At 65.0% G+C, this 54,582-nt stretch carries 57 protein-coding genes, 1 tRNA gene and 2 riboswitches (1 of these 60 only partly in view); of the genes, 25 read left to right on the plus strand and 33 right to left on the minus strand.

The window, feature by feature from the left end; all coding sequences use genetic code 11:
• Positions 1–189, minus strand: a 189-nt coding sequence (locus tag Q4G20_RS11525; protein ID WP_303343603.1) for a hypothetical protein, incomplete at its 3' end; no start/stop codon positions are given.
• Between the two features lie 27 nt (positions 190–216).
• Between Q4G20_RS11525 and Q4G20_RS11530 the strand changes: the two genes are divergently transcribed.
• Positions 217–954: a hypothetical protein gene (locus Q4G20_RS11530; RefSeq protein ID WP_303343604.1), complete on the plus strand. Its 738-nt coding sequence runs from the start codon at positions 217–219 to the stop codon at positions 952–954.
• A gap of 9 nt (positions 955–963) precedes the next feature.
• Here Q4G20_RS11530 and Q4G20_RS11535 read toward each other — a convergent pair whose 3' ends face one another.
• Positions 964–2,280, minus strand: a complete 1,317-nt coding sequence (locus Q4G20_RS11535; RefSeq protein ID WP_303343605.1) for an MFS transporter — start codon at positions 2,278–2,280, stop codon at positions 964–966.
• 109 nt (positions 2,281–2,389) lie between these two features.
• Between Q4G20_RS11535 and Q4G20_RS11540 the strand changes: the two genes are divergently transcribed.
• From Q4G20_RS11540 to Q4G20_RS11560, 5 genes are all read left to right on the plus strand, one after another.
• Positions 2,390–3,175 carry an exodeoxyribonuclease III gene (locus tag Q4G20_RS11540; protein ID WP_303343606.1) on the plus strand — a complete coding sequence of 262 codons (786 nt, stop codon included), beginning with the start codon at positions 2,390–2,392 and terminating at the stop codon, positions 3,173–3,175.
• Between the two features lie 63 nt (positions 3,176–3,238).
• Positions 3,239–4,150 (plus strand): co-chaperone YbbN, encoded by a 912-nt coding sequence (locus Q4G20_RS11545; protein ID WP_303343607.1) that lies wholly within the window; start codon positions 3,239–3,241, stop codon positions 4,148–4,150.
• A 3-nt stretch (positions 4,151–4,153) separates the two neighbouring features.
• A complete protein-coding gene (locus Q4G20_RS11550) occupies positions 4,154–4,780 on the plus strand; it encodes an LON peptidase substrate-binding domain-containing protein (RefSeq protein WP_303343608.1) in 627 nt (208 codons plus the stop codon).
• Complete coding sequence (locus Q4G20_RS11555; protein ID WP_303343609.1) at positions 4,777–4,968, plus strand: Trm112 family protein; 192 nt, start codon at positions 4,777–4,779, stop codon at positions 4,966–4,968. Before Q4G20_RS11550 ends, Q4G20_RS11555 begins: the two co-directional genes overlap by 4 nt.
• A complete protein-coding gene (locus Q4G20_RS11560; protein WP_303343610.1) occupies positions 4,961–5,626 on the plus strand; it encodes a rhomboid family intramembrane serine protease in 666 nt (221 codons plus the stop codon). Before Q4G20_RS11555 ends, Q4G20_RS11560 begins: the two co-directional genes overlap by 8 nt.
• A gap of 178 nt (positions 5,627–5,804) precedes the next feature.
• On the opposite strand, the gene efp is transcribed toward Q4G20_RS11560, so the two are convergent.
• Positions 5,805–6,368, minus strand: a complete 564-nt coding sequence (efp, locus tag Q4G20_RS11565) for an elongation factor P (RefSeq protein ID WP_303343611.1) — start codon at positions 6,366–6,368, stop codon at positions 5,805–5,807.
• A gap of 354 nt (positions 6,369–6,722) precedes the next feature.
• On the opposite strand from efp, the gene Q4G20_RS11570 reads away from it, so the two are divergent.
• Entirely contained in the window at positions 6,723–7,049 is a 327-nt protein-coding gene (locus Q4G20_RS11570) for a DUF6280 family protein (protein WP_303343612.1), read from the plus strand.
• 50 nt (positions 7,050–7,099) lie between these two features.
• On the opposite strand, the gene Q4G20_RS11575 is transcribed toward Q4G20_RS11570, so the two are convergent.
• Complete coding sequence (locus tag Q4G20_RS11575; protein WP_303343613.1) at positions 7,100–8,050, minus strand: 1-phosphofructokinase family hexose kinase; 951 nt, start codon at positions 8,048–8,050, stop codon at positions 7,100–7,102.
• Positions 8,047–8,454, minus strand: coding sequence for a metallopeptidase family protein (locus Q4G20_RS11580; protein WP_303343614.1), 408 nt, complete (start codon positions 8,452–8,454; stop codon positions 8,047–8,049). The genes Q4G20_RS11575 and Q4G20_RS11580 overlap by 4 nt, the downstream gene beginning before the upstream one ends.
• Before the next feature lie 77 nt (positions 8,455–8,531).
• On the opposite strand from Q4G20_RS11580, the gene gltX reads away from it, so the two are divergent.
• Positions 8,532–9,854, plus strand: coding sequence for a glutamate--tRNA ligase (gltX, locus tag Q4G20_RS11585; RefSeq protein WP_303343615.1), 1,323 nt, complete (start codon positions 8,532–8,534; stop codon positions 9,852–9,854).
• A gap of 659 nt (positions 9,855–10,513) precedes the next feature.
• Positions 10,514–10,590, plus strand: a tRNA-Met gene (locus Q4G20_RS11590).
• Positions 10,591–10,608: 18 nt separating this feature from the next.
• Here Q4G20_RS11590 and fmt read toward each other — a convergent pair.
• From fmt to def (Q4G20_RS11610), 4 genes are read right to left on the minus strand one after another with little or no spacing between them, the layout of a single operon-like run.
• Positions 10,609–11,502 (minus strand): methionyl-tRNA formyltransferase, encoded by an 894-nt coding sequence (fmt, locus tag Q4G20_RS11595; protein ID WP_303343616.1) that lies wholly within the window; start codon positions 11,500–11,502, stop codon positions 10,609–10,611.
• 57 nt (positions 11,503–11,559) lie between these two features.
• Entirely contained in the window at positions 11,560–12,063 is a 504-nt protein-coding gene (gene def, locus Q4G20_RS11600) for a peptide deformylase (RefSeq protein WP_303343617.1), read from the minus strand.
• Positions 12,060–12,572, minus strand: coding sequence for a peptide deformylase (locus Q4G20_RS11605; RefSeq protein ID WP_303343618.1), 513 nt, complete (start codon positions 12,570–12,572; stop codon positions 12,060–12,062). The genes def (Q4G20_RS11600) and Q4G20_RS11605 overlap by 4 nt, the downstream gene beginning before the upstream one ends.
• Positions 12,565–13,086 carry a peptide deformylase gene (gene def / locus Q4G20_RS11610; protein ID WP_303343619.1) on the minus strand — a complete coding sequence of 174 codons (522 nt, stop codon included), beginning with the start codon at positions 13,084–13,086 and terminating at the stop codon, positions 12,565–12,567. The genes Q4G20_RS11605 and def (Q4G20_RS11610) overlap by 8 nt, the downstream gene beginning before the upstream one ends.
• Positions 13,087–13,164: 78 nt before the next feature.
• Here def (Q4G20_RS11610) and Q4G20_RS11615 point away from each other — a divergent pair, with 78 nt between their 5' ends.
• The 3 genes from Q4G20_RS11615 (at position 13,165) to Q4G20_RS11625 (ending at position 15,931) form a co-directional block, all read left to right on the plus strand.
• Positions 13,165–14,346, plus strand: coding sequence for a MalY/PatB family protein (locus Q4G20_RS11615; RefSeq protein ID WP_303343620.1), 1,182 nt, complete (start codon positions 13,165–13,167; stop codon positions 14,344–14,346).
• Positions 14,343–14,879: a murein L,D-transpeptidase family protein gene (locus Q4G20_RS11620; protein ID WP_303343621.1), complete on the plus strand. Its 537-nt coding sequence runs from the start codon at positions 14,343–14,345 to the stop codon at positions 14,877–14,879. Before Q4G20_RS11615 ends, Q4G20_RS11620 begins: the two co-directional genes overlap by 4 nt.
• An 89-nt stretch (positions 14,880–14,968) precedes the next feature.
• Entirely contained in the window at positions 14,969–15,931 is a 963-nt protein-coding gene (locus Q4G20_RS11625; RefSeq protein ID WP_303343622.1) for an acetyl-CoA carboxylase carboxyltransferase subunit alpha, read from the plus strand.
• A gap of 451 nt (positions 15,932–16,382) precedes the next feature.
• Here the strand turns inward: Q4G20_RS11625 and Q4G20_RS11630 are convergent, their stop codons facing one another.
• Entirely contained in the window at positions 16,383–17,897 is a 1,515-nt protein-coding gene (locus tag Q4G20_RS11630) for an alkaline phosphatase (RefSeq protein WP_303343623.1), read from the minus strand.
• Positions 17,898–18,096: 199 nt separating this feature from the next.
• Between Q4G20_RS11630 and Q4G20_RS11635 the strand changes: the two genes are divergently transcribed.
• Entirely contained in the window at positions 18,097–19,530 is a 1,434-nt protein-coding gene (locus Q4G20_RS11635) for a CAP domain-containing protein (protein WP_303343624.1), read from the plus strand.
• Here Q4G20_RS11635 and cobF read toward each other — a convergent pair.
• The 7 genes from cobF to cbiE all read right to left on the minus strand — a co-directional run bounded on the left by cobF (position 19,518) and on the right by cbiE (position 25,393).
• The gene (gene cobF, locus Q4G20_RS11640; protein WP_303343625.1) at positions 19,518–20,273 is read right to left on the minus strand and encodes a precorrin-6A synthase (deacetylating); all 756 of its coding nucleotides are present in this window, start codon (positions 20,271–20,273) and stop codon (positions 19,518–19,520) included. The genes Q4G20_RS11635 and cobF overlap by 13 nt on opposite strands.
• Positions 20,274–20,319: 46 nt before the next feature.
• Positions 20,320–20,985: an energy-coupling factor ABC transporter permease gene (locus Q4G20_RS11645; RefSeq protein ID WP_303343626.1), complete on the minus strand. Its 666-nt coding sequence runs from the start codon at positions 20,983–20,985 to the stop codon at positions 20,320–20,322.
• A gap of 32 nt (positions 20,986–21,017) precedes the next feature.
• A riboswitch (cobalamin riboswitch) is annotated at positions 21,018–21,231 on the minus strand.
• Positions 21,232–21,257: 26 nt separating this feature from the next.
• Entirely contained in the window at positions 21,258–21,626 is a 369-nt protein-coding gene (locus Q4G20_RS11650; protein ID WP_303343627.1) for a hypothetical protein, read from the minus strand.
• Positions 21,627–21,635: 9 nt separating this feature from the next.
• Positions 21,636–22,943 carry a cobyrinate a,c-diamide synthase gene (locus Q4G20_RS11655; RefSeq protein ID WP_303343628.1) on the minus strand — a complete coding sequence of 436 codons (1,308 nt, stop codon included), beginning with the start codon at positions 22,941–22,943 and terminating at the stop codon, positions 21,636–21,638.
• Positions 22,940–23,713 carry a precorrin-4 C(11)-methyltransferase gene (gene cobM / locus Q4G20_RS11660; RefSeq protein ID WP_303343629.1) on the minus strand — a complete coding sequence of 258 codons (774 nt, stop codon included), beginning with the start codon at positions 23,711–23,713 and terminating at the stop codon, positions 22,940–22,942. Before cobM ends, Q4G20_RS11655 begins: the two co-directional genes overlap by 4 nt.
• Positions 23,714–23,840: 127 nt before the next feature.
• Positions 23,841–24,221 carry a cobalamin biosynthesis protein gene (locus Q4G20_RS11665; RefSeq protein WP_368660797.1) on the minus strand — a complete coding sequence of 127 codons (381 nt, stop codon included), beginning with the start codon at positions 24,219–24,221 and terminating at the stop codon, positions 23,841–23,843.
• Positions 24,203–25,393: a precorrin-6y C5,15-methyltransferase (decarboxylating) subunit CbiE gene (gene cbiE, locus Q4G20_RS11670; RefSeq protein WP_303343630.1), complete on the minus strand. Its 1,191-nt coding sequence runs from the start codon at positions 25,391–25,393 to the stop codon at positions 24,203–24,205. The genes Q4G20_RS11665 and cbiE overlap by 19 nt, the downstream gene beginning before the upstream one ends.
• On the opposite strand from cbiE, the gene Q4G20_RS11675 reads away from it, so the two are divergent.
• Entirely contained in the window at positions 25,392–26,135 is a 744-nt protein-coding gene (locus Q4G20_RS11675; RefSeq protein ID WP_303343631.1) for a cobalt-precorrin-6A reductase, read from the plus strand. The genes cbiE and Q4G20_RS11675 overlap by 2 nt on opposite strands.
• Here the strand turns inward: Q4G20_RS11675 and cobJ are convergent.
• The 10 genes from cobJ to Q4G20_RS11725 are packed head-to-tail and all read right to left on the minus strand — an operon-like array spanning position 26,111 to position 37,080.
• Positions 26,111–26,845 carry a precorrin-3B C(17)-methyltransferase gene (gene cobJ / locus Q4G20_RS11680; RefSeq protein WP_303343632.1) on the minus strand — a complete coding sequence of 245 codons (735 nt, stop codon included), beginning with the start codon at positions 26,843–26,845 and terminating at the stop codon, positions 26,111–26,113. The genes Q4G20_RS11675 and cobJ overlap by 25 nt on opposite strands.
• Positions 26,842–27,585, minus strand: coding sequence for a precorrin-2 C(20)-methyltransferase (locus Q4G20_RS11685; RefSeq protein WP_303343633.1), 744 nt, complete (start codon positions 27,583–27,585; stop codon positions 26,842–26,844). Before Q4G20_RS11685 ends, cobJ begins: the two co-directional genes overlap by 4 nt.
• 2 nt (positions 27,586–27,587) lie before the next feature.
• Positions 27,588–28,217: a precorrin-8X methylmutase gene (locus Q4G20_RS11690; RefSeq protein ID WP_303343634.1), complete on the minus strand. Its 630-nt coding sequence runs from the start codon at positions 28,215–28,217 to the stop codon at positions 27,588–27,590.
• On the minus strand, positions 28,217–29,299 hold the full coding sequence (locus Q4G20_RS11695; protein ID WP_303343635.1) for a precorrin-3B synthase: 1,083 nt from the start codon (positions 29,297–29,299) through the stop codon (positions 28,217–28,219). The genes Q4G20_RS11690 and Q4G20_RS11695 overlap by 1 nt, the downstream gene beginning before the upstream one ends.
• The gene (locus Q4G20_RS11700) at positions 29,296–31,035 is read right to left on the minus strand and encodes a hypothetical protein (protein ID WP_303343636.1); all 1,740 of its coding nucleotides are present in this window, start codon (positions 31,033–31,035) and stop codon (positions 29,296–29,298) included. Before Q4G20_RS11700 ends, Q4G20_RS11695 begins: the two co-directional genes overlap by 4 nt.
• Positions 31,032–34,244 (minus strand): cobaltochelatase subunit CobN, encoded by a 3,213-nt coding sequence (cobN, locus tag Q4G20_RS11705; protein WP_303343637.1) that lies wholly within the window; start codon positions 34,242–34,244, stop codon positions 31,032–31,034. The genes Q4G20_RS11700 and cobN overlap by 4 nt, the downstream gene beginning before the upstream one ends.
• The gene (gene cobW / locus Q4G20_RS11710; protein ID WP_303343638.1) at positions 34,244–35,284 is read right to left on the minus strand and encodes a cobalamin biosynthesis protein CobW; all 1,041 of its coding nucleotides are present in this window, start codon (positions 35,282–35,284) and stop codon (positions 34,244–34,246) included. Before cobW ends, cobN begins: the two co-directional genes overlap by 1 nt.
• A complete protein-coding gene (locus tag Q4G20_RS11715) occupies positions 35,281–36,183 on the minus strand; it encodes a GIY-YIG nuclease family protein (RefSeq protein WP_303343639.1) in 903 nt (300 codons plus the stop codon). The genes cobW and Q4G20_RS11715 overlap by 4 nt, the downstream gene beginning before the upstream one ends.
• On the minus strand, positions 36,184–36,549 hold the full coding sequence (locus tag Q4G20_RS11720) for a DUF1636 domain-containing protein (protein WP_303343640.1): 366 nt from the start codon (positions 36,547–36,549) through the stop codon (positions 36,184–36,186).
• 42 nt (positions 36,550–36,591) lie between these two features.
• Complete coding sequence (locus Q4G20_RS11725) at positions 36,592–37,080, minus strand: cytochrome c (RefSeq protein ID WP_303343641.1); 489 nt, start codon at positions 37,078–37,080, stop codon at positions 36,592–36,594.
• A gap of 112 nt (positions 37,081–37,192) precedes the next feature.
• Positions 37,193–37,394: riboswitch (cobalamin riboswitch) on the minus strand.
• Between the two features lie 32 nt (positions 37,395–37,426).
• Here Q4G20_RS11725 and cobO point away from each other — a divergent pair.
• Positions 37,427–38,068: a cob(I)yrinic acid a,c-diamide adenosyltransferase gene (cobO, locus tag Q4G20_RS11730; protein ID WP_303343642.1), complete on the plus strand. Its 642-nt coding sequence runs from the start codon at positions 37,427–37,429 to the stop codon at positions 38,066–38,068.
• Here the strand turns inward: cobO and aroQ are convergent.
• The 4 genes from aroQ to Q4G20_RS11750 are packed head-to-tail and all read right to left on the minus strand — an operon-like array spanning position 38,065 to position 41,439.
• The gene (aroQ, locus tag Q4G20_RS11735) at positions 38,065–38,490 is read right to left on the minus strand and encodes a type II 3-dehydroquinate dehydratase (protein WP_303343643.1); all 426 of its coding nucleotides are present in this window, start codon (positions 38,488–38,490) and stop codon (positions 38,065–38,067) included. The genes cobO and aroQ overlap by 4 nt on opposite strands.
• Positions 38,484–39,941 carry an asparaginase gene (locus Q4G20_RS11740; RefSeq protein WP_303343644.1) on the minus strand — a complete coding sequence of 486 codons (1,458 nt, stop codon included), beginning with the start codon at positions 39,939–39,941 and terminating at the stop codon, positions 38,484–38,486. The genes aroQ and Q4G20_RS11740 overlap by 7 nt, the downstream gene beginning before the upstream one ends.
• A complete protein-coding gene (locus tag Q4G20_RS11745) occupies positions 39,938–41,272 on the minus strand; it encodes an amidase (RefSeq protein ID WP_303343645.1) in 1,335 nt (444 codons plus the stop codon). The genes Q4G20_RS11740 and Q4G20_RS11745 overlap by 4 nt, the downstream gene beginning before the upstream one ends.
• On the minus strand, positions 41,272–41,439 hold the full coding sequence (locus tag Q4G20_RS11750) for a DUF1674 domain-containing protein (protein WP_303343646.1): 168 nt from the start codon (positions 41,437–41,439) through the stop codon (positions 41,272–41,274). The genes Q4G20_RS11745 and Q4G20_RS11750 overlap by 1 nt, the downstream gene beginning before the upstream one ends.
• A 70-nt stretch (positions 41,440–41,509) precedes the next feature.
• Between Q4G20_RS11750 and Q4G20_RS11755 the strand changes: the two genes are divergently transcribed.
• The 5 genes from Q4G20_RS11755 to Q4G20_RS11775 are packed head-to-tail and all read left to right on the plus strand — an operon-like array spanning position 41,510 to position 46,762.
• Positions 41,510–42,763, plus strand: coding sequence for an RsmB/NOP family class I SAM-dependent RNA methyltransferase (locus Q4G20_RS11755; RefSeq protein WP_368660798.1), 1,254 nt, complete (start codon positions 41,510–41,512; stop codon positions 42,761–42,763).
• A gap of 59 nt (positions 42,764–42,822) precedes the next feature.
• Complete coding sequence (gene purH, locus Q4G20_RS11760) at positions 42,823–44,409, plus strand: bifunctional phosphoribosylaminoimidazolecarboxamide formyltransferase/IMP cyclohydrolase (protein WP_303343647.1); 1,587 nt, start codon at positions 42,823–42,825, stop codon at positions 44,407–44,409.
• A gap of 56 nt (positions 44,410–44,465) precedes the next feature.
• Positions 44,466–45,023 carry a signal peptidase II gene (lspA, locus tag Q4G20_RS11765; protein ID WP_303343674.1) on the plus strand — a complete coding sequence of 186 codons (558 nt, stop codon included), beginning with the start codon at positions 44,466–44,468 and terminating at the stop codon, positions 45,021–45,023.
• Between the two features lie 24 nt (positions 45,024–45,047).
• Positions 45,048–45,557, plus strand: a complete 510-nt coding sequence (locus Q4G20_RS11770; RefSeq protein WP_368660799.1) for a DUF3035 domain-containing protein — start codon at positions 45,048–45,050, stop codon at positions 45,555–45,557.
• Positions 45,557–46,762, plus strand: a complete 1,206-nt coding sequence (locus Q4G20_RS11775) for a cytochrome P450 (RefSeq protein WP_303343648.1) — start codon at positions 45,557–45,559, stop codon at positions 46,760–46,762. Before Q4G20_RS11770 ends, Q4G20_RS11775 begins: the two co-directional genes overlap by 1 nt.
• Positions 46,763–46,774: 12 nt before the next feature.
• On the opposite strand, the gene Q4G20_RS11780 is transcribed toward Q4G20_RS11775, so the two are convergent.
• Positions 46,775–47,428 (minus strand): YggS family pyridoxal phosphate-dependent enzyme, encoded by a 654-nt coding sequence (locus Q4G20_RS11780; RefSeq protein ID WP_303343649.1) that lies wholly within the window; start codon positions 47,426–47,428, stop codon positions 46,775–46,777.
• A gap of 286 nt (positions 47,429–47,714) precedes the next feature.
• Complete coding sequence (locus Q4G20_RS11785) at positions 47,715–48,647, minus strand: porin (protein ID WP_303343650.1); 933 nt, start codon at positions 48,645–48,647, stop codon at positions 47,715–47,717.
• Between the two features lie 241 nt (positions 48,648–48,888).
• Here Q4G20_RS11785 and Q4G20_RS11790 point away from each other — a divergent pair, with 241 nt between their 5' ends.
• From Q4G20_RS11790 to Q4G20_RS11810, 5 genes are all read left to right on the plus strand, one after another.
• Positions 48,889–49,353, plus strand: a complete 465-nt coding sequence (locus Q4G20_RS11790) for a DUF3576 domain-containing protein (protein ID WP_303343651.1) — start codon at positions 48,889–48,891, stop codon at positions 49,351–49,353.
• A gap of 89 nt (positions 49,354–49,442) precedes the next feature.
• Entirely contained in the window at positions 49,443–51,974 is a 2,532-nt protein-coding gene (leuS, locus tag Q4G20_RS11795; RefSeq protein ID WP_303343652.1) for a leucine--tRNA ligase, read from the plus strand.
• Positions 51,974–52,495, plus strand: a complete 522-nt coding sequence (gene lptE / locus Q4G20_RS11800) for an LPS assembly lipoprotein LptE (protein WP_303343653.1) — start codon at positions 51,974–51,976, stop codon at positions 52,493–52,495. The genes leuS and lptE overlap by 1 nt, the downstream gene beginning before the upstream one ends.
• 4 nt (positions 52,496–52,499) lie before the next feature.
• A complete protein-coding gene (gene holA, locus Q4G20_RS11805; RefSeq protein ID WP_303343654.1) occupies positions 52,500–53,528 on the plus strand; it encodes a DNA polymerase III subunit delta in 1,029 nt (342 codons plus the stop codon).
• Positions 53,528–54,582, plus strand: the 5' portion of a protein-coding gene (locus Q4G20_RS11810; protein ID WP_303343655.1) for a TIGR03862 family flavoprotein. It continues 145 nt past the right edge of the window; the window shows 1,055 of its 1,200 coding nt (coding positions 1–1,055); the start codon lies at positions 53,528–53,530; the stop codon falls past the right edge of the window. Before holA ends, Q4G20_RS11810 begins: the two co-directional genes overlap by 1 nt.

The following is a 54,582-nucleotide window of genomic DNA, read 5'->3' on the forward strand; positions in this document are numbered from 1 at the left end:
CTCGACGAACTCCATATCGAACCGATCGTACGACAGCCGCTCGAATTCCATCTCGCCCAGCTCGTCGAACAGCTCATCGAACTCCAGCTCGAACAGTTCGTCGAACTCGTCGGACGATAACGACGACGACGATTGATCGGGCCGGGCGTCGCGCTCTGAACATTGGGATGGCCGGGGGTATCCGGCCATCCTTTCCCCACCGCCAAGGATCGCATCATGTTTTTCCGTCGTCCCACCCCCGAACCTGAACCCACGCCGCAGATCCGGTTTCTGTGCGAACCCCGCGATGAACAGGTGATCGCGCCGCCGGTTCCGGCGAAAAAGCACATGCCCGACTGGTTTCGCAAACTGCCCGCGATTGATCCCGAACAGCGCAGCCTGCACGACACCGGGCTGACGGTGAAACGCTGTATGCCGTTTCTGGATGCGATGAATACCGGCTGGATCATCCCGCTGGCCGCATCCGTGCGGTTAGAGATTTCCCAAAACGGCACGCAGGTTGTCGGCGCGTGGGATTTTGACCGCACGATGATGTCCAATCACGGCCCGCATCAGGTGGCGGGGAATCCGTGGGGGACAGATGCTGGCCCGCGTCCGCCGCGGAAATTTCATAACTATTGGACGGTTGTGACGCCTCCGGGCTGGTCCTGCCTGTTCATCCATCCGATGAACCGCCCGAACGGGATTTTTGAAATCGCCGCCGGGATTGTGGACACCGACACTTATCGCGCGCCGATTCATTTCCCGTTCTTTGCGACCGGGCCGGATGGGCTGTATGATCTGGCCAAAGGCACGCCGATTGCGCAGGTCATCCCCTTTCGCCGTCAGGATGCCGGGATGGACGCCTTTATCGGCGCGGAATCCGCGCCCGAGGCCGCCGCGCGTGATGCCGTCACCCGCAACACGCGCGCATCTTCGGGGTGGTATCGCACCGATGCGCGCGCGCCCCGTTAACCAATCGCGCTAACCAATTGCGCGGTCTCGGGTTTCGGTTTTGACCATCCACAGCGCGCCCGCCGCCACGATCAGCAGCGCGGCGAAGGTGCCGATGGCAACGCCGAACCCCAGACCGAACACCGCGCCCAACAGGGTGGGGGCCAGAATCCCGCCGACGCGGGCCATGGCACTGGCGGTTCCCATGCCGGTGCCGCGCAGATGGGTGGGGTAAAGTTCCGGCGTGAACGCATAGAGCGCGCCCCATGTCCCCAGCAGGGCAAAGCTCATCAAAATCAGCGATGCCGCGACCATGACGGTGCCGCTGGCGATGGTGAACAGGAAACACCCCGCCGCTGACAGGAACAAAAACGCCATCAGCGTCGGGCGGCGGCCCAGACGGTCAACGCCCCATGCCGCCAAGGCGTAGCCCGGTATCTGCGCCAGAGCCAGCACCACAAGGAACCCATAGCCACGGACAAAGCCGAATCCTTCGGTCGCCAATTGCCCCGGCACCCAGACGAACACGCCGTAATAGGACAGCGACACCAGAAACCACACCGCCAGCACGCCCAGCGTGGCCTGACGCAGCGTGTCGTCGAAAATGGACCGCGCCGCCCCGGTCGGCACCTGCGCCGTGACCAGATGCGTGTCAGCGGGCAGAGGCACCGCGCCATTGACACGCAGCACGCGGTCGATGACGGCGCGGGCCTCGGCCTGTCGGCCTTGTCGTATCAGGAACATGGGCGATTCCGGCACCCAGAAGCGCAGGAAAAACCCAATAACCGCAGGCGCGGCGGCGACAAAGAAAATCCACCTCCACGGCGCCGTTGCCCCCCATGATGCTGCCGCCCATGCGGTCAGGGCGATGATGATGGTGCCGATGGCCCAGAAGCCTTCCAGCCAGACCAGCCAGCGGCCCCGGTTTTTGGGCGGCAGAAATTCGGCCATCATGGCGTAATCCACGGGCAAAGTGCCGCCCACGGCCACGCCGGTTAAGAACCGCATCACCAACAGCCATGTGAAATCCCCGGCCCAGACCGACAGCAGGCCGAACACCGCATCCATGGCGACCGTGCCAAACAGCACCCAGCGACGCCCCACGCGGTCGGCAATCCGGCCAAAGGCGAACGCGCCCACAAACATGCCCGCGAAAAACACCGTTCCGATTTGCAGCGCGGTGACGCGATCCAGCCCGAAGGTCGCGGCAATGGACGGCGCGGCAAAGCCCACGGCGATGACCTGCATCGCATCCGCCGCCCAGACCAGCCCGAAAATTGCCAAGAGCCGCCACTGGAACCGACCCGCTCCGCCGCGCGTCAACGCCTGATCCACGGTCATTTTCATGCCTGCCCCCCTTTGTGTTCGGGCGCAACCCTAACGCGCGCCCCTCGAAAGGCAAGCGGCATAGACACCCCGGCCCGCCCCGTTTAGGTTGCGGGCAAAGGAGAACCCCATGTTCACAATCGCCACCTGGAACATCAATTCCGTGCGCCTGCGCGAAGGTCTGGTCGCCCGCCTGCTGCGCGAGGAACGTCCCGACATTCTGTGTTTGCAGGAATGTAAATCGCCGGTCGATAAAATCCCGCTGACGCAGTTTCAGGAACTGGGCTATCACCACATGGTCGCGCGCGGGCAAAAGGGGTATAACGGCGTGGCCATTCTGTCGCGTCTGCCGATTGTGGATGCGGGGGATCGTGACTATGCCGCTTTGGGCCATGCCCGCCATGTCGCGGCGCGGTTGGACAATGGCGTGGTGATCCACAATATGTATATCCCCGCCGGGGGCGATATTCCCGACCCCGACGCGAACCTGAAATTCCGGCAGAAACTGGATTTCGTGGCGGAAATGCGCGACGTGTTTCATGCCGACCGCCCCGAACGGTCGATCATGGTCGGCGATTTCAACATCGCTCCGTTAGAGGACGATGTGTGGTCGCATAAACAAATGCTGAAAATCGTCAGCCATACCCCGGTCGAGGTCGCGGCCCTGTCTGATGCCCAGGACGCGGGCAAATGGGTGGATGTGACGCGGCAGGACATCCCCGACGGTAAGCTGTATTCGTGGTGGTCCTATCGCGCGCGGGATTGGGACGTGTCCGATCGCGGGCGGCGTCTGGATCACATCTGGGCCACGCCCGACATTGCGACCGCCGCCCATGGCAGCCGTATCCTGCGCCCGGTGCGCGGCTGGGACCAGCCCAGCGACCATGTACCGGTCTTTGCCAGCTTTGATCTGTAACCGCCTCTTTTGTTCCGGCGCCCGGTTCCCCATATTGGGCGCGTGATGCCAGCCAAGGATATTATGATGCTGTTTGACGCCCCCGGCGATGCGCCCAAAACCGACGATTTCATCAAAGACGTGTCCGAGGCCAACTTCATGGCCGAAGTGGTCGAGGCGTCGATGCAGGTGCCGGTGATCGTTGATTTCTGGGCGCCGTGGTGCGGCCCGTGCAAGGTTCTGGGTCCGCAACTGGAATCCGAGGTCGCCCGCCACAAAGGCCGCGTCCGCATGGCCAAGGTGAATGTGGACGAAAACCAGATGATCGCGGGGCAGTTGCGGGTGCAGTCGATCCCGACCGTCTATGCGTTCTTTCAGGGTCAGCCGGTTGATGCGTTTCAGGGGCAAATCCCGCCCAGCCAGATCAAGGAATTTGTCGATAAACTGGTCGCCATGGGCGGCGATGATGGCGGGCTGGCCGATGCGATCACCGCGGCCGAACAGATGCTGGCCGACGGCGAAACCGCCGATGCGATTGAAACCTTTGCCGCGATTATTGGCGAAATGCCCGACAGCGCCGATGCGTGGGGCGGGCTGATCCGCGCGCATCTGGCCGCAGGCGATCTGACGGCGGCGGCGGATGCCGTGGCGCAGGTGCCGGCGGGCGTTGCGGGGGCCGCGCAGGTCGAAGCCGCCCGCGCGCAACTGCAACTGGCGCAGCAGGCCGAAACGGCGGGGCCGTTGGGTGATTTGCAGGCCCGCGTGGACGCCAACCCCGACGATCAACAGGCGCGTCTGGAACTGGCGCAGGCGCTGCACGCTGCCGGTCAGGTGGGCGATGCCGTCGATATTCTGCTGGACAGTTTCCGCCGGGACCGCGACTGGAACGACGGCGCGGCCAAGGCGCAGTTGCTGACCATCTTTGACAGTCTGAAACCCACCGATCCGATTGCGCAAAAGGGGCGGCGGCGGTTGTCGTCCATGATTTTCGCGTGACCCATGCCGGTGCGTTTTGATCTGCCCGACCGTATCGCGCTGTTCCCGTTGCCGGGGGCGGTCTTGATGCCGCGCGCGCGGTTGCCGTTGCACATCTTTGAACCGCGCTATCTGCAAATGCTGGATGATACGCTGAAAACCGATCACCGCATGATCGGCATGATCCAACCCGAAGGCGACGGGCTGGCCTCGATCGGTTGCGCCGGGCGGGTGGTGTCGTTCAATGAAACCGATGACGGGCGGATGATGATTCAACTGGGTGCGGTGTCGCGGTTCCGGCTGATGCAGGTGCAGGATGGCTTTGCCCCCTATCGCAGCGCCGTGGTGGATTGGTCGTCATTTGACCGTGACCGGGGCGGGCCGGAAACGGATCCCGGCATGGACCGCCCGGCGCTGTTCGCGCTGTTGTCGCGTTATATGGAGCAGCACGAATTATCGACCGATTGGGATGCCGCATCCGAGGCCGAGGACGAATTGCTGATCAATTCCCTGTCGATGATGCTGCCCTTTTCCCCCGGCGATAAACAGGCGCTGCTGGAATCGCCCAGCCTGACCGACCGGCGCGAATTGCTGGCCGGTCTGATCGAATACGCCCTGCGCGGCGGCGAGAATGAGGAACCTCTGCAATGACCGATACCCCCGGCTTTGACCGCCATATGCTTGAGGCTCTGGTCTGCCCCGTGACGCATACCACGCTGCATTACGACGCGGCGCGGCAGGAATTGGTGTCGCGCGCGGCGGGGCTGGCCTTTCCGATCCGCGACGGCATCCCGATCATGCTGATCGACACCGCCCGTTCGATCCGCGCCGATGACTGATCCCAGCATGGTGCCGCGCGTGTCGGCACGGTCGCTGGGGCCGGTGCCTTTGCCCCTGTGGGTGCGGGTGGTGATTGTGCTGTGCTGCGTGATCGAAGCGGCGCTGATGCTGTCGGACCTGACCGGGTTTCGGCTGCGCGCATGGTCCACGATTCTGGGCGGGTTCTGGTCGCCCTTGGCCTGGGGCGGGACGGGTGCCTATTCGGGGCAGGGGCTGGTGATGTTTGTCACCTATGGGTTTTTGCACGGCGGGCTGCTGCATCTGGCGATGAACATGATTTCCTTTGCCGCCCTTGCGCGGGAATTGGGGCGCATGATCGGGGCGTGGAACATCGCCGTGATCTATGCCGTCAGTCAGGTCGTCGCCGCCGTGACATTCGCCCTGATGGCGCCGGATGCGGGGCCGATGGTCGGCGCCTCGGGTGCGGTTTTTGGGCTGGCGGGGGCGGTTGTGGGATTCGCCGCCGTCACCCTGCGCCGTCGCCGCCAATCGACCGGGCCTTTGTGGCGCGGGGTCGGGTTGGTGCTGGGGCTGAACATCGCGCTGACGCTGCTGATGCCCGCGATTGCGTGGCAGGCGCATCTGGGCGGCGGGCTGATCGGGCTGGTCATGGGCGCATGGGTCGGTGTGCCGGTCGCACGCCGCGCCAAGACGTAAGCGCCGGAGGTTTCACACCCCCAGCCCGCCCCACGGAGGCGGGCGTTCGACGGGGAAAAGGTCCACTGGACCTTTTCCTGATCCGTCTCACCCCGTGGGATATTTTTGCACAGAAGATAAAAAACGCCCCGCAGCCGGAAGCGCGGGGCGAAAAAATGCGTAAAATGCGACGTAAAAATTACGCGCGTTCGCTGTATTCAAAGATTTCGGTGTTCACGACGATGCTTTCGCCTTCGCCCACAAATGGCGGGATCATGATGCGCACGCCGTTATCCAGAATCGCGGGTTTATAGCTGTTGGCCGCGGTCTGGCCTTTGACCACCGGTTCAGTTTCCGCGACAACGCAGGTCACCTTTTGCGGGATTTGGACGGACAGGGCTTCTTCGCCGTAATATTCGATCGTGGCGGTCATGCCGTCTTGCAGGAAGGGGCGGCGGTCGCCCAACAGGTCCGCGTCCAGTTCCGTTTGTTCAAAGGTTTCGCTGTCCATAAAGACCAGCTTACCATCGGTTTCATACAGAAATTGCTGGTCTTTTTGGTCCAGACGGACGCGTTCGACCTTGTCTTCCGACCGGAAGCGTTCGTTCAGTTTGCGGCCGTCGCGCAGGTTTTTCAGTTCGACCTGCGCAAACGCGCCGCCTTTGCCGGGCTTCACATGGTTGACCTTGACGGCTGCCCACAGGCCCCCGTCATGTTCCAGAATGTTGCCGGGACGGATTTCGTTGCCGTTAATCTTGGGCATAGGGGGCCTTTGGGCTGAAGGACATCAAAGAATTGACCGTTCAGACGTTGAACGGCGTTGTGCCGCCCCTATATCCAGACTTGATGCCTGAGGCAACCGAAAGCAGGGGTTAACCGTTGTCAAGGCAGTCGGGGGCGAAATTGTGACGATAATGGCAGGTTCGACGCAGTTTTTTTCCCGCAGAGCAACGCTTTGCGGTATGTGCATGGCAGATATGTGGCAGGAGGCATACCGAATCAGCCGCGTTTTGCGATAGTTGCAGGCGATGCCGTCGCAGAAACGGATATACAAAAACAATGGGCTGTGTGTGCCAGCCCGCAAAGCATCCGTAAAGGGTGCAAGGATGGAAGAATAATGCGCGATTTTGTTGACGGCTCGGCCTTCAATTTCGAACAAGGCCAACGTGCCCGCAAGCTGTTTGCGGCGGTTGTTCTGGCGGCATTGGATGATGCCATCGCGGATGACAAGAAATATGGCAACGGTCCCGAACAGATCGCCCGCTGGGCGCGGTCGCGTGATGGACGCGAAGTGTTGTCCTGCGCCGGGATCGACCCCAACGAACGCGTGGTCAAAGGGTTGATGGCCTTTGTCGAAAAGGGTGTGCGCACATCCGTTGCCCTGTCGCGCGAAGAAAGCGAACGCCGCATGGCCGCTGAGGCGGAAGAGGCTGAGGCCGCGTAACAGCCGCCACATCTGTGTAAAAGGGCCGCCCCGATGGGCGGCCTTTTGCGTTACAGCCGCATCACCTGACGTTCATTGAAATAGCGGGTCACGGTATCGGCATGGCACAATTCCGTGGCCGGGGTTTCAACCGCCGCCGATGCCGCCGCTGCCCCCAGGGCGAGGGCGTCCTGCACCGGCCAGTCGCGCGCCATGGCCAGCACGAAGCCCGCGACAAAGCTGTCGCCCGCACCCACGGCGCTGACCACGGTGTTCTTGGCCGCCGCCGCGAACCACGCGCCATCCGGTCCGGCAATCACCGACCCATCGGCCCCGCGCGCCACGATCACCGATTTCGCCGCGCCGTCCCGCACCAGACCGGCGGCGAACGCCGCGCTGTCGCTGCGCAGGGGCAGGGGGCGGCCGGCCAGATCCTCGGCCTCGTGGCTGTCCATGCGCAGGACATCGACGGGGGTGGAGGACCCGGCAAGCGCGCGCAGCGCCTCGCCCGAGGTGTCAACGACCAGCTTGGCGCGCCCGTCCTTCAGTCGCACGGTCAGCATCTGTTCAAAGCCCGGCGCCACGCCCGGCGGGTTTGACCCCGACACCACGACCCAACCGCCCGCGCGCGCCTGTTCGGCAATTGCGGCCATCATGTCGGACACATGCGCTTTGTGCCATTCCGGCCCCGGCAGCACGAAACGAAACTGTTTTCCGGTCGCCCGGTCGGTCACGGCCAGCGATTGCCGCGTTTCCCCCGGCGCGTTGATCCGCACCAGCGACAGCCCATCCGCGCGCAGCATATCCGCCATGCGCGCGCCCGTCGCGCCCCCCAAAGCCACAAGCGCGGTTGATTCGCCGCCCATAATTTTGATCGCGCGGCTGACATTGATCCCGCCGCCGCCCGGATCAACGACCGGCTTATCGCAGCGCAATTTCAGTTCCGGGCGCACCTCATCCGTGGCCGTGGACAGATCAAGCGCCGGATTCAGCGTCACGGTCAGAACAGGGGCCTGCATCATTCCCACCATTTGTCGATTTTGGCGATGTCATCATCGGACCAGCCGAAATGATGCGCCAGTTCATGCGTGACGATATGCGCGACCAGATCGCCCAGTGACACATCCCCGCGCGACGCCCATTCATCCAGCAAAGGACGACGGAACAGCCAAATAATATCAGGCTGTTCGGGCTGTTCACTGACCGATTTTTCCGTCACCGGGATGCCGTCATAAAGCCCCGTCAGTTCAAACGGATCGTCGATTTCCAATTCGTCCAGCACGTCATCGGGCGCGAAATCCGCAACCCGGATCGCGACCGAGGCCGCCAATGCCGCAAATTCCGGCGGCAGGCCGTCATGGGCTGTGCGTGCCATGGCCTCGATCTCGTCCTCGGTGGGCGCTGTGGCGCCGTCCCAGTCTGTCATCCGTGCCTCCTGTTGTTGCCCTGATATGGACAAAAATCGCCGCCTGTGAAAGAGCAACATCAACACGGAGACCGCACATGACCATCACCCGCTTTGCCCCGTCACCCACCGGCCACATTCATGTTGGCAACCTGCGGACGGCGCTGTTCAACTATCTTATCGCGCGCAAGACCGGCGGGACGTTCATCCTGCGGCTGGATGACACCGATCAGGAACGGTCGAAACAGGAATATGTGGACGGGATCAAACGCGATCTGGACTGGCTGGGCCTGCATTGGGACCGGGTGGAACGCCAGTCGCTGCGTCTGGACCGCTATGCCGAGGTGGCGCAGGAATTGCGTGCCTCGGGTCGGTTGTATGAGGTGTTTGAAACCCCGACCGAGCTGGACCTGAAGCGCAAAAAGCAACTGAATATGGGCAAGCCCCCGGTTTACGACCGCACCGGCCTGACCCTGACCGATGCCGACCGCGACCGCCTGCGCGCCGAGGGCCGCGACGGTTACTGGCGCTTCCGTCTGGATCACGAACGCATCGAATGGGTGGATGGGATTCTTGGCGATATTTCGATCGACGCCGCATCGGTCAGTGACCCGGTGCTGATCCGCGCCGATGGGCAGGTGCTGTATACCTTTGCGTCCTCCGTCGATGACACCGATATGGGCGTGACGGATATTGTGCGCGGGTCGGATCACGTCACCAACACGGCGACGCAGATTCAGATCATCCGCGCCATCGGTGGCACGCCGCCGACATTCGCGCATCACAGCCTGTTGACTGGCGCCAAGGGCGAAGAACTGTCCAAACGTCTGGGTTCGCTGGCGCTGCGCGATCTGCGCGAAGCGGGTGTCGCCCCCGAAGCCTTGCTGTCGCTGATGGCGCGGCTGGGGTCGGGGCAGCCGGTCGGGCTGGCCAGTCTGGACGAATTGGCCGATGCGTTCGATCTGTCGCAATTCGGGGCGTCTCCGACCAAGTTTGACGCCGAAGACCTGTGGCCGCTGACCCGCGAACGCAATCAGGTGCTGTCGTTTGATGTTGTGGCTGACCGCATCGCCGGTTTGGGTGTTCCTGCGGATCAGGCCGAACGGTTCTGGGCGGTTGCGTCGCAAAACATCACTCGGCTGGATGATCTGGCCGGCTGGTGGCAGATCTTCAGCCAGGGTGCCGAACCCGCGATTGATGCCGAGGACGCCGATTTCGTCGCCCAAGCCATGACCCTGCTGCCCCCGCCGCCCTATACCGACGCGACTTGGGGCGAATGGACCGCCGCCGTCAAAGACGCCACTGGCCGCAAAGGCAAGGGCCTATTCATGCCCCTGCGCAAAGCCGTGACGGGACAGGCCCACGGCCCCGATATGTCGCAGGTGATGCCGCTGTTGCAGGTGGTGAAAGCCCGCGGGTGAGTTTTGGAATGGTTGACGGCGCCCATGGTGGCGCCGTTGTTTTTTTGAGTATTTTTGCACAGAAGAAGCCGCAGGGGTGGCGCGGAAGCTGTGGTGGTTTGGGTCGTGAGGGGGATGGCGGGTTAAGGTTCATGCAGGCGGCGCAGAATCTGTGCAGCCGGTGCGTGTCGGCGCGGGCTGCGGCGTTAAGATTAATGCGGGTGCGACGGTGTGGCGATCCTGTGCGTGGGCAGGCTGGCCCGTTAAGGTTAATGGCGGCGCGGGTAGGGCTTGTCAGCGTCTTGGCGCGGGACTCACCCGCTCACCCGCTCACCCGCTCCGCGTCGTTAACCTTAACGCGCCGCATGGTCGATGCCTGCGCCGTTCGCGGCCCCCTTATTCACCGACCCATCAAAACCAAGTTGCGCCCCGACCGCCCCGGCGGGTCAGGCCGGTATGGGTTGTCGCCCGACGATCGGGGCGGCTTCTCCTGTGACGGTCATCGGCTCTCCAGCCTGTTCCGCATGATCAATCTGGCACAGACAGATGAATTAAAGGTTAACGGCTGCTTCTTCTGTGCCTAAATACTCAACCCGCAACCTTGCGATAAAAAACAACGCTGCAGAGCCGAAAACCGCTTGACGCCCCCCGCCACGGACCTTAAAGACGCCTTCACCCGTGGCGGAGTAGCTCAGTTGGTTAGAGCAGAGGAATCATAATCCTTGTGTCGGGGGTTCAAATCCCTCCTCCGCTACCATTTCCCTGCATATGGCTTTTACCCCAACCGTTCGGGCAAATCCCATCCACGCAGCAATTCACCCGCCGTCATCGGCTTTTTCCCGGCCCGCTGCGCCTCGATCACCTCAACCGCGCCTTCACCGCAGGCGACGGTGAACCCGTCCAGCACCGCCCCCGGCACCCCGGACCCATCGACAATCCGCGACCGCAGCAATTTCACCCGTTCGCCCGCCACATCGCACCACGCGCCGGGAAAGGGCGACAGCCCGCGAATCACCCGGTCCACCTGCGCGGCGGGCTGGGTCCAGTCGATGCGCGCCTCGGCTTTGTCGATCTTGGCGGCATAGGTCACACCCTGATCCGGCTGCGCCACAGCCGGAACGGGCAACCGCGCCAGCACATCCACAACCAAATCCGCGCCCATCTGCGCCAATCGGTCATGCAGATCGGCGGTCGTATCGCCTGCCGAAATCCGGGTGCGCGCCTCGGCCAGAACCGGGCCGGTGTCCAGCCCGGCTTCCATCTGCATAATGGCCACGCCGGTTTCCTCATCCCCCGCCATCACCGCGCGATGAATCGGCGCCGCCCCCCGCCACCGGGGCAACAGCGACGCATGAATATTCAGACAGCCCAATCGCGGCGCGTCCAACACGGCTTGCGGCAAAATCAGGCCATAGGCGACCACAACCGCCACATCCGCCCCCAATTCCGCAAACGCCGCCTGCGCATCCAAATCCCGCAACCGCTCCGGCGTGCGCACGGGGATGCCCAATTCATCGGCGGCGGCGTGAACCGGGGTCGGGCGCGGCTTTTGCCCCCGCCCCGCAGCCCGAGGCGGCTGGGAATAGACTGCAACCACATCATGCACCGCCGCAATCGCCCGCAGCGCCGGCACGGAAAAATCAGGCGTTCCCATGAATATAATGCGCATCGCAACCTCTATCTTCTGTGCGTAAATATCCCGGGGGTCCGGGGGCTGGCCCCCGGCCTATCCCCGCCGCGCCAGCTTGGCCGATTTCTGCACCAGCATCTTGCGCCGCAGCGGAGTCAAATGGTCCACATACACGCGCCCGTTCAGATGGTCGATCTGGTGCTGAACGCTGGTCGCCCACAACCCGACAAAGTCGCGATCCTCGATCTGGCCCTGATCGTTCAGGAACCGCACGGTAACGGCGCGGGGGCGGGACACGGGGGCGAACACACCGGGCAGATTGGGGCTGGCCTCATCATGGCTGCGCAGTTTTACGCTGGCGTGCAGAATTTCGGGGTTGGCCATGCGCACCGCCTGACCGCGTTTGTCGGACGCATCCACCACGGCCAGCCGCAGCATGATGCCGATTTGCGGCGCGGCCAGACCGACGCCGGGCATCGCCTCCATCGTGTCGATCATATCGTCCCAGATCATGCGGACGGTTTCGGTCACCTGTTCGACCGGATCGGCGGCGCGATGCAAACGCGGGTCAGTATAGGGGATAAAGGCGCGCACCGTCATGTCAGGTCATCCACAATCAGCCGCCCGTTCAGATGGTCCAGTTCATGCAGAGCGATCCGGGCGGTGATCCCCTGCAAAACGCGGGACTGATGCAGCCCCTGCAAATCATACCAGGCCAGCGTGATCTGCACCGGGCGGGTCACGGACAGCACGCGACCGGGGATGGACAGGCAGGCCTCATCCCCCGGCTCGACCTGATCGGATTGGGCCAGAATATCGGGGTCCACGACGATCACCGGGTCGGGCTGGCCGTCTTTCCACCCCGCATCCATGACAAAGACCCGACGCAGCACCCCGATCTGCGGCGCGGCCAGACCGCGCCCCCCGGCGTTATACATCGTGGCCAGCAGGTCAGCGGACAGAGCAACCAGTTCCACCCCGGTCATATATCCGGCGGGCTGGCATATCTGATGCAGCACCGGGTCAGGCAGCATCCGCAGCGGCCGCACCGCGCCCCCGGCCAGATCGCCGGGCAAATCCGGGCGCTGTGGCGCGCGGCTGTCACCCACGGGCGCGATCTCGTTTCAGCTTTACCATTTTGCGGGTGATCATCTGGCGTTTGATCGCCGACAGATGGTCGATGAACAGCACTCCGTTCAGGTGGTCCAGTTCGTGCTGCGCGCAGGTCGCCCACAACCCGTCAAAGTCCTGCTCATGCGTTTTGCCGTCCAGACCCAGCCACCGCATCCGCACCTGTTTCGGGCGGGTCACCGACGCATATTGATCGGGGATGGACAGACAGCCTTCGTCGTAATCGTTCAGCTCGTCCGATTCCCATGTCACTTCGGGGTTGACCAGCACCATGGGTTGCTTTTCCGCGTCGGGGTCGCGCGTGGCGTCCATCACGAAAACCCGCGACAGCACCCCGATTTGCGGCGCAGCCAGCCCCACCCCCGGCGCATCATACATCGTCGCCAGCATCGCATCGGCCAGCGATTCGATATCGGGCGTGATGCGGGCCACGGGGTCGCAGACCTTTTTCAGGCGCGGGTCGGGATGGATCAGGATCGGTCGAATGGTCATAATCGTGATCTAGGCCAAGCCTTCACCATACGCAACAACCCGCGTATGCAGGACCAAACGCCAAAGGGGGAATAAACCATGACCAAACCCAATTTTGACGAAGCCATCAACCGCATCGGCACCCGCTGCAACAAATGGGACGATATGCAGGCGGTCTATGGCGTGGCCCCGGGTGACGGGCTGGCGATGTGGGTGGCCGATATGGATTTCCGCCCCCCTGCGGCGGTGCAACGCGCGGTGAATGACGCGGCGGCGCATGGGATTTACGGCTATCCCGGCGCGCATCAGCCCTATCTGAACGCGATCCAGTGGTGGATGGGCGCGCGGCATGGCTGGCCGATTGATACCGATTGGATCCTGACCTGTGCGGGGCTGGTGAATGGCGTGGCCATGGCGATTGACGCGACGACTGCGCCGGGGGATGGCGTGGCGGTGATGGCACCGGTCTATCACGCATTCGCCCGCACGATCCGCGCCAGCGGGCGGCGTCTGGTCGAACTGCCCCTGATCATGGTGGACGGTCAGTATCAGATGGACTTTGACGCATGGGACGCCATGACGGACGGCGTGAAAATGCTGATCCTGTGTTCGCCCCACAATCCCGGCGGGCGCGTCTGGTCGCGCGACGAACTGCGCGCCGTGGCCGATTTCGCCACCCGCCACGATCTGATTCTGGTGTCCGATGATATTCACGCCGATCTGGTGTTTCCCGGCGCGCCCCGTCACCAGATGGTCGCCAACGTCGCCCCAGATGTGACGAACCGCCTGATTACGCTGACGGCGGCGACCAAGACCTTTAACATCGCCGGCGCGCATATCGGCAACGCGATCATTGCCGACCCCGATTTGCGCGCACGGTTCCGCGGGGCGCTGCTGGCGCGCGGCGTGTCGGCGGGCGCGTTCGGCATGGATATGGTCGCCGCCGCCTATTCCCCCGAAGGCGCGGATTGGGTCGATGCGCTGATGGAATATCTGGACGACAACCGCCGCATCTTTGACGCGGGCGTGAACGCGATTCCGGGGCTGCGGTCGATGCCCTTGCAGGCCACCTATCTGTCATGGGTCGATTTCAGCGGCACCGGCATGACGCCCGACCAATTCACCGCCCGCGTCCAGGACGGCGCGCGAATCGCCGCGAATCACGGCGCGAGTTTTGGCCGGGGCGGCGATTCGTTCATGCGGTTCAACATCGCCACGACGCGGGCGAATGTCGAACTGGCGGTCGAACGGCTGCAAGCGGCCTTTGCCGATCTGCAATGACGCGGCGACTGGCGCGGCTGTTTTCGGCGCTGTCGCTGGCGCTGCTGCTGGCGGCGGCGTGGCTGATCTGGGCGCCCGCGCCGGTGATGCCACCCGCGCCGCCGCCCCAGATCACAAAAATCGACCGCATCGTGATTGAAAAAGCGGCGCGGCGGATGACGGTATGTCTCAACGGTCAGCCGGTGCGGACCTATACCGTCGCGCTTGGCTTTGCCCCCACGGGCGATAAAACCCGCCAAGGCGACGGAAAAACGCCCGAAGGCCGGTTCCATATCGACCGCAAAAACCCCGGCAGCGCCTATTACCGGTCGCTGGGCATCAACTATCCCAGGCCCGAAGACCGGGCGCGGGCGCGCGCGGCGGGGCTGGACCCGGGCGGAGACATCTTTATCCACGGCCAGCCCAATCAGCGCCCGAACGGCGAAACCCTGCCCGGCGACTGGACCGCCGGATGCATCGCCATCAGCGACGCCGAAATGGCCGCGCTGTTTGCGGCAACCGATATCGGCACCCCGGTTGAGATCCGCCCCTGACACGCCTCTTGATACGGGCCTGACACGGGCCTCGTTGCAATCCGCGCCGCTTGACCGCATATAGGCACCAAACAACCAAGGGCAGCCCGATGGTCTATCTGGATTTTGAAAAGCCGCTTGCCGATATCGAAGGCAAAGCCGAAGAACTGCGCATCATGGCGCGCAAAGGCGAAGGCGCCGTTGACGTGGAAAAAGAGGCGGCGGCACTGGACAAAAAGGCCACCGACCTGCTGCGCGATCTGTATAAAACGCTGGACCCGTGGCGCAAAACGCAGGTGGCGCGCCACCCCGAACGCCCGCATTGCCGCGATTACATTGACGCGCTGTTTACGGAATACACGCCTCTGGCCGGGGATCGCGCGTTCGGTGATGACCACGCGGTTATGGGCGGTCTGGCGCGGTTCAACGACGCGCCCTGTGTGGTGATCGGCCATGAAAAAGGCAACGACACCAAATCCCGCATTACCCATAATTTCGGCATGGCCCGCCCCGAAGGATACCGCAAAGCCATCCGCCTGATGGATATGGCGCATCGGTTCGGCCTGCCGGTGATTACGCTGGTCGATACGCCCGGCGCCTATCCCGGCAAAGGTGCCGAAGAACGTGGCCAGTCCGAAGCAATCGCCCGCTGCACCCAGAAATGTCTGGAAATCGGCGTGCCTCTGGTCAGCGTGATCATCGGCGAAGGCGGTTCGGGCGGCGCGGTCGCCTTCGCCAGTGCAAACCGCATCGCGATGCTGGAACATTCGATCTATTCGGTGATCTCACCCGAAGGCTGCGCCTCGATCCTGTGGAAAGACGCCGAACGGATGCGCGACGCGGCCGAGGCATTGCGCCTGACCGCCCAAGACCTGAAGAAACTGGACGTCATCGACCGCATCATCGCGGAACCCGTGGGCGGCGCACAACGCGACCCGCAGGGGACAATCGCCGCCGTGGGTCAGGAAATCGCCGCGATGCTGGCCGATCTGTCGGGCCTGTCCCCCGCCGATCTGGTCCGCGACCGCCGCCAGAAATTCCTGACCATGGGCAACCACGCCCTGACCGCATAACGCCGACGGCTGGGCGGCCCGACGCCGCCCCCGCCAACCCGGCGCGCAGAATGACCCCGCGCCGCAACGGGGCAACAGCCCCGCACTTACACCAAACGACCGCCCGTCGCTCTACCCCGCTTGGCCCACCCGTCCGGCACCGTGTGCGCCACAATCTGCATGACCCCAAAACATGACAACCAAATCATAGAAGCGATCAAATGGCTCTTTTGATTGGTGCGCCCGAATTCTTCTCGTGATCGCCATTATCTGGTTCACGCTCGACGTCCTTGGCATGACGCAACTCCCCCTCTTTCATCTTGGCGCAAATATCCCGCGGGGGTCCGGGGGCGCGAAGCCCCCGGCGCTCTCCACGCCAAACCACCCCAAATAAAACAGCGCCCCCACCAAAGCAGGGGCGCCATCCTCAAAACGTCACGCACAGACGACGCAAACGCCGCCCGCGCGGCCCTTACGCAGCTTTGCGGCGGCGGGCGATGCCGAAGGCCACCAGACCGGTGCCCAGCAGAACCACACCCGCCGGCAGCGGCACCGGCGCGGGCTGCATCCCCGACGCCGTCATGATCGCGCCAAAGATGCCGGTGTTGTCGATATAATCACCGTTGTTGTGACCCAGCGTCAGGGCCAGCCACGGATCGTTGCCGATGATGTGGTTGTTCAGCTCTTGCGCGCCCGCACCCTGCGCCCACAGCAGGGTGTTTTCGATGGTGTGGGTGCCGTAATGCCAGCGAACGCCCGGGATTTCACCGGCGCCACGGTTTTCGATCGGCTCGAACGGGTTGATGTCGGAATTCGGCCCCATCGGCATGCCGTTGCCATGGTCGGTCAGAACCAGCAGCAGGGTTTCATCCCAGTTCGAATTCGCCTCGACCCAGTTCACGGCATTGCGGACCGAGTGGTTGAAATCGACCTGTTCTTCGATGATCGCTTCGGTCCAGTTGGCGTGGGCGGCCCAGTCGACGGCCCCGCCTTCGATCATGACAAAGAACCCTTCGTCATTCTTGCCCAGATGGTTCAGCGCGCCGGTGGTCATGGTCGCCAGCGACGGAACGGCGGTGTTATAGGCGCTCCAGGTCGGGGTGCTGGGGTCGTAATCGAACAGGCGCCAGTCGCGGTTGTATTGCAGGGTGCTGGCCACCATCGGCACACCGATCAGGCGGCCGTCAACGGTCAGGCTGCCATCGGCCAGGGCCTCGAACGACGCGCGATCTTCGATCAGAGTCATCGCGGCGTCATCGCCGGTCAGGTTTTCCCAGACGCTGCGCGGGGTGTAACCGCCGCCCGACCCGGTTTCGTTGGCAAAGCGCGGCGCGCGTTCGATGCCCGAATCGGTGTAATAGGGATGGCCTGCGCCCATGATCAGGTCCAGCACGCCGCCGAACACCATCTGGCTGGCGATTTCGCCGTAATTGCTGCGGTTGATGTTGTTGGCGCCAAAGGCGGCCGGGGTGGCGTGGCTGAACGGAACGGATGTGACGACGCCGACCGAACGGCCTGCCTCTTTGTATTTTTCGGTAATCATGGCCAGCGGCTGGGCGAAATTGTCCACCGAAATGCCGCTGTTATAGGTTTTGGTGCCGGTCGCCAATGCGGTGCCAGCGGCGGCGCTGTCGGTATAGCCGCGTTTGATATAGTCATATCCTGCAAAGCTGCCCGGCGCCGTCGGCGTGCCATCCCACGCCAGTGCCGGGTCATAGGACACGGTCGGCGTGTCGTTATAGGTCGGCCGCGACGAGGTGTTCAGCGGCTGCGTGGTCATGCCCAGTTTGACGTCGAAATTGTCATAAACCTGGGTGCCTTTGGCGCCGAATTCCCAATAGCTGGCCATATCCCAGGTGCCCCAGGATGCGCCATCCGACACCATCATGATGACGTTTTTGACGATATTGGCCTGTGCTGCCATGGGCAGGGTCAGCGCAACGGTTGAAACAGCAGCCAGCAGGCCGGAACGAAGAGACGTGTTCATAAGTCACCAAACAGGTTGATAGGTCAAAGACTGCGACCTATTTACGGGGGCTTTTTGACAACTGGATGAAACTGCGCGGACATTTTAGTAAAATTTTAAGTTTTATGTTGGATGCTGGGGCGAGCTGGGCGCTTTACTTGTCGGGGGGAAGCGGCGCAAAGAACAGGCATCTTTGGTTTTGGATTATTTGGGGTTTGCTATGCGCCACGCGACCACTTGGGAACGCTATATGTTGTCGCTGATCAACGGGGAACGCGCAGCCTATGGCCTGCACCCCCTTCAGTTAGAGGTGACACTGAATCAGTCATCCGCGACGCATTCGGATTGGGTGATGGCGTCGGGGCAGTTTTCGCATACCGGCGAAAACGGCAGTTCGGCGACCGACCGCATTCGTGATGCGGGCTTCGATATGTCGCGTGGCTGGACGGTCGGCGAAAATCTGGCACTGGTCAGCACATGGGACGGGCTGCGCGCCCAGCAGGTCGATCAGATGCATCGCAACCTGATGAACAGCCCCGGACACCGCGCCAATATCCTGCACGCCGATTTTGACCTGATCGGGATTTCGGTCACGCTGGGCGAATTTGTCGGCCATGACGCCGTGATGACAACGCAGAATTTTGCCGCGCGGATTGGGCGCTATGACATCGACATTGCGCCGGATGTGACCATTTCAAAGACCACGCTGCCGGTGGTGGATGCTGTGGCGCAGGGGGCGGCCTCGGCCATTCCGGCGGTCGCGGGCAATGTGATTCGTGGCACGGCGGGCGCGGACCGGCTGATCGGCACAGCCGCGCGGGACCGCATCAGCGGCGGGGCGGGCGATGACACCATCAGCGGCGGTGCCGGGCGCGACGTTCTGTTTGGCGGTGATGGCAATGACCGGCTGTTCGGCGGCACGGCCAACGACCACCTGTATGGCGGGGCCGGGGACGATTATCTGGATGGTGGCGATCATAATGACCAGCTCTATGGCGGGGCGGGGGCGGATCGGCTGATCGGCGGCGCGGGGCAGGACAGCCTGTGGGGCGGGGCGGATAATGACGCGCTGTATGGTGGGGCCGGCGATGACTGGCTCTATGGCGGCACCGGCGACGATTACCTGTCGGGCGGCGTCGGTCGGGACATGCTGTATGGCGGCGGGGGCAATGACACCCTGTTCGGTGGCGACGGGGATGATCAACTGTATGGCGGCGCAGGGCGCGACAGCCTTGGCGGAGGGCGCGGCGACGACCGCCTGTTCGGCGGGTCCGGTGACGACGAACTGTTCGGCGGGTCGGGCGATGACTGGCTGGATGGCGGGTCGGGTCACGACGTTCTGCGCGGCGGCAGCGGCAATGACACGCTGACCGGCGGGATGGGGAACGACACCCTGTTCGGCGGCACAGGGGCCGACAGCTTTGTGTTCCACGCGCGCAGCGGGCGCGATGTGATCGCGGATTATCAGGTCGGCGTGGACCGCATCCTGCTGGCGGAATCCGTGGTCGGGGCGGATGTGACGGGCTTTGTCGCGAAAAACATCACCAAAACCGCGACGGGTGTTGTGATTGATCTGAGCGCGACGGATCGCATCACCATCCAAGGCGCGGATTTCACGGTGGATCAGATCGCAAACGATATTTATCTGTTCTGACGCCGCATCAGGTAAATATCCATAATCCAGCCATGCGCGGCCCGTTCGCGGGCGCGCGTGGCAATGATGCGGGGGGCGGCCTCGGACAGTGGCCCGTGATCCAGCACCTGATTTGCCATGCCGACAAATCCGCCCCACCAGATCGTCACACCATCGGGGGGCAGGTGCTGAAACGCGCAATCGCCATCCAGCATCACCACGACCGTATCCGCGCCTTCGGGCCAACCGAGATCGCGCAACCGCCGCCCCGTGGTGATCTGCACCGGCGCGCCAATAGCGTTCAGCGGAATCCGATGCGCCGCGCACAGCGCCTGAATCGCGGTGATGCCGGGAATGACCTGCAACCGCAGCGGCATCACGCGCTCCAGCCGGTCGGCAATGCGCAAACTGCTGTCATACAGCGACGGATCCCCCCAAATCAGCAACGCAACCGCGCCGCCGCCGGGCAAATGCGCGTCGATCTGCGCCCGCCACGCATCCGCGATTGCGTCATGCCAATCATCGACCGCGCCACGATAATCGGCGCGGGTCGCGTCGCGGCGGGGCAGGTCAAACATCACCTGTCGCGCCTGCGGTCCCAGATGCCGGGCCAGCATGTCGCGGCGCAATCCGGCCAGATCGGCCTTTTCATCGCCTTTGAAGGGGATCAGAACCAGATCGGCGGACCGCATGGCCTCAATCGCCTGCAAGGTCAGATGATCCGGGTTTCCGGCACCAATGCCGATCAGCGTCAGGGTAATCATATCGGGCCGGAGGTTGGGGCGCGGGTCCGTCCCGCGCCCCCGTGTTTTAGGCGAACAGGCGCGGCGTCACAATGGCCGACCCGCGCAGACCGCGCGCCGCCTTGGCACCGGCCAGAACGGCCAGATCAACCAGCGGTTCCAAAGCGATGACCAGCAGATAGGCCGCGCCAAAGGACAGGATCCCGTCCACGGCATCCACCCCTTCGCCATACAGCGCCCAGAATCCGACCCATGCGACAACACCGCCCTGAAACGCCGCCGACAGCGCCAGAACCTGGCTGTATTTCAGGTCCACATAGGCCGTTCCCGGCGCGATGATCCGATGCGCCAATGCGGCGACCGCAAACAGCGGCACCAACAGCGTGGTCACATTCATGCCATATTGCGGCAGATCGCTGGGCGCAAAGAACAGCCCTTGCAACAGCAGCCCCGCAGCCAGACCCATCGCCGCCGGACCCGCGCCGAACAGCAAGAACAGCGTCGAGCCCAGAATCAGGTGAACCTCGGACACGCCGACGGCGTAATGGGGGAACACCTCAAAGAAAACGAATGTCGCAACGGTGGCCAGCACCGCGCGCACCACGACCGAGGCCAGCCCGCTTTCGCGCGCCGCATCCCATGCCAGTTTCAGCCCATAGACCCCAGCACCTGCAGCGGTCGCATAGCTCAGAACGATTTTGGCGCCTGTCACGACGCCCGGTTCGATATGCATCACAAATCTCCTGTTGCCGTCACACCCGACGGCTTTGGTTTCTCTGGCATGGCCGGTTTCCTGGCTTGCGGGTCATGGCGGGGCGCCTGCCTTCCCGGTGTCCCAGTGGCGTGTCGGCGTCCGCTTACCGCATACAGTCGCGGGGGCGGCCGGGGCTTGGGGCGCCGCAATTGGGTCCGCCTTTCCCCGTTCCCGGTTAGGCCCGATGCTTGGCATCTGATGGGCACCATCCAGATCTTCACCTAAGGGCGAAGCGGGCCGGGGGTCAAGCCTCAGCGGTTTCGCCACAGAACAAAGGCCACCCCAAAGGGCGCAATAAACGGTGCAAACATCCAGATAAACAGGTTGACGATCACCTTCATCACCATGGCAAACAGCAACAGCAGCCCGCCCAGCATCCAGACGCTGTCGCCCATCAGCATGGCTTTGATGTCGTCCCAGACCAGCTTGGCAAAGGGAAACAGCACAAAGCACAGCAGGTAATACCCGGTCATCGCCCACCGGACCGGCGCGGTTGCGGTTTCAAGTGCCGGCTGCGGCACGCCCCACATGATCAGGGCCAGCAGAGCCGCGCTGATGACATAGGCGCGGATCAGGTAATCACGGCGCACGCCGCCAAACAGACGGTATAGATGAGTCATGATGTGTCCTTAGTGTGTCGCGGGCGCAATCAGGTGAAAGAACGTCCCCGTCACCCGCCCGCAGGCGCTGCGCGACCCGGTTTCCGGAACCGCCGCGCCGGTGGCGTCGGTGACATGGGCCAGGGCGGCATCGGGTTGCGACAGGATGGTGGCGTAATGAAACTCATGCCCCCGCAGCGCGCGCGCGCCCTGCATCGGGGTGACCAGTTCCGCCCGGCGATAGCCCAGATGCATCCGCCGTTTCTGATAGCTGGTTTCCAGCCCCAACAGGCCCAGCATCGGATGCCGCACCCCGTCCGCATCGACCAGCCCCGCCCCCAGCGTCATATAGCCGCCACATTCGCCATGCACCGGCCGGGTCTGGGCAAACCGGTGCATACCCTCGCGAAACTGCCCAGCCGCGGCAATCCGGGGGGCGTGCAATTCGGGATACCCCCCCGGCAACCAACAGCAATCGGCGCTGTCATCGGGGGCCTGATCCGCCAGCGGGGAAAACGGCAGGATGGTCGCCCCCGCCGCCCGCCACGCCGCCAGAACATGCGGATACACAAACGAAAACGCGGCATCCCGCGCCAGTGCAATGCGCATCCCCGGCGCGGGGATGGGCGCGGCGTCGGGGCTGGGCAGATCGCGCGCCGCCGCCGCCGCGATGATGGCGTCCAGATCGCAATACTGCGCGACGAAATCCCCGGCATAGGTCAAAATCGCTTGCAATTCCGGGGTTTCTTCGGCCTGAACCAACCCCAGATGCCGTTCGGGCAGGGTGATGTTGCCCTGACGCGGCAGCGCGCCCAGAACGGGGATGCCGGCCTGCGTCATACCTTCGCGGATCAGGGCTTCGTGCCGGGGGGATGCCACGCGGTTCAGCACCACCCCCGCAAAGGGCAGATCGGGCCGCAGCGTGGCAAAGCCCCGCGCCACAGCCGCCGCCGATTGCGCCTGACCGGATACATCCAGAATCAGCACCACCGGCCAGCCCATCATCTGTGCGATCTCGGCGCTCGACCCGATGCCGGTTTCGCCCGGACGCGCCACGCCGTCGAACAGCCCCATGGATCCTTCGGCCAGAATCAGATCGGCGGGGGCTTGGGCCGTGACATGCGCGGCAATGCGCCCCGGCGTCATCGCCCACGCATCCAGATTGAACGACGCCCGCCCTGACGCCGCCGCGTGAAAACCGGGGTCGATGTAATCCGGCCCTGATTTGAAGGGCTGCACATCCAAGCCCCGCCGCCGCAGCGCGTTCAGCAGGCCCAGCATCAGCATGGTCTTGCCCGTCCCAGACGAGGGCGCGGAAATCATCACCCCCGGCGTCATTCGGGAAACCGGGGTGCGTCGCCCACAGGGCGATAACGGCGGTCGTAATCGGCGGCGTATAACCGGCTGTCGTCGAACCCATCCCCGGCCAAAGCGCGCCCGACCAGAATCAGCGCGGTGCGGTCAATCCCCGCCGCGTCGCGTTCGACCTGCGCCAGCGTGGACCGGATCACGCGCTGATCGGGCCAACTGGCGCGCCAGACAACCGCCACCGGGCAATCGGCACCGTAATGCGGGATCAGATCGGCCACCACCTGATCCAGTGCGTGAATCGACAAATGCACGGCCAAAGTCGCCCCCGTCGCGCCAAAGGCGGCCAGCGTTTCGCCGCCGGGCATGGCCGATGCGCGCCCCGGCGTCCGGGTCAGCACCACCGACTGCGCCAATCCGGGCAGGGTCAGTTCCGTTTGCAACGCAGCAGCGGCGGCGGCGAATGACGGCACGCCGGGGGTCACATCAAACGGAATCCCCGCCGCGCGCAGACGCCGGATTTGTTCGCCCATGGCCGACCACACGGACAAATCCCCGGAATGCAGCCGCGCCACATCCTGCCCCGCATCATGCGCCGCCTGCATTTCGGTGATGATGTCGTCAAGGCTAAGGCGCGCGGTGTTCACAATCCGCGCGCCGGACGGGCAGTGATCCAGCAACGCCGCCGGCACCAGACTGCCGGCATAGAGGCACACCGGACAGGCCGCGATCAGATCGCGCCCCCGCAGCGTGATCAAATCCGCCGCTCCCGGTCCGGCCCCGATAAAGTGTATGGTCATGCGTGTTCTCCTGCCCGTTCATCTGGCGCGAAACGCGCTGAACTGCAAGCCGCGTCACCGGCGGATGGTGCGGGATCATGAGTATTTAGACACAAGAGAAACGGCGGTTTCTTCTGTGCATAAATACTCACGTCCCAACCGAGAGGGCGGGCGCGGCGATTGCAATTGTGGCGCACCCGCAAGGCGAGATTTGGCGCGTCACGGTCAGGCGCGCGCCGGGACCGGCGGCGGCCAAGACTGCTTTTAATGCGGCGGCCTCGGCCACCGAACCCGTGGCGAATTTCGCGATGATGCGCGGGGATTGGGTGGGGGTTGCGACGCCTGCCACATCGACCAGATGCAGCGGCAGGCCCGTTGCGCGTGACAACGCGGTCAGTTCCGCCGCGCGGTCGGGGATCGTGGCCAACACATCCGCCCCGCCCGCCTGATCCAACAACGCGCGCAGCACCCCCGCATCCGTGCCGGGGCGACAGCCAAAGCCCGCAATCTTCATCGTGTCAGCGCCCATTGCACCACGGGGCGCGCGGGTTGCCAGCCTCGCATCCGGCCCAGAGGCGCGGACCCCGCAATGTCGATCCGCAGCAGATCGCCGCCATGTTGTTTGTGCAGAGCCATCAGCAGGGCTTCGGTGTCGATGGTCACGGCATTCGCGACCAGACGCGCGCCGATGGGCAGGCACGACAGGATCAGGTCGAACATCGCGGCATTGCCGCCTCCGCCCACGAACACGGCATCAGGTTCGGGCAGGCCGCGCAGCGCATCGGGGGCCGCGCCGGTGATCCGCTGCACCCGATGCGCCACGCCGAAATCGTCGCAATTGGCGGTGATGTTGGCCATGCGATCCGCGCGGGGTTCAATGCAGATCGCCCGCCCGCCCGACAGCGCCCATTCAACCGAAACCGACCCCGACCCGCCGCCAATATCCCATAACAGCGCATCCGGGCGCGGCTGCAACGCGGCCAAGGTCAAGGCTCGGATCGGGGATTTCGTGATCTGGCCGTCATGGTGAAACGCGGCTGTCGGGCGACCGGGGGCGGCAGACAGGCCCAGCCCGCGCGGCAGCTCCGCCCCGTTCAGCGCCACCACAACCGGCGCGGCAATGTCGGTCAGGTCGAACGCTTTGGCGCGCGTCTGGCGGCGGCGTTCCTGCGGGCCGCCCAGCCGTTCCAGCACCGTCATCTGCATCGCGCCGAACCCCTGTTCCACCAGCCACGCCGCCAGATCGCGCGGTGCGTTCCCGTCGCGCAGCGTGGCGATGATGCGACAGCCGCGCGTCAGATGCGGGCGCAGGCGCGTGAACGGCGCGGCGTGAAGGCCCGCGCAGGCCGTGTTCTGCACCGCCCACCCCATCACCGCCGCCGCAAGCGAGAAACAGGACGGCGCGGGATGAGCGACCCATTCGCCGGGGGTCAGATGCGCGGTCAGGCTGGCTCCGGCTCCGAACCAGAACGGATCGCCCGACACCAGCACCGCCACGGCCCGCCCGCGCAGCGCCAGCACCGGGGCCACGTCGAACGGCACCGGCCATTCGCGCCCCCGGTCCCCCGCACCCGCCAGTGCCAGATGACGCGGCCCGCCGATGATGATTTCCGCAGCGTCAAGCGCTGTGCGGCTTGCATCGGACAGACCCGTCAGGCCATCTTCGCCAATGCCGATGAGGGTGACCCATGGATCAATCATGATAAACGTCCTGTTGCTGGGCGGCACGACCGAGGCCAGCCAGACCGCCCGCCACCTGTCCGATGCCGGGATTGCGGGGGTGTTTTCCTATGCCGGGCGCACGGCGGCGCCGGTGGGGCAACCCTTGCCGGTGCGGGTCGGGGGCTTTGGCGGGGTGGATGGGCTGGCCGGGTATATTCGCGACCATGGGATCAGTCATGTGGTGGACGCGACCCACCCCTTTGCCGCGCAGATCAGCGCCAATGCGGTCGCGGCCTGTCGCGTCACCGGCACGCCCCTGGTTGCGGTGCAGCGCCCGGAATGGCGCGCGGGGCCGGGCGATGACTGGTGCCATGTCCCTGATATTGCGGGAGCGGTTGACGCGCTGCCCGACCGATCCGCGCGGGTGTTTCTGGCCATCGGGCGGCAAAATCTGGCCCCCTTTGCCGCGCGCGGGCATCACTATCTGCTGCGGCTGGTCGATGCGCCGGATGTGTCCCCCTTGCCCGATTGCCACATCGACATCGCGCGCGGGCCGTTCACGGTCGCGGGCGACCGCGACCTGATGCAGCGCCACGGCATCACGCATCTGGTGGCGAAAAACGCGGGGGGGACGGGGGCGGTTGCGAAACTGACCGCCGCGCGCGATTTGGGGGTGCGGGTCGTGATGATCGACCGCCCCTTTATCCCGCCGCGCCCGGTGGTGGACGATCCCGGCGCGGTGATCGCGTGGCTGCATCAATCCGCCCGCCGGGGGGTATAGACCCACGGCCCCACCCGCCGCGTCGCCGCATTGCCGACCAGAACCACGGTGCGCATATCGGCCATGTCAGGCGTGGCCTCGGCCAGCGTCACCACGCGCAGGGTTTCGTCCGGCGTGCTGACCGCGCGGGCAAAGATGATCAGCCGGTCCGGCCCACATTCCGCCCGCAGCAGGTCCAGCACCTGCGCGAAGTGATGCGGGCGGCTGGCGGAACGCGGGTTATAAAACGCCATGGCGAAATCGCCACGCGCGGCGTGGCGCAACCGGTGTTCGACCATGGCCCAGGGTTTCAGATTGTCCGACAGGTTGATGGCGCAAAAATCATGACCCAGCGGCGCACCGGCGCGCGCGGCGGCGGCCAGCATCGCGGTGATGCCGGGCAGGATGCGAATATCGGCGTTCAGGTGTTCGGGGGCGGACTCGACGGCCTCGAACAGGGCCGATGCCATGGCGAACACGCCCGGATCGCCCGATGACACGATCACGACCCGCGCGCCCTGAGACGCCAGTTGCAGCGCGTGCGCCGCGCGGTCCAGTTCCACCCGGTTGTCGGACGGATGCAGGTTCAACCCCGGACGCGCCGCCACCCGCGCGACATAGGGGATGTAACCGATCACATCCGTGGCCTGATCCAGTGCCGCCCGGACCTGAGGCGTCACCATCCCGTCATCCCCCGGTCCCAGACCGGCGACCGTCACCCATCCCGTCATTGCGCCACCTGCGCCAAGGCCATTGGCCGGCGTCCCTGACCATGGACCAGCACGATCGCGAAATAGGGGCAATCGTCGTCCCCCACCTGCGCCAGCGGGGCGATGCGCTGACCCGGCATGGTGCCGCGTTCAATCAGCCACGCATCGTCCAGACGCCCAGCGGCGGCCAAAGCGCGGCGGACTTTGGGCAGGTTGCGCCCGGTTTTCATAATCGCCACGGCGTCGGACCGGCGGATATGCGCGGTCAGATCCTCCTGCGACAGCGTGCCCATCAGCACCGACAGCACGTCGTCGCCCCATGTGATCGGCTGGCCCGACACGTTCCAACAGCCCGCCATGCCGGGGATGCCGGGGATCACGTCAACCGCCACCCGGTCGCGCAGGCGGATATACAGATGCATGAACGACCCATAGAAAAACGGATCGCCTTCGCACAGCACCACCACATCATGATCCGCGGCCAGTTCGGCCAGACGGTCGGCCCAATCGTCATAAAACCCCGACAGTTGCGCGATATAGTCCGGGCTGTCGAACGGGATCTCGGTCGTCACCGGATATTCCATCGGATATTCAACCACATCCGCGCGCAGCATATCGGCCACGATCCGGCGGGCCTGCCCCTGCCGCCCGGCCTTGCGAAAGAACGCCACATGCGCGGCCCCGCGAATGGCGCGGTCGGCGCGCACCGACATCAGGTCAGGATCGCCCGGCCCCAGACCGGCGCAGATGATGCGGCCCATGATTATTCCTTTCGACTGGCAAGCGCGTTGATCGCGGCCACGGTGATTGCGGACCCGCCCAGACGCCCGCGCACAATGACCGAAGGCGCAGGCGGCGCAGCCATCAGCGCGTCTTTGGATTCCGCCGCGCCGACAAAGCCCACCGGACAGCCGATAATCGCGGCGGGGCGGGGGGTGTCAGGGTCTTCCAGCATGTTCAGCAGATGGAACAGCGCGGTCGGCGCATTGCCAATCGCCACGACGGCACCGGCCAGATGCGGACGCCACAATTCCAATGCCGCCGCCGACCGGGTGTTGCCCATATCGCGCGCCATATCGGGAACGCGCGGATCGTGCAGGGTGCAGATCACCGCATTATCGGCGGGCAGACGGGCGCGCGTCACGCCTTCGGACACCATGCGCGCATCGCAGAGGATCGGCGCGCCCTGCATCAGCGCGATGCGCGCGGCGGTCGCCATGCCGGGGGTGAACTGCACGTCGCGTTCCAGCCCGACCAGCCCCGCCGCGTGGATCATGCGGACAACAACGGGTTCTTCGTCGGCGTCAAAACGGGACAGGTCGGCCTCGGCCCGGATGGTGGCAAAGGATTGGCGGTAAATCGCGGCACCGTTTTTTTCGTAATCATGGGGCATTACAGCACCTCTGGCAGTTGGTCGGGGCTCAGGTCGCGCATCACGGGGGGATCGCCCGCGCGGCCCTGACGGATCAGATCCCATCCCTGCGGCGTGGCGGTCAGCGTCACATCAGCGCGGGCAGGCCAGCCACAGCCTTTGGCGCATCCCGACAGGTGCAGAATATCGCCGTCAGCTATCAGAGGGGCCAGTGTCCGGGCAAGGGGGCGCGTGGCGGCATGGGCCTGCGGACAGCCGGGCGCGCCGGTGCAGGCCATGACCCGCAAACGCGGATCGGCGGGGTCGCGGATCAGGCCCGGATGGTCGGGCGCGTGTTCGACCAGCACCATGCGCCACGGCGTGACCCGCATTGCGCCAAGCGCGCGCAGAGTGTCCGCGTCGGTCTGGCCAAATTCAAACGCGACCAGATCGCCCTGCGGTGTCGGGCCGGGGCCGGGCGGGGCGACCCCGGCCCGAGGGATCAGGTCGGCGGGCGGCTGCACCCGCGCGGTCAGCGCCGCCATCCGCCCACGCCCATCCGTCACGCCGCCCTGTTCGAGAAACCACCGGGCCAGAGCAATCGCATCATCCGCGCCGCGATAGGCCGCCCCCCGCGCCATCCCATCGGCGCGCAGGATCAGGCCCGCATCGCTGCGTTCAATCCGAATATCGGCGGGGGTTTGGGTCAGCACCGGCGCGGCGCCGGTATCGACGGCAAAGCCGAATTTGGCGGGCAGGGTCAGATCGCAGATGCGCAGCGCCGCCGCCAGTTCCGCCGCGATCCGGTCGGTGTCCGTATCGGCAAAGGGCGTCACGATGATATTGCGCCGCGTTTCCGCCGCGATGTCATCATCAATCAAGCCAAGGTGACGCAGCGCGTCGATCAACGGGCGGTGCGTGTCGGGCGTCACCCCACGCAACTGCACATTCGCCCGTCCGGTCAGATCAATCCGCCCATTGCCAAAATCCCGCGCCGCATCGGCAATCCCCACGACCTGAGCCGCACTCAGCCGCCCCCCATTGGGCCGCACCCGCACAACCCAACCATCCCCCGACTCCATCGGGCGCAACGCGCCGGGACACCAGCCTTTGATGTGGGTCATGGGGTGAGTCCTTGGGTTGGGGTGATGCGGGCGTGGCTTTGAACGGACCCCGTGGCAAAGAGGGACGGGCGCAGACGCCTAGCGTTAAGGTTAATGGCCGGTTGGGTTGACCAGCGATCATTAACCTTAACGCGCTGCGAGCGAGTGGCCCGCGCCGTGTTGATCGTGTTTGGCGTGGGCTGGCTGTGTGCCCGAGAAAGAACAGGGTGGGGTAGGAGAGGGATGACGGAGGTGGCGCGCAGAGCAGGCAGGCCCGCCGCCGCATTAAGGTTAATGGGATGACGAAGCAGAGCCGGGCGGCATGTGATCCCGCCATTAACCTTAATGCGATGCGCGCGAGTAGACCGCGCCATGTGATCCGTTGTTCGGATGTTGGCGAGGCAAGGTTGGTTGGACATCCGCTGAATAACGCCGTGTTCTGAGGCGACGGTGCGATTATCGGCTGTGATGGCAGGGATGGAGCGCAGAGGTTTCGGCCACACCTGCGCATTAAGGTTAACGATATGATCGAGCAAAACAGGGTGGTATTTGATCCCGCCATTCACCTTAATGCGCTGCGCGCGGACAGACCGCGCCGTGTGGTCCGTTGTTCGGATGTTGGCGTGGCAAGGGTGGTTGATTGTTCGATGAACAACGCCGTGTTTTGGCGGCATGGCGCGATGATGGGGGGTGATGGTTGAGGTGGCCCGCAGAAGTTCCAGCCACACCGCCGCGTTAAGGTTAATGGCATGGCCGACCAAGGTCAGACGCTGCCGCGCCCCGGCATTAACCTTAACGCAGTCGGTATGTGATGGTGGGTTTTTGTGATCCGCTGCGCGGATATTAGCGGGGCAGGGTTGGTTGGGCATCCACTGAATAACGCCGCGTTTTGGGGCGACGGTGCGATTATCGGCAGTGATGGCAGGGATGGCCCGCAGAGGTTCCAGCCACACCGCCGCATTAAGGTTAATCGCGTGACGAAGCAGAGCGGGGCGGCATGTGATCCTGCCATTAACCTTAATGCACTGCGTGCGGGTAGACCGCGCCATGTGACTCGCTGCGCGGAAATTGGCGGGGCAGGGCTGGTTGGACATCCGCTGAGTAACGCCGCGTTCTGGGGCGACGACGCGATTGTGGCCTGTGGCGGTAGGGGTTGTGCGCAGAGGTTCCAGCCACACCGCCGCGTTAAGGTTAATGGCATGGCCGACCAAGGTCAGACGCTGCCGCGCCCCGGCATTAACCTTAACGCAGTCGGTATGTGATGGTGGGTTTTTGTGATCCGCTGCGCGGATATTAGCGGGGCAGGGTTGGTTGGGCATCCACTGAATAACGCCGCGTTTTGGGGCGACGGTGCGATTATCGGCAGTGATGGCAGGGATGGCCCGCAGAGGTTCCAGCCACACCGCCGCATTAAGGTTAATCGCGTGACGAAGCAGAGCGGGGCGGCATGTGATCCTGCCATTAACCTTAATGCACTGCGTGCGGGGGCGCTGAAGCATGTGACCCGCTGCGCGGAAATTGGCGGGTCGGTCTTGGCTGGGTGTTTGGCGACGAACATCTTCGTTCGGTGGTGTCGTGGCGAAGATGGTCCGGCACCGGCGCAGCCGTTCCGTCGTATTAAGGTTAATGCTGCAATCGACCAAGGCAAGCACCTGCCTCACCTCGCCATTAACCTTAACGCCACACACCCGGGCGCGGCGTTCGACCCCATATGCCGCGCGCCCTTTCGTGGCGGTATTCGTCGGCGCGTGGGTCATTCCCTGCCCCCCAAACTGGCCGCGATCGAATTGCGCCGCGTCACCCATAACCCCGCGTCGTGCAGGCGGCGGAACAGGTCGCGCATGGCGGCCAAGGCGGCGGGGTTGGCCTGTTCCATGAACGCGACCACATCGTCGCGGCCCAGCGTCGCGTCGTGATACAGGTCGAACAGATGTGGCGGCACCGCGCCCGCCAGATGCGCAAAGGCCGCCATATGGTCCAGCGTTGCGGCGATTTCGGCGGCGCCCCGGAACCCATGCGCGCGCATCCCATCCGCCCAGCGGGGGTCGGATGCGCGGGCGCGGACGGTGCGGGCGATTTCTTCGGTCAGGGTGCGGGCGCGGGGACGGTCCGGCTGGGTTGCGTCAAGATGATAAAGCGCGGGCGCATCCGCTCCGATGCGGGCCATGGCGGCGGCAAAGCCCGCCTCATGCGCGGCATAATCGGCGGCCAGCAACAGATCGCTTTCGGGCAAATCTTGCGCGTGAACAAAACTGTCGGCCCCGGACAGGCGGCGTTCCAGGCCCGCGCGGTCGGGGCGGGATTGCCCATCCGCGCCGATGGCCCAGGCAGAGGCGTTTAACCATGCCTCACCGGCGGCCAGACGGGCGGCGTCGGTGAATGTGTCGGCGGCCACGCCCATGCCCAGCCCATATTGCCCCGGCTGCGGGCCAAAGACCCGCGCGCCGCGCATGGCATAGGGGTTGTCGGCGGCGTCCTCATCCCGTTCGGCCAGTGCCGCCGCGCCGGTTTCAAACAACTGCGCCAGCACCGGGAACACGTCGCGAAACAGCCCCGATACCCGCAGCGTCACATCAATGCGGGGACGCCGCAGCAGGGTTAACGGCGTGACCTGAACCCCGGTCACGCGGCCCGACGCATCATCCCAGACGGGTGCCAGACCGGCCAGATGCAGGGCCATGGCAAATTCTTCGCCCGCGGTGCGCATGGTCGCGCTGCCCCACAGATCGACGACCAGACCACGCGGCCAGTCGCCGTGATCTTGCAGGTGACGGCGTAACAATTCCTCGGCCAGCTTGACGCCTTGGGCATGGGCGGCAGGCGTCGGCACGGCCCGAGGGTCCACGCCAAACAGGTTGCGCCCGGTGGGGATCACATCGCGCCGCCCCCGCGCGGGCGACCCCGACGGCCCCGGCGCGACGAAGCGCCCCGACAGCGCCGCCATCAGCCCCGCGCGTTCATCCGCGCCGCAATCGCCGGTGCCGTAAATATGCAGGCCCTGCCCGAACTGGCTTTCCTTAATATCGCAGACAAAGCGGTCGATGCGGGTGATCGCCTCGGCCGGGCTGGCATCAGAGGGGATGCCCAGATCGGTTTCAACGCCGGATGCGCGGGCCTGATCGCGGATGCTGTCGATCAGCCGGTCGCGCCGCGCAGGGTCCAGCCCGTCGGCGGTCGAATATTCGTCCAGCAGCCGTTCCAGCCCGGCCATAGCGGGCGGCAGGCTGGCCGCGATCATCGGCGGGGGCAGATGGCCCAGCGTGACGGCCGCGATGCGGCGTTTGGCCTGTGCGGCCTCGCCGGGGTCATTGACGATAAAGGGGTAAATCACCGGCACCGCCCCGATCAGCGCCTGCGGCCAGCAATCGCCCGACAGCGCTACCGATTTTCCCGGCAGCCATTCCAATGTGCCATGCGCGCCCATATGGATCAGCGCGTCGGGGCTTTGACCCGCCAGCCACAGATAAAACGCGACATAGGCGTGACGCGGAACCCGTGTCAGGTCGTGATAATCATCATCGCGCCCCGCCCGGTGGCTGCGTTCGGGTTGCAGGGCCAGCGTCAGGTTGCCGCGCCGGGTGGCGGCGAAATGGAACGCGCCGTTCTGGCAATCGGGGTCGCTGTCCGGCTCGCCCCACGCCGCCGCCAGATCATCGCGCAGAGCGTCGGGCAGGCGGGCCAGTGCCGCGCGGTAATCGGCCAGTGGCCACGCGATGCGGTCATGGCGCAGCGCATCCGCCCCCGGTTCTGCGCCCAGCATCGCGGCGACGGCATCGGCGGAGGCAATCGCATCCAGCCCGACCGCATGGGCCATCTGCCAGTCGCGCCCCGGATAGGTGGACAGGATCAGCGCCACCCGGCGATCATCGGGCGCGCTCTGCGCCAGCCGGTCCCACGCCGCCACCCGCGCCACCACGGCCCGGATCAGCGCGTCATCGGGGCGATGCGCAAAGCGTGAAAATTGCAGATCGGCGTCACGGGGTTGCGGGGCCTTGAAACTGACCGCGCCGGTAAAGATGCGGCCGTCAACTTCGGGCAGGACCACATGCATGGCCAGATCGGACGGCGACAGACCGCGTTCCGCAGCCGCCCATTCGCGGCGGCGATTGGTGGACAGGGCGACCTGAAACACCGGGCAATCCCATGCGCGGAACGGCCCGCCCGCGTCCGACTGCGCCGAAAACCCGGTTGCATTGATGATGGCCACCGGTGCGATCCCAGTCCCCGCCAGCCATGGCGCAAAGCCCGGCGATTTCAGCGACGGCGCAAAGACCCCGCAGGCGGCAAAGCCCTGCGCCCGCAATTCCCGGATCAGCGCATCCACCGGCGCGGTATCCGCCGCCGTCAGATAGCTGCGGTAAAAACTGACCACGACCAGCCGCCCCGGCGGGGGGGCGGCGATCACGCCATGGTCGGGGTCGTAAAACCCCATATCGGGCAAGGCAGGCTGGCCGGGAACCGGCGTCGCATCCAGCCCCGCCGCATGGGCCAGCGTGACCAAAGCCTGCCCCGCCGCAACCGCGCCGCCCATATCGCACAGCCGCGCCAGATCGCGCAGCACCGGCACCGGCAGCGTTGACAGGTCATCCAGCCGTGCATCCGCCCGCCCATCGGCGGGCAGCACCGCAAGCGCAATCCCTCGCCGCCGCGCCAGATCCTGAACCGAGGCCAGACCATAGGGCCAATACCCTTCGCCCCCGATCAGGCGGATCAGAACGGCGCGCGCGCCGCTCAGCGTCTGGTCGATATAGGTATCGACCGACACCGGGTGACGCAGCGCCACCAGATTGCACAGCCGCAGAGACGGCAGCCCCCCCCGCCGCCCCCATTGGTTCCACGCCGCCGCAAAAGCGCCCAGATCGCTGTCGGAAAACGACAACACCACCATATCCCCCGGCGTCTGGCCGGGGTCATAGGGGGCGTCGGTTTCATCCAGCCCGTGACTTTCGCGGAAAATGACGTGCATCAGAGAATGGCGCTGTCCAGAACCGCGCGGATCGCCGACCTGTCCACATCGTGATGTTCGCCAATGACGACCAGACGGCTGGCGCGCGGCCCGGTCCATGGCTGGTCATATTGATGCCGCACGCGCGCGCCTACGGCCTGCACCAGCAGGCGCATGGGTTTGCCGGTGACGGCGACGTGGCCTTTCACCCGCAGGATGTGCTGTTCAACCGCCAGCCGTTCAATCGCCGCGACCAAAGCCGCCGGATCGCGGATTTCCGGCAGGTCCATGACCACGGTGTCAAAGTCATCATGTTCGTGATCATCGGCCCCGTCATGATGGCTGGGACGCGCGGCCAGATCGTCTTCGGCGGCGGCGTTCAGGCCCAGAATGACCTGCGGGTCAATCGCGCCTTCGGTCACGGTCAGGATCGGCAGCTTGCGCGGCGCGTGGGCGTCAATTTCCGCGCGCGCCGCCGCCACACCGTCATCGCCCGCCAGATCGCATTTCGTCAGCAAAACGACATCGGCGCAGGCAATCTGATCTTCGAACACCTCGGCCAGTGGGGTGTCGTGGTCCAGACTGTCATCTGCGCGGCGCTGCGCGTCCACGGCGTCCACATCGCTGGCAAAGCGTCCCGCCGCCACGGCTTCGGCATCGGCAAGGGCGATCACCCCGTCCACGGTGATGCGCGACCGAATCGCGGGCCAGTCAAAGGCCTTCAGCAGCGGTTTCGGCAGCGCCAGCCCCGATGTTTCGATCAGGATATGATCGGGCCGCTGCGGCATCGCCATCAGCGTCTCCAGCGTCGGGATAAAGTCATCGGCCACGGTGCAGCAGATGCAGCCATTGGCCAGTTCGACAATGTTTTCGGCGGGGCAATTCTCATCCGCGCAGGATTTCAGAATGTCGCCATCCACCCCCACGGTGCCAAATTCATTCACCAACACCGCCAGCCGTCGCCCGCCGGGGTTCTGCATCAAATGCCGGATCAGCGTGGTTTTCCCCGCGCCCAGAAAGCCGGTGATGACGGTAACGGGGATTTTGGTCAGGTCGGTCATAGCGTGTCCTTTGGGTCAGGAAGGGTTCGGGATTGCCAATCGGCATAGGTTTGCTGCGTGCCGGTCATGCGCCATTCGGTGCGTCCGTTGCGGTTGCTGGCCAGAATCACCGCAGCGGCGGCGGATGGGCTGTTGAACGCGGTATCCGTGGCAAAGGTCAAAAACGCGTCCGGTCCATCGGTGATGGTGCCGTCATCCATCAGCGTTTGGCGCAGCCCGGCATAGCTGTTTTGGACATAGCCCGGATCGCGCAGCACCTGCGACCCGGCCAGCACGATAAATTCGCCCCCGCGTTCGGTGGCCTGCGCGTTCAGGCCGGATTTATGGGCGATGACAAAGCGCGGCTCAGCAACGGGGGCTGTCGCCGCATTCTGCGCCGCCGCCGGGGCGGGTTTCAGCAAATCCAGCCCCACCACCGGCAACATGCTGGCCAGAGTGGTGATAAAGCGTTCCATATTCGCGCGCTCGGCCTCGGGCAGGTAACGGCGTTCGGGTTTGGGCTGCTGGCCATTGGTCAGATGGACGCGCCCCGCCATATGGGCGCGTTCGATCAGCCGCGCTTCCAGATAGCGGATATGCCCTTTGTTCAGGGTATTGTCGCTGGTGGTGATAGCGGCGGCGATTTCCCACCAGTCGCCTTGCTCATTCGCGCTGGGTTTGATCCGGTCGCGGATATTGTCCGCCTCTCCGATATAGGTGCGGTTGCGGCTGGGATGGTCGGGGTCGGGACCGGACAGGATATAAACCCCCGGCCGGTCCAGATCGTCGCGTTGCAGCAAGCTGTCAAACGTCGTCTGACGCGCGACCGTGATTTGCCCGGTCCAGCCGAATTGCGACGCGATCAACAGCCCGTCAGGAGTGCCTTCGGGCATATAAAGCTGGATGGTATAGCCCTTCATTCAGCCCTCCTGCTTCGGCATCTGAGGCGGAATCCGCGCGATGCAGTTTTTGCGGAAATGGTCGGGGCGGTCGCGCCATGGGACCAGCCCGTCCGTCGTCGCGGCATAGGCGACGGTGCCGGCGATCACGGCGTCGATATGCTGGTCGGGGTCCAGATTGCCGTAAATATAGGTCCAGCGATCCGGCCCGCCTTGCAGAACGATCGTGCAACCGCGCGTGCAGTTGGACAGACATTCGACCGGGCGCAGGGTGACCTCGGGCGGCAGAGCGCCCGCCAGACGTTCGGCCAGAACCGCGCCCGCGCGGGGGGCGTCGGGATCGGGTGCGCCCAGACGGCATGTGGTGCAGATCAGAATTTCGGTCATCAGACCCCCTTGGCGCAGATGGCGCACGGATAACAGACGGGATTATCGCTGACGATAGGCGGCATGGCAGGCCAGACACATATAACGGACATCCTGCAACGCGGCTTCCGTATCGCCGCCGTCACGCACCGCCTGCGCAAAGACCCGCGTCTGCGCGGCAAAACCGGCGGTGTATTCGGCAAACCGCGCCGGGTCGTCCCAGATGGCGGGCAGGGCGCCCTTGGCCCCATCCGGCGCGGGCGAGGGGATAGCGAACAGCGCATCCATCTGCGCGGCCAGTGCCGCCATGGCGTCGGCATGGGTGGGCAGCATCGCATCACCCCCCGCACCGGCAAAGACGGTCGCGGATGACGCGCGGAAATGGCCCGACAGCGCCGCCATGCTGCGCTGCCGCAGTTCGGTGATGCCAGCGGCGGGCGTGGCAAAGGGTTCCACGATGGGGTGTTTTTCCCCATGCGGGCCAAAGGGGCCAGTCAGCGGTTCAGCCTGCGCAGGGCCAGCCAGCAGCGCCAGCACGATCAGTCGTTTCATGTCTCACCTGTGCCACATGGCCCTCCGCCATGCGTTTGGGGGTGCGTGCGGGGGCCGCCATCCCTGTGGCGTCACCAGCCCAACCAGACACCCCGCCGGTTTCGTTGCCCCAAAGGGGCGGCTATGACGCGGCAGGTCTCCCGGCTTGCGGATATGGGGCTGGCCCCGCGGGCGCCCGGCCTTCCCGGTCGGAACCAGTGGCGGTGGGCGACCTTTCCGGTCACGGTCGCGGGGGCGGCTGCGTTTGGGGCGGTTGCCCTGTCGCATTCCCTTTTCACCTGTCATAAACAGGAACCAGCGTTCCAATACCAAACCCGCCCCACCCTCCAAAGTCAAGAGGAACCCCATGACCGATGCCGCACAAAGCCCCGATGATCTGGCCCCTGATGACCTTGCGCGCCATGCCGCCAAAATGGCCAAGAAAAAAGCCGCGCGCGACCGGATGATGGAAACCAAAACCGGCGAAAAGGGGCTGATCATCGTTCATACCGGCCCCGGCAAGGGCAAATCCAGCAGCGGGTTCGGCATGATTATGCGCTGCATCGCCCATGATATGCCCTGCGCAGTCGTGCAGTTCATCAAGGGCGCATGGGACACCGGCGAACGCCGCCTGTTGACCGGCCATTTCGCGGATAAAGTGCAGTTTCATGTGATGGGCGAAGGGTTTACATGGGAAACACAGGATAAATCGCGCGATGTTGCGGCGGCTCAGGCCGGGTGGGCCAAGGCGCAGGACATGATCCGCGACCCGGCTATCCGCATGGTGTTGCTGGACGAAATCAACATCGCGTTTCGCTACGGCTATATCGACGTGGAACAGGTGCTGACGTTTCTGGCCAATGAAAAACCGCCAATGACGCATGTGGTGCTGACCGGACGCGGCGCGCCGGATGCGCTGATCGAGGCGGCCGATCTGGTCACGGAAATGTCGCTGGTGAAACACCCGTTCCGCGACGGCATCAAAGCGCAGGCAGGGGTCGAATTCTAACCCGCCAGAGACACGACGCGGCGGATGGCGGCGGCGTAGCCTTCGACCCCAAAGCCCGCGATGACCCCATCCGCGCGCAGCGACACAAAGGAATGGTGCCGGAACGATTCGCGTTTGTGGACTTGGCTGATGTGGACCTCGATCACCGGGCCGTCGAATGCGTTCAGCGCGTCCAGCACCGCCACCGATGTATGGGTCAGCGCGGCGGGGTTGATGACGATGCCCGCCGCCTCAGTGCGCGCCTGATGGATCCAGTCGATCAACTGGCCTTCCCAATTCGTTTGCAAAAACCGGATGTTATGCGGGGTCGCCACATCCGCACACAGGCGTTCGACATCGGCCAGCGTCGCCGCGCCATAGATTTCGGGCTGGCGCTGCCCCAGCAGGTTCAGGTTCGGGCCGTTCAGAACATAGATCAGCATGGCGGTTCCGTGATGATGGGCAAGGGGGCGGCGCAGTGGGTCGGGTCGATCAGATGTAACCCGGTTGTGGTCAGGAACGGAACCCCGCCGGGCATCGCCTGACTGCGCCACAGGATGCGGCCATCTGGCGCGGTCAGGGTCAGGCGGCTGGCCTGCATCTGCAACCGCCCCGGCGCGCCTGCCTGCCAGACCGGCGCGCGGCTGATGAACAGCGCGGGGCCGGTGTCCGGGTCGTTGATCAGCCGCGCATCGCCATCAGCGGCCTGCATCGCCTGACCGGGCAGCAAGGCGCCGGTCAGGCGATCCGAGGCCACCATTTCGCCGTGCAGGTTGCGCCGGATCAGTGCGTGAATCGTGGCGCGGTCCCAGCCGTGATGCGGGGCTGTGGCGTGCAGGATCATCGCCTTGGTCGCCGCTGCAACGGGGGTCATATCGCCGCCGCTGATCGCGCCGGTATCGGCCACCCACGCCCCGGCGGCGTAATGAAACGCGCCGACCACGCCGCCAATCACGCGGCTGGTCACCACCACGCTGATCCCCGCCGCATCGGCATCGCGCAGCGCGTCCGACAGATCGCCGGAACCATGGGGCAGGTTGCCTTCGCCAAAGCCCTGCATCACGATGACGCGCGCGCCGCTGGCCGTCGCGTCCCGCACCGCAACCGCCAGCATCGCCCCCGGCAAAGCGGGGATTTGCGCCACCGGCACGGCGTCGATGCGGGCGGTGATCGCCTCCAATTGCGCCCGGACCGGCGCAAGGTTCTGATCCAGCGACACATCCGGCGCGACCGGACCGGGCAGAGCATCCGCGCCATGCCAGGCTCCGATCCCGACCCCCGCCAGATCGGGCAGATGCGGGCTGTCAAAGCCGGCGAATGTGGTTGTCGAGACCTTAAGCACCCGATTGCCGCGCATCAGGCGGGTGTTGAAAAACACGGCCACCTCGGGGATGCGCAGGCGCGCGCAGGCAATCGCGCCGGACAGATTGGCAAACGCATCCGACCCGGCGTTCAGGACCAGCCCGCCGGGGCCATCCCGAAACAGCGGCAGTTGCGACCCGGTCAGGATCACGGGTTTCGACAGCACCGCCCGCCCGAACCCGTTCGCATCCGTGATGTTCAGCAATAACGGCAGCGCCGCGCCGGTGAAATCCAGCGTATCGGTGCCGTGCAGAATCACAAACCCGTCAAAATCAGAATAGAGATCAACCACATGCGTCGCCATCCGGCACCAATCGCCGGGGCGCAGATCGGTGCTGTCCAGCGTGCCGGTATCGCTGCCCGGAAACCGCAAACCGTCATCGAAATGCAGCGCCACACCCGGATGCGCCGCCTGCAACGCATCGCCCAACAGCCCGCGCGCCGCGTCCGCAAACCGGCCCGGAGCCATCGGCGCAAGCGGCTGACCCACGCTGCCAATCGTGCCGCCGGTATAGAGAATCGCGATCTTCATGCAACGCCCAGTGCCGTTTCCGCCCCCGCCGCAATGCGCAGCAGGTGGTGGTCATGGCCCGCATACCCCATGATCGAAATACCACAGGCCGCGTGACCTGTGGGCAGCGTAATCGCGGGCAGGCCCAGCAGATTGGCGATGCGGGTGTTGCGCAGCGCCAGCAGATTGGCGCGACCGAACGCCTCGGCGTCGTTTAACAGCGTGTCGGCGCGGGGCGGCAGGATCGCGGCGGTCGGGATCAGCACCGCGTCAAAGCCGGCAATCGCCTGTTTCACCCATTTGCGGCGGATGCGCGTCAGGCTTTCCCACGCGGCGACGTAATCGGCGGCGCTGATGTCGGCACCGCCCCGGAACCGCGTCAGGATCGGGGGCCACATCAGTTCGGGCGCATCCTCGATCTGGGCGCGCCAGATGCCGTATGCTTCGGGCGCGAACAGGTGCGGCGACAGGGCCATGGCGCGGTCCAGCCAATCGGTGCTGGCGTGATGGATCTGCGCGCCCGCACGGGCCAGCCGGTCGATGGCGTCCGTGAAGGACGTCGCCGGGCCGGGTTCGATGTCGTCAAAGGCCAGCCCGTCCAGCACCATCAGCCGCAGCCCGGCCACCGTCGCATCGGTCAGATCCGGCGCGGGCTGATCGGCCATCAGGGCGAATAATTCGGCGCAATCTTCGACCGTGCGGGCAATGGGGCCGGGCGTGTCAAACCGGCGGGCCAGCGGCACGATGCCCTTTTCCGGCAGAGCGTTGTGGCTGGGTTTGAACCCCACAAGGTTGTTCCACGCCGCGGGCAGGCGGATGGACCCGCCCGTATCGGTGCCAATCGCCGCCGCCGCCAGACCCAAGGCCACGGACACCGCCGCCCCGGATGACGACCCCCCCGGCACCAGATCGGGGTCAAGCGCATTGGGCGGCGTCGCCGTCACCGGGTTCAGCCCCAGCCCGGAAAAGGCCAGTTCGGTCATATGGGTTTTGCCCAGACAGACCAGCCCCCGGCGCGCGGCGCGGGCCATAACATTGGCGTCTTTGCGGGGAACGCGGCCCTCTAACAGCTTGGAACCGGCCTCGGTCACGATGCCGCCGCTGTCGATATTGTCTTTCCAGCTGATCGCCACGCCGTCCAGCAGACTGTGCCGCCGCTCCATCCGGGCGCGGTCATGGGCGGCGCAGCTTTCGGACCGGGCGCGTTCGGGCGTCAGGCGCGCGTAAATCCGCGCGATGTCAGGATGGGCGCGGGCGGCGGCCAGATAGCCTTCGGTCTGGTCGATAGGGTCCAAAAGCCCCGCCAGAATGGCGCGGCCCTGTTGCGTGGCCGAGGCGCGCAGCCAATCCATCAGAAATCCACCGCGATGCCGTTCTTTTCATAATCCCCGAATCGGACGGGTTCGGGACCGTTACGGCCGCCATATTCCTTGGGCAAGGGTTGGGCGGCGGCAGCGGCTTTGCGGCGTTCTTCGGCCTCGGCCAGGGCGCGTTGTGCGGCGGGCGGCAGATCGGTCATGGAAACATCCCCCATTTGGGCCTAGTGTCGGCCATCAGTTTTGACGATGATTTAGGCAAAGGAAAGCGATTTGGCAAAGCCGGGTGGCGATATGGCGCGCAAAGGCGCATTGCGGTTGGTTCAGGGCGTGCGTGACGGGCGGTCGCTGGCCGAACAGGCGGGCGCGTTGCGGCATCTGCCGGTGGCCGATCAGGCGCGGGCGCAGCGGCTGGCGGTTGCGGTGTTGCGCAATGCGGGGCGCGCCGATGCGGTGCTGGCGCAGTTCATGGACCGCCGCCCGAAACCCGAAATCGCCGATATTCTGCGTCTGGGCGTGGTCGAGATGCTGGACGACGCGCAGGCCGCGCATGGCGTGGTCAGCACCTGCGTTGATCTGACGCGCGCCACCGGCAAGCGTGGTCAGGCGGCGGCGGGCATGGTGAATGCGGTGCTGCGCAAGGTGGCGGGGTTTCAGGGCTGGGCCGATCTGAGCCCGCAGGCGCTGCCCGACTGGTTGCGGGGGCCGCTGGTCGATGCGTGGGGCGCGGACGCCGTGCGTGGGTTTGAAACCGCCCATCAGGCCGGTGCGCCGCTGGATCTGACGGTGAAGCCGGGGGCCGCGGCCCCGGATGGTGACGCGCTGCCCATGGGGTCGGTGCGCATCCACGGGCCGGTGCAGGTGTCGGCCCTGCCGGGATATGACGCAGGCGATTGGTGGGTTCAGGACGCCGCAGCCGCGCTGCCGGTGCGTCTGCTGGACCCGCAGCCGGGGGAACGGATCGCCGATCTGTGCGCCGCGCCGGGTGGGAAAACCCTGCAATTGGCGGCCGCCGGTGCCGATGTCACCGCGATTGATATTAACGACGCGCGCCTGCGCCGGGTGCGTGAAAACCTGACGCGGTGCGGTTTGACCGCGCAACTGGTGGTGGCGGATGCGTTGGATTGGCGGCCCGATCAGCCGCTGGATGCGGTGCTGCTGGACGCGCCCTGTTCGGCGACCGGCACGATCCGGCGGCACCCGGATTTGCCGCTGATCCGCGACGGCCACGGCATCAGCGACCTGATCGACCTGCAAGCGCGGATGATCGACCACGCGCTGACCTTGCTGCGGCCCGGCGGGCGGCTGGTTTACGCCACCTGTTCCCTGATCCCGGACGAAGGCGAGGTTCAGATCGACGACGCCCTGACCCGCCATCCCGGCCTGTCGGTGATCCGCCCCGACGGGCTGGGCGTCGATCCGGCATGGATCACCGACGAAGGCGGCATCCGCCTGCGTCCCGATTACTGGCCCGACCGGGGCGGGATGGACGGTTTTTACATGGCGTGCCTGCAAAAGCCCGGCTGAAGCTGGACCTTTGGCCGGCATGGGGGTAACTGACCGCAAACAGCATCAAAAGGCCCGCCATGACCCGTCCCGTCCCTGTTAAACGCGCGTTGATCTCGGTTTCTGATAAAACCGGCTTGGTTGAATTTGCCTCGGCCTTGGCTGCGCGGGGGGTGGAAATCCTGTCCACCGGCGGCAGTGCGAAATCGCTGCGCGATGCGGGGCTGACGGTGACGGATGTGGCGGATGTCACCGGCTTTCCCGAAATGATGGATGGGCGCGTCAAAACCCTGCACCCCAAGGTGCATGGCGGCTTGCTGGCGCTGCGTGACAATGCCGATCACGTTGCCGCGATGGACGAACACGGCATCGGCGGCATCGACCTGCTGGTGGTGAACCTGTATCCGTTCGAAGAAACCGTCGCCCGCGGCGCGGATTACGACGACTGCATCGAAAACATCGACATTGGCGGCCCGGCGATGATCCGGGCGGCGGCGAAAAACCACGGCTTTGTCACGGTGATCGTGGATGTGGCCGATTACGACGCCGTTCTGGCCGAACTGGATGCGCATGACGGCACCACGCTGGCGTTTCGGCAGAAACAGGCGCAGATCGCCTATGCCCGGACGGCGGCCTATGACGCGGCGGTGTCAACGTGGCTGGCGGGCGCGATTGGGCAGGAAAACCCGCGTCGCCGCGCCTTTGCTGGCACTCTGGCCCAAGGGCTGCGCTACGGCGAAAACCCGCATCAGTCGGCGGCGTTCTATGTCACCGGCGAGGCGCGCCCCGGCGTGGCAACCGCGCAGCAATGGCAGGGAAAAGAGCTGTCCTACAACAACATCAACGACACCGACGCGGCGTTTGAATTGGTGGCGGAATTTGACCCCGCCGATGGCCCCGCCTGCGCGATCATCAAACACGCCAATCCCTGCGGCGTGGCGCGCGGCGCAACCGCGATCGAGGCGTATTCGCGTGCATTCGACTGCGACCGGACCAGTGCCTTTGGCGGCATCGTTGCGCTGAACACGCCGCTGGACGGGCCGACCGCCGAAGAAATCGTCAAAATCTTTACCGAAGTGGTGATTGCGCCGGATGCGAATGACGACGCGAAACGGGTCTTTGCCGCGAAAAAGAACCTGCGTCTGCTGACCACCGGCGGGTTGCCGGATGTGACGGCAGGGGGGCTGACGCTGCGTCAGGTCTCGGGCGGGTTGCTGGTGCAGGGCCGCGACAATGGCCGCATCACCCGCGACGATCTGCGGGTGGTGTCGGACCGTCAGCCCTCCGCCGACGAATTGTCGGATATGCTGTTTGCGTGGACCGTGGCGAAACATGTGAAATCAAACGCCATCGTTTACGCGCGTGACATGGCGACCGTCGGCATCGGCGCGGGCCAGATGAGCCGCGTGGACAGCACCCGCATCGGTCGCCGCAAATCCGAAGATATGGCGCAGGTGCTGGGCCTGCCGGAACCGCTGACCATCGGCGCGGCGGTGGCGTCGGATGCGTTTTTCCCCTTTGCCGACGGGATCGAGGCGCTGGCCGAAGCGGGCGCCCGCGCCGTCATCCAACCCGGCGGGTCGATGCGCGATGACGAAGTGATCGCCGCCGCCAATCGTCTGGGTCTGGCGATGGTCTTCACCGGCCAACGTCATTTCCGCCACTGATGGCACAGGCGACCAAACCCCGCACGCGCAAAGCGTCCACGCCCGCCCGCACCGATATGGGGCTGGTGGCGTGGGTCGCGGGCGTCGTGTTCATGCTGGATCAGATGCTGAAATATCTGGTCGTGCAGGTCATGGATCTGGCGCGGGTGCAGCAGATCGACGTGATCCCGCCTTACCTGAATCTGCGCATGGCGTGGAATCAGGGGGTCAATTTCGGTTTGTTCGCCAGCGGTCACGATACGATGCGCTGGGTTCTGATGGGGATTGCGGCGGTGATCTGCGTCTGGGTGTGGATCTGGGTCTGGCGGTCCAATGCGGGCGTGTTGGCGCGCATCGCGGCGGGGCTGCTGATCGGGGGCGCGCTGGGCAATGTCGTGGATCGCGCGATTTATGGCGCGGTCGCGGATTTTCTGAATATGTCGCTGCCGGGATGGCGCAACCCCTACAGCTTTAACGTCGCGGATATTGCGATTTTTGCGGGCGCGATTGGGCTGGTCTTTATGCCGCAGAAACCGCCCGCGCCGGTAAAGACGCCGCGCAAACCACGCGCCAAGCCCGCGCCCAAATCGCCCGCCGTTGATAAGCCGCGTGACGACAGCGAAAATCCCGGCTAAACAGGCACAAAGAACAGGGGGCAGATGATGCGCGCGTATCTGGGAATGGCTTTGGTGGCGGTGCTGTTGGCGGGCTGCGCGTCCGATGGGCGGTTGATCAACATCAAATCGGGCGAAACCGGCCCGGATGAATTCGCCATTCTGCCGACACGCCCGTTAACCATGCCCACCGATCTGGCGATGCTGCCCACACCGACGCCGGGCGGGTCCAACATCACCGACCCGACGCCTGCGGCCGATGCCGTGGCCGCGCTGGGCGGCAATCCCGACCGGTTGCAGGATCGCGGCGTGGGGGCGGCGGATACTGCGCTGGTCGCCTATGCCGGGCGTCAGGGGACGGATGCGGGCATCCGCCCCGCGCTGGCGCAGGCCGATGAACAGCATCGCAGCCGCCACGGACGCCGGTTCCTGGAAATCATCGCCGGAACATCCGTCTATCAACGCGCCTATCGCCCGCAGCGGCTGGATTCGGACGCGGAATATCAACGCTGGCAACGGGCAGGGGCGGTGACCTCGACCGCGCCGGGGCGGTGATGTTCGACCCAAGCGCCGCCGATTTCGGGGAAAATCCATGGCCGGCCTATGCGGCGTTGCGGGCGCAGCCGGGCTTGCCGTTCTGGCCGGAATTTGACGGGGTGCTGGCGTCCCGGATGGCGGATGTGCGCGCCATTGCTGTGGATCGCCGTATGGTGCGCGCGGCGGCGGCGTTCATGACCCCTGAACAGGCGCAGGCGCAGAAAATCGCGGCGAATTTCCACGACATGCCGTATCACGAACGGTTCGTGCAAACGTCCATGCTGGACACGGACGGGCCGGATCATGACCGGCTGCGCCGCGCGGTGTTTCCGTTTTTCACCAAAACCCGGCTGGAATCGCTGCGGGGCTTTGTGACGGATTGGGTCGAACAGCGGCTGGATCACCTGATCCCGCTGGGGCGGTTTGATTTCATCGCGGATCTGGCGGCGTTGCTGCCCGCGCAGGTCATCGGCCATCTGATCGGCACCGACCCCGACCGTGCGCCCGACATGACGCGGTGGTCGGATGATGTCGTCAGCTATTTCGACATTGACCGGACGGCGGCGAAAAAGGCGCGGGCCGAGGATTCGACCCGCCTGTTCCACGACCTGTTGATCGCGTTGGAACGCGACCGCCGCGCCGCTCCGCGCGATGATCTGATGACGGCGATAATCGCGGTGCAGGACAGCGGCGGGATCAGCCATGACGAATTGATCGCCACGATCATGCAGATTTTGCATGCGGGGCATGGATCGACCACCGACGCGCTGGGCAGCGGGATGGCGGCGCTGATGGCGCATCCCGACCAGATGGCGCTGCTGCGCGCGCATCCCGACCTGATGCCGCAGGCGGTGCAGGAAATGTTCCGCTATGCCGCGCCGCTGCCGTTTTTCCACCGATTCGCGTCGCAGGATATTACCGTGGCGGGGCAGGACTGGCCGAGGGGGACAAAGTTCGGGCTGCTCTATGCCAGTGCGAATCGCGACGGGGCGGCGTTTGCCGATGCGGATCGCTTTGATGTGACGCGGCATCCGAATCTGCATCTGGGATTCGGCGCGGGGCCGCATGTCTGTTTGGGCAACAATCTGGCGCGGCTGAATATGGGGGTTCTGTTCACCGCGCTGCTGGCGCGGGTGGGGGCGATTGAACCGGACGGGCCAGCCGAATGGAAAACCGGGTTGCAGGCGCATGGTCCCACGCGCCTGCCGGTGCGGGTCCGTTAACCGTAATTATTGTTAACCGTAAGTCCGCGCGCCAAAGATCGCGCTGCCCACGCGAATATGCGTCGCGCCATGGGCAATGGCGGATTCGAAATCGCTGCTCATCCCCATGGACAGGCTGGGCAGGCCGTGATCGCGCGCCAGATCACGCAGCAGGGCGAAATGCGGGGCGGGGTCGTCCTGTTCCGGCGGGATGCACATTAACCCAGAGGGGCGCAGGCCCAGTTCCGCGCAGGATGACAGGAAAATCGGCAGCTCATCGACCAGAATCCCGGCCTTTTGCGGCTCGTCCCCGGTGTTGACCTGAACAAACAGGTCGGGGCTGCGGCCCTGTTCGTCGATCTGCGCGGCCAGACGGCGGGCCAGCGTCATGCGGTCCAGCGTGTGAATGGCGTCGAACAACTGCACGGCCTGTTTGGCCTTATTCGACTGCACCGGGCCGATCATGTGCAGTTCGACGCCCGCGTATGCGTCGCGCCAGTCGGGCCATTTGCCCTGTGTTTCCTGCACATAGTTTTCGCCAAACACCCGATGCCCGGCATCCAGCACGGCGCGCACCCGTTCCGGCGGCTGCACCTTGCTGACGGCGATCAGTTTCACACTGCCGGGGGCGCGCCCGGCGGCCAATTCTGCCGCAGCGACGCGGCGCGTGATGTCATTCAGTCCCATGACCGCACAAGACAAAAAGAAACCGGCGGGTGCAAGCCCTGACAGCGCGCGGGATGGTGAGGTCTGTGAAACCCGTGACCCAGCCGCGATGCAGGGGCCGAGATCATCGGGCGGTCGCCTGCCATCCGCGCCTGATTCGGGGATCGGGCTTTGCGGGGCGCGCGGGCGCGGCATTGGATTCGACGGGCGCGGCGTCCCTGAATGTCGGTGCGGCGGGGGGATGCGCGTGGGGAAATGAAAAACGGCGGGCACAAGGCCCGCCGTTTCATTGCGTTGATCGCAGGGATCAGAAGTTGAACTGAACGCCCATGTCAGCAACGGTGTCCGACTTGCCCAGTTCGGCGCGACGAACGATGCCGCCGTTCAGTTTAGCGCCGCCGCCCAGATCGTAGGTTGCGCCGATGCCAGCGTAACGGCCGATGGTCGAGGTTTTGCCTTCGACGTGACGGTAGAAGCCGGTCAGGTCAACGCCACCTTCCAGTTTGTAAGCAGCCGAGATACCAGCTTGGTATTTGGCTTCTTGGCCACCGATGGAGTAGTTGTTGAACGAGCCGTAGTTGGCGCGGATGGTCGCGTTTTCAACTTTGGCTTCGCCGCCGATGATGATCTGGGTCGCACGCTTAGCAGCGCTGCGGTCGCGCAGGTTTTCGTAGCCCAGGCCGACTTTGTAGCCGTCGAAGGCATACGACACGCCCAGAGCGTAAGCTTGGTTGGTGCGAGTGCCTTGGCTGTCCACGGCACCGACGGCGCCGCGGCCTTCAACGCCATCGTTGAACGATGCGGCAAAGGTCAGGCCGTCCATGGTGTAGGTGTACAGAGCGCCCGGGTTGTCTGCGCTTGCGCCGACTTTCAGGAACGTGTTTTCGTGACGGTCGCCCAGACCGGTCAGGCCAACGCCGTGGATGTGCGGCACTGCAACCAGAGCAGCCGAGTCAGCATCGCCGAATTCCAGCTTGCCGAATTCGCCTTTCATCCACACGCTACCACGACGGCCGGTCGATGCATCGCCAGCTTGGTGAGCGCGGAACGAAGCGCCATATTCCAGACCGGTGTCGGTCGAGCCGGACATGTTGAACTGAACGCGAGCGCGCGAGGTCAGGTTAACGTCGTTGCCGTCGTACACCATACCCATGCGGGCGTCGCCTTTCAGCGAAATATCAGCAGCAGCAACGCCAGCCGACAGGATCAGCGCGGTGGAGGCGATAAGAGCCTTTTTCATGATCGTGTTCCCTCTTGATCTCTCTGTTGCCCAAACCCGCTTTCGGCCTTGGGTATGCGTTCTGTTTGATCCTTTCGCCCCCGTCTTGCAACGAATTCCCGGCCTGCTTGATTTCAAGCCGTTTTGTGTGATGCACAACCGCCACACCTCCAATTCGCCCCAAGACGCGCGTAAGATGCTTGCCCGACGGCGGCAATCCGGGCTAATGCTGCGAAAGCCTGATGAAAAACGGGGAAACCGCATGACCTACGCATCCGCCGCGCGCCTGATGATGACTGTTACGATGTGCGCCGGATTGGCCGCATGTGGGATGTTCGGGGGGGGGCGCACGCAGCCCGCCGCCGCTCCGCAACAGACCGAATCGACCATCTGGGATCTGTTCGGCAACCGCGAAAACCCCAATTTCACCGTCGGCGTGAACAAATATCTGTGGAACGCCAGTCTGGATGTGCTGAATTTCCTGCCGGTGCAGACGATTGACCCCTATACCGGCGTGATCCAGACCGGTTACGGCACGCCGCCGGGGGGCGGGCGCGCCTATCGCGCGACGATCAAGATCAGCGATCCGGCGCTGGACGCGCGCAGCCTTAAGCTGTCCTTGCAGGGTCCGGGCGGCGCGGCCGTCGAACCCGGCACCGTCCGCGCGGTCGAAGACGCGATCCTGACCCGCGCGCGTCAGTTGCGGATCCAAGACGGCCGTCTGTAACAGGGCAGGCGGGGGAACGCCCCGCCCCCACTGGACCATGCGGGCGCTGCGGGCTAAACCCGTCCGGCAATCAACAAAGGTCCACAGCCATGCCCTATACCCCGTCCCACAGCGAATCGCATTGGCAACAGGCTTGGGCGGATGCGGGAACCTTTACCGCCACCCGCGACGACCGCCCGAAATATTATGTGTTGGAAATGTTCCCCTATCCGTCGGGGCGCATCCATATGGGGCATGTGCGCAACTATACCATGGGTGACGTGGTGGCGCGGTTCAAACGCGCCCAAGGTTTCAGCGTGCTGCATCCGATGGGGTGGGATGCCTTCGGGATGCCCGCCGAAAACGCCGCGATGGAACAGGGCGGCCATCCGCGCGACTGGACCTATGCCAATATCGCCACGATGCGCGATCAGCTGAAACCGCTGGGCCTGTCGATCGACTGGTCGCGCGAGTTCGCCACCTGCGACACCGATTACGTCAAGCAACAGCAGACCATGTTCCTTGATATGCTGGAGGCCGGGCTGGTCTATCGCAAATCCGCTCAGGTCAACTGGGACCCGGTCGATATGACCGTGCTGGCGAATGAACAGGTGATCGACGGCAAGGGCTGGCGATCCGGCGCGCAGGTCGAACGGCGCGAGCTGACACAGTGGTTCTTCCGCATCTCCGACTATTCCGACGAATTGCTGTCGGCGCTGGACGGGCTGACCGGCTGGCCGGAAAAGGTCCGCACCATGCAGGCCAACTGGATCGGCAAATCGCGCGGGCTGCAATTCCGGTTCGACACGGTGGACCTGCCCGATTTCCCGCAGATCGAGGTTTACACCACCCGCCCCGACACGTTGATGGGCGCGTCCTTCGTGGCGCTGTCGCCCGATCACCCGCTGGTCAAATCGCTGATGGACCGCCCCGACATCGCCGCCTTTGTCGAGGAATGCCGCAAGATCGGCACGACAGAAGAGGCGATCGAAACCGCGCCCAAGCTGGGTTTCGACACCGGGCTGCGCGTGCGCCATCCGCTGGACCCGGCATGGGAATTGCCGATCTGGATCGCCAATTTCGTGCTGATGGATTACGGCACCGGCGCGATCTTCGGGTCGCCCGCGCATGACGAACGCGACCACGAATTTGCAACGAAATACGCCCTGCCGATCCGCGCCACCTTTGGTCAGCCGGGCATGTCGCAGGAACAGGCCGATGAGCTGGTCACAGCCGCGCCCTATGTGCCGCTGAAATCCGAAACCGTGACCTATGTGCGCGGCTTTGCCGGGGCAACGGATCAAACCGGCGACGATGCCGTGACCGCCGCCATCACCGTGGCCGAACAGGGCGGCTGGGGCGAGAGCGTGACCAAATTCCGCCTGCGCGACTGGGGCATCTCGCGGCAACGCTATTGGGGCTGCCCGATCCCGGTCGTGCATTGCGAGACCTGCGGCACCGTGCCGGAATCCAAGGAAAACCTGCCGGTGCTGTTACCGCTGGACGTCAGCTTTGACACGCCCGGCAACCCGCTGGACCGCCACCCGACCTGGCGGCAGACCACCTGCCCCAAATGCGGCGGCGCGGCGCGTCGGGAAACCGATACGATGGACACATTCGTTGATTCGTCGTGGTATTATGCGCGGTTCACCTCGCCGGGGGCGGCCACGCCCACCGACCGCGCTGACGCCGATTACTGGATGAACGTCGATCAGTATATCGGCGGCATCGAACATGCGATTCTGCACCTGCTGTATTCGCGATTCTTCGCCCGCGCGATGGTGAAAACCGGGCATCTGCCCGATGCGGCGTGCGAACCGTTCAACGCGCTGTTCACGCAGGGCATGGTCACGCATGAGATCTATCAGACCACCGACGCGCAGTCCCGCCCGGTCTATCACCTGCCCGAGGATGTAAGCGACGGCAAACTGGCCGACGGCACGCCGGTGACGGTGATTCCCTCGGCCAAGATGTCGAAATCGAAAAAGAACGTGGTGGACCCGGTGAATATCGTGTCCAGCTTTGGCGCCGATACCGCGCGCTGGTTCATGCTGTCCGACAGCCCGCCCGAACGCGACGTGGAATGGACCGCATCCGGGGCCGAGGCGGCGCATAAATTCCTGGCCCGCGTCTGGCGTCTGGCCGAGGATGTGCAGGATGGCCCCGCCGACCCCGATCTGGCCCGCGCGGCGCATCGCGCCATTGCCGAGGTGACGAAATCCATTGAAACCTTTGCCTTTAACAAGGCGGTGGCGGCGCTTTACACGCTGGCGGGTGCCATCGGCAAATCGCCTGCGGGCGGCGAATCGCGCCGCGATGCGCTGCGGATCATGGCGCAGCTGATGGCACCGATGGTGCCGCATCTGGCCGAAGACCTGTGGCAGATGTCCGGCGGCACCGGCATGGTGGTGGATGCGGCATGGCCGCAGGCCGACCCTGCGCTGTTGCAGGACGACAGCGTGACCCTGCCGATCCAGATCAACGGCAAGCGCCGCACCGAGATCACCGTGCCCAAGGACATGCCCAAGGATCAGATCGAGGCCTTGGTGCTGGCCGATGACACCGTGCAACGCTTTCTGGACGGGGCCGCGATCAAAAAGCTGATCGTCGTGCCCGGCCGCATCGTCAACGTGGTGGCGTGATGGCGATGCGCAGCACCGGGCCGCTTGCTCAGCTCGCCCCCCGCCGGGGCACGCCGCGCCGCACCGTGCTGGCCGCGCTGGCGCTGCTGGCACTGACGGGCTGCGGCATGACCCCGGTCTATGGGCCGGGCAGCCCGGCCAAGGCGCTGTTCGGGCAGGTGCGCCCGAAAGACGCCTCGACCTTCGACGAATTCACCTTTAACCGCCGCATCAGCGAACGGCTGGGACCAGAGGGGGCGGATTACGCCCTGTCCTATACGCTGCGGTTCGGCGCGGTGCCGCAGGGCATCACCCCGGACGAGGTGACGACCCGCTATTCCCTGAACGGCACCGCCGATTTCACCCTGACCGGCCCGGATGGCGCGGTGGTCACGCGCGGGCGGGTCAGCAGTTTTACATCCTATTCCACCACCGGCACGACGATTGCGACCCTGACGGCTGAAGGCGACGCCCGCAACCGGCTGGCCGTCATGCTGGCCGATCAGGTGGTGATGCGGCTGCTGGCCGCCGCCGGGGCCTGATCCGGTGCTGTTGAAGGGGGGCGAAATCGCGCGCTATCTGGCGCGGCCCGATCCGTCGCGCCCCGGTTTGCTGATCTATGGTCAAGACGCCATGCGGGTGGCGTTGAAGCGCGCCGAATCGGTGCGCGCTTTGGTCGGGGAAAACGCCGATCAGGAAATGCGCCTGACCCGGATGCCGGGCGCGGGGCTGAAAAAAGACCCCGCCGCCCTGCTGGACGCGGTGAAAGAGGTGGGCTTTTTCCCCGGCCCCCGTGTGGTTCTGGTCGAGGATACCCCCGATTCGGCGGCGGATGCGGTCCGCGCGGCTTTGGCCGAATGGAACCCCGGCGATGCGGTGATTGTGGTCACGGCGGGGGCGTTGTCGAAAAGCTCGGCCCTGCGGAAGCTGTTTGAAACGCATGGGCAGGCGGCGACCGCGCCCATCTATGACGACCCGCCATCCGAGGATGAGATCACCCGCTGGCTGTCCGATGCCGGTCTGGCGCAGGTGCCGCGCGATGCCATGCGCGATCTGGTGGCGCTGTCGCGTGCGCTGGACCCCGGCGATTTTCGGCAGGTCGTGGAAAAAATCGGGCTGTATAAATATGGCGACCCGGCGCCTCTGACCGGGGACGAAATCGCGTTAATGGCCCCCGCCACGATCGAAGGCGATCTGGATGAGCTGATCCATCTGGTCGCGGAACGCCGCGAGGGGGACTTTGGCCCGATGATGCGCCGGATCGAATCGCAGGGCATCGCGCCCGTCACCCTGTGCATCGCCGCGCTGCGCCATTTCCGCGCGCTGCATCTGGCGGCGGCGGATCCGGCGGGGCCGGGGGTGGCGCTGTCGCGGGCGCGCCCGCCGGTCTTTGGCCCCCGGCGCGACCGCATGGCGCGTCAGGCGCAATCCTGGGGGATGGGGCCGTTAGAGGACGCCGTGGCGCTGTTGCTGCACACCGATATGACGCTGCGATCCAGCAGTCGCGCGCCCGCTATGCCATTGATTGAACGGGCGTTATTGCGGCTGGTCATGCGGCCGCGGGGGCGGCGGTGATGGAACGGGTCGATGCGCTGATCATCGGCGCAGGCCCTGCGGGCCTGATGGCGGCCGAGGTTCTGGCCGCGCCCGGTCGTCGCGTCGTCGTGGCCGAGGCCATGCCGACGCCCGCGCGCAAATTCCTGATGGCGGGCAAATCCGGGCTGAACCTGACGCGGGATCAGGACTGGCCGGATTTCGTGTCGAATTTCACCGGCGGAACCGGGGCGCTGCCCCGGACCCCGGGATATTTTTGCACAGAAGATAACTATGGTCCCGCGCAGGTCATGGATTGGGCGCGGGGCCTGGGGATTGATCTGTTCACCGGATCGACGGGGCGTGTTTTTCCGGTGGGGATGAAGGCGTCGCCTCTGTTGCGGGCATGGCTGGCGCGGCTGCGGTCGCAGGGTGTCGATCTGCGCGTTCGGTGGCGGTGGGTTGGCGGCGCGTTTCGGTTCGACACACCGGACGGGATGCGGGCGATTGCGCCGCGCGTATGTGTGTTGGCGGTGGGCGGGGCGAGTTGGCCCCGGTTAGGGTCGGATGCCGCCTGGGTGCCGGGTCTGGCTGCGCAGGGTGTTGATATTGCGGATTTTCGTCCGGCGAATATGGGGTTCCGCGTGGATTGGTCGCCGCATATGGCGGGGCATTTCGGCGCTGCGGTCAAGGGTGTGGCGATCCGTGTCGGCGATCAGGTCAGCCGGGGCGAATGGGTGATCAGCCGCCACGGGATTGAGGGGGGCGGCGTTTACGCGGTCGCCGCCGCGATGCGGGACGGGGCGGCGGCGGCGGTTGATCTGGCCCCGGATCTGTCGGTGGATGCGTTGGCTGCGCGGTTTGCGCGTCCGCGGGGGAAATTGTCGCGTGGCAATTGGCTGCGTCGCGTGCTGGGCGATCCGGTGCGGGTGGCCTTGGTGCAGGAATGGGGCAGGGATTTTCCTGACACGCCAATGGGTTGGGCTGTGCTGGCGAAATCGCTGTCCTTGCGTCATTCCGGGCCGTTCGGGTTGGAACGTGCGATTTCATCCGCGGGCGGCGTGACCGATGCCGCGCTGACGCCGGAACTGGAGTT

It is taken from the genome of Paracoccus sp. (in: a-proteobacteria), assembly GCF_030538495.1.
In the GTDB taxonomy this organism is placed as follows: domain Bacteria; phylum Pseudomonadota; class Alphaproteobacteria; order Rhodobacterales; family Rhodobacteraceae; genus Paracoccus.

What these genes read in the sequence shown, in the direction of transcription:
- Q4G20_RS11530 (WP_303343604.1), top strand. Translation starts at nt 217, where the DNA reads ATGTTTTTCCGTCGTCCCACCCCCGAACCTGAACCCACGCCGCAGATC.
- Q4G20_RS11535 (WP_303343605.1), bottom strand. Translation starts at nt 2,280, where the DNA reads ATGAAAATGACCGTGGATCAGGCGTTGACGCGCGGCGGAGCGGGTCGG.
- Q4G20_RS11540 (WP_303343606.1), top strand. Translation starts at nt 2,390, where the DNA reads ATGTTCACAATCGCCACCTGGAACATCAATTCCGTGCGCCTGCGCGAA.
- Q4G20_RS11545 (WP_303343607.1), top strand. Translation starts at nt 3,239, where the DNA reads ATGATGCTGTTTGACGCCCCCGGCGATGCGCCCAAAACCGACGATTTC.
- Q4G20_RS11550 (WP_303343608.1), top strand. Translation starts at nt 4,154, where the DNA reads ATGCCGGTGCGTTTTGATCTGCCCGACCGTATCGCGCTGTTCCCGTTG.
- Q4G20_RS11555 (WP_303343609.1), top strand. Translation starts at nt 4,777, where the DNA reads ATGACCGATACCCCCGGCTTTGACCGCCATATGCTTGAGGCTCTGGTC.
- Q4G20_RS11560 (WP_303343610.1), top strand. Translation starts at nt 4,961, where the DNA reads ATGACTGATCCCAGCATGGTGCCGCGCGTGTCGGCACGGTCGCTGGGG.
- efp (WP_303343611.1), bottom strand. Translation starts at nt 6,368, where the DNA reads ATGCCCAAGATTAACGGCAACGAAATCCGTCCCGGCAACATTCTGGAA.
- Q4G20_RS11570 (WP_303343612.1), top strand. Translation starts at nt 6,723, where the DNA reads ATGCGCGATTTTGTTGACGGCTCGGCCTTCAATTTCGAACAAGGCCAA.
- Q4G20_RS11575 (WP_303343613.1), bottom strand. Translation starts at nt 8,050, where the DNA reads ATGATGCAGGCCCCTGTTCTGACCGTGACGCTGAATCCGGCGCTTGAT.
- Q4G20_RS11580 (WP_303343614.1), bottom strand. Translation starts at nt 8,454, where the DNA reads ATGACAGACTGGGACGGCGCCACAGCGCCCACCGAGGACGAGATCGAG.
- gltX (WP_303343615.1), top strand. Translation starts at nt 8,532, where the DNA reads ATGACCATCACCCGCTTTGCCCCGTCACCCACCGGCCACATTCATGTT.
- fmt (WP_303343616.1), bottom strand. Translation starts at nt 11,502, where the DNA reads ATGCGCATTATATTCATGGGAACGCCTGATTTTTCCGTGCCGGCGCTG.
- def (WP_303343617.1), bottom strand. Translation starts at nt 12,063, where the DNA reads ATGACGGTGCGCGCCTTTATCCCCTATACTGACCCGCGTTTGCATCGC.
- def (WP_303343619.1), bottom strand. Translation starts at nt 13,086, where the DNA reads ATGACCATTCGACCGATCCTGATCCATCCCGACCCGCGCCTGAAAAAG.
- Q4G20_RS11615 (WP_303343620.1), top strand. Translation starts at nt 13,165, where the DNA reads ATGACCAAACCCAATTTTGACGAAGCCATCAACCGCATCGGCACCCGC.
- Q4G20_RS11620 (WP_303343621.1), top strand. Translation starts at nt 14,343, where the DNA reads ATGACGCGGCGACTGGCGCGGCTGTTTTCGGCGCTGTCGCTGGCGCTG.
- Q4G20_RS11625 (WP_303343622.1), top strand. Translation starts at nt 14,969, where the DNA reads ATGGTCTATCTGGATTTTGAAAAGCCGCTTGCCGATATCGAAGGCAAA.
- Q4G20_RS11630 (WP_303343623.1), bottom strand. Translation starts at nt 17,897, where the DNA reads ATGAACACGTCTCTTCGTTCCGGCCTGCTGGCTGCTGTTTCAACCGTT.
- Q4G20_RS11635 (WP_303343624.1), top strand. Translation starts at nt 18,097, where the DNA reads ATGCGCCACGCGACCACTTGGGAACGCTATATGTTGTCGCTGATCAAC.
- cobF (WP_303343625.1), bottom strand. Translation starts at nt 20,273, where the DNA reads ATGATTACCCTGACGCTGATCGGCATTGGTGCCGGAAACCCGGATCAT.
- Q4G20_RS11645 (WP_303343626.1), bottom strand. Translation starts at nt 20,985, where the DNA reads ATGCATATCGAACCGGGCGTCGTGACAGGCGCCAAAATCGTTCTGAGC.
- Q4G20_RS11650 (WP_303343627.1), bottom strand. Translation starts at nt 21,626, where the DNA reads ATGACTCATCTATACCGTCTGTTTGGCGGCGTGCGCCGTGATTACCTG.
- Q4G20_RS11655 (WP_303343628.1), bottom strand. Translation starts at nt 22,943, where the DNA reads ATGACGCCGGGGGTGATGATTTCCGCGCCCTCGTCTGGGACGGGCAAG.
- cobM (WP_303343629.1), bottom strand. Translation starts at nt 23,713, where the DNA reads ATGACCATACACTTTATCGGGGCCGGACCGGGAGCGGCGGATTTGATC.
- Q4G20_RS11665 (WP_368660797.1), bottom strand. Translation starts at nt 24,221, where the DNA reads ATGGGCGCTGACACGATGAAGATTGCGGGCTTTGGCTGTCGCCCCGGC.
- Q4G20_RS11675 (WP_303343631.1), top strand. Translation starts at nt 25,392, where the DNA reads ATGATAAACGTCCTGTTGCTGGGCGGCACGACCGAGGCCAGCCAGACC.
- cbiE (WP_303343630.1), bottom strand. Translation starts at nt 25,393, where the DNA reads ATGATTGATCCATGGGTCACCCTCATCGGCATTGGCGAAGATGGCCTG.
- cobJ (WP_303343632.1), bottom strand. Translation starts at nt 26,845, where the DNA reads ATGACGGGATGGGTGACGGTCGCCGGTCTGGGACCGGGGGATGACGGG.
- Q4G20_RS11685 (WP_303343633.1), bottom strand. Translation starts at nt 27,585, where the DNA reads ATGGGCCGCATCATCTGCGCCGGTCTGGGGCCGGGCGATCCTGACCTG.
- Q4G20_RS11690 (WP_303343634.1), bottom strand. Translation starts at nt 28,217, where the DNA reads ATGCCCCATGATTACGAAAAAAACGGTGCCGCGATTTACCGCCAATCC.
- Q4G20_RS11695 (WP_303343635.1), bottom strand. Translation starts at nt 29,299, where the DNA reads ATGACCCACATCAAAGGCTGGTGTCCCGGCGCGTTGCGCCCGATGGAG.
- Q4G20_RS11700 (WP_303343636.1), bottom strand. Translation starts at nt 31,035, where the DNA reads ATGACCCACGCGCCGACGAATACCGCCACGAAAGGGCGCGCGGCATAT.
- cobN (WP_303343637.1), bottom strand. Translation starts at nt 34,244, where the DNA reads ATGCACGTCATTTTCCGCGAAAGTCACGGGCTGGATGAAACCGACGCC.
- cobW (WP_303343638.1), bottom strand. Translation starts at nt 35,284, where the DNA reads ATGACCGACCTGACCAAAATCCCCGTTACCGTCATCACCGGCTTTCTG.
- Q4G20_RS11715 (WP_303343639.1), bottom strand. Translation starts at nt 36,183, where the DNA reads ATGAAGGGCTATACCATCCAGCTTTATATGCCCGAAGGCACTCCTGAC.
- Q4G20_RS11720 (WP_303343640.1), bottom strand. Translation starts at nt 36,549, where the DNA reads ATGACCGAAATTCTGATCTGCACCACATGCCGTCTGGGCGCACCCGAT.
- Q4G20_RS11725 (WP_303343641.1), bottom strand. Translation starts at nt 37,080, where the DNA reads ATGAAACGACTGATCGTGCTGGCGCTGCTGGCTGGCCCTGCGCAGGCT.
- cobO (WP_303343642.1), top strand. Translation starts at nt 37,427, where the DNA reads ATGACCGATGCCGCACAAAGCCCCGATGATCTGGCCCCTGATGACCTT.
- aroQ (WP_303343643.1), bottom strand. Translation starts at nt 38,490, where the DNA reads ATGCTGATCTATGTTCTGAACGGCCCGAACCTGAACCTGCTGGGGCAG.
- Q4G20_RS11740 (WP_303343644.1), bottom strand. Translation starts at nt 39,941, where the DNA reads ATGAAGATCGCGATTCTCTATACCGGCGGCACGATTGGCAGCGTGGGT.
- Q4G20_RS11745 (WP_303343645.1), bottom strand. Translation starts at nt 41,272, where the DNA reads ATGGATTGGCTGCGCGCCTCGGCCACGCAACAGGGCCGCGCCATTCTG.
- Q4G20_RS11750 (WP_303343646.1), bottom strand. Translation starts at nt 41,439, where the DNA reads ATGACCGATCTGCCGCCCGCCGCACAACGCGCCCTGGCCGAGGCCGAA.
- purH (WP_303343647.1), top strand. Translation starts at nt 42,823, where the DNA reads ATGACCCGTCCCGTCCCTGTTAAACGCGCGTTGATCTCGGTTTCTGAT.
- lspA (WP_303343674.1), top strand. Translation starts at nt 44,466, where the DNA reads ATGGGGCTGGTGGCGTGGGTCGCGGGCGTCGTGTTCATGCTGGATCAG.
- Q4G20_RS11770 (WP_368660799.1), top strand. Translation starts at nt 45,048, where the DNA reads ATGATGCGCGCGTATCTGGGAATGGCTTTGGTGGCGGTGCTGTTGGCG.
- Q4G20_RS11775 (WP_303343648.1), top strand. Translation starts at nt 45,557, where the DNA reads ATGTTCGACCCAAGCGCCGCCGATTTCGGGGAAAATCCATGGCCGGCC.
- Q4G20_RS11780 (WP_303343649.1), bottom strand. Translation starts at nt 47,428, where the DNA reads ATGGGACTGAATGACATCACGCGCCGCGTCGCTGCGGCAGAATTGGCC.
- Q4G20_RS11785 (WP_303343650.1), bottom strand. Translation starts at nt 48,647, where the DNA reads ATGAAAAAGGCTCTTATCGCCTCCACCGCGCTGATCCTGTCGGCTGGC.
- Q4G20_RS11790 (WP_303343651.1), top strand. Translation starts at nt 48,889, where the DNA reads ATGACCTACGCATCCGCCGCGCGCCTGATGATGACTGTTACGATGTGC.
- leuS (WP_303343652.1), top strand. Translation starts at nt 49,443, where the DNA reads ATGCCCTATACCCCGTCCCACAGCGAATCGCATTGGCAACAGGCTTGG.
- lptE (WP_303343653.1), top strand. Translation starts at nt 51,974, where the DNA reads ATGGCGATGCGCAGCACCGGGCCGCTTGCTCAGCTCGCCCCCCGCCGG.